Below are 57,671 nucleotides of genomic sequence, written 5' to 3'. Positions count from 1 at the left end.
CCGCGCCATGTAGCAGGCCGACCGATCCACCTTCGTCGGGTCCTTCCCCGAGAAGGCGCCCCCGCCGTGCGGGCAGGAGCCGCCGTAGGTGTCCACGATGATCTTGCGCCCCGTGAGGCCCGTGTCCCCCATCGGGCCACCCGTCACGAAGCGCCCGGTGGGATTGATGTGGTAGGTGATCGTCTTGGGGTCCACCAGGTGCGGCGGGAGCGTGGGGAGGATCACGTCGTGGATCATCTCCTCCCGGATCCGCTCCAGTGTCACGTCGGGGCCGTGCTGGGTCGAGATGACCACCGTCTCCACCGACACCGGTCGGCCGTCCACGTACCGGACGGAGACCTGGCTCTTGCCGTCCGGACGGAGGTAGTCGTGCGTGCCGGCCCGGCGCACCGTCGACAGCCGGCGCGCCAGCTTGTGGGCCAGCGTGATGGGCATCGGCATGAGCTCGTCGGTCTCGGTGCAGGCGTAGCCGAACATGAGGCCCTGATCGCCCGCGCCGAGCGCGTCCACGCCCATGGCGATGTCCGACGACTGCTCGTCGATGGCCGTGATGACGCCGCAGGTCTCGTAGTCGAAGCCGTACTTCGCGCGCGTGTACCCGACGTCCCTGATGGTCTCGCGCACCACCTTCGGGATGTCCACGTAGCAGGACGTGGTGATCTCGCCCGCCACCACCACGAGCCCCGTGGTCAGGAGCGACTCACAGGCAACCCGCCCCGTCGGGTCCTGCGCCAGGATGGCATCCAGTACGGCGTCGGAGATCTGGTCGGCGATCTTGTCCGGATGGCCTTCCGTCACCGATTCCGATGTGAACAGGTACTCCTCACGTGCCATTGCATTCCCCCCTCGGTGGACACTCGTTTTAGCGTGCAGGCACGCCACGTTAGCACAGCGACACGGAGCGCTCAAGGGAATTCCCGGCCGGGCGCTACGCCAGCGCCCGCACCACCACGTCGAAGGCCAGCTCGTGGCTCCCGCCCGGCTCGAGGCGCACTGGCCACGCCAGCAGGATCGCCGACCCCTGGTGGATGCGCTCGAAGCCCGTTTCTGAGAGCGACACGGTCTCCACGGGGGCCCAGCCGACCTCGGCGGGTGCGGCCCAGTGGATCCCCACCTCCTCGCCCAGCCATTCGTCCACCAGCGCCAGCCCGCGCTGTCCCTCGAGCGCGCCGCGACTACCCAGCGACGGCCGGCCGGGCAGCCGGTAGTAGCGGCCCGGCGCCTCGCCCGCGCTGAGTGCCAGGTTGAACTGCACGCCCCAGCGCCCCGCAAGGCCCTCGGTGCCCGTCCACTCGAGCCGGTAGCCCACCGTGAGGCGGGCGCCCTCGGCGTGGACGGTCACGGACTTCTCGAGGCGGAGCGGCAGGTCCCCCGCGCGCGCGACGTCCAGGAGCACGCGGATCACGCCATTCGACTCGCGCACAGCATGCGACATCGTCAGCCGGGGGCCGGCGAGGAGGGCGGCGTCCCACGGGGAGAGGGCATCGAGAGGTCCCGCGGCCGGAAAGAGGCCGTCCAGCAGCGAGGCGCGCCGGAAGACGTCGTACTGCAGGAGCCCCGAGAGTCCGCTCTCCTTCGCCTCAAGCCGCTCGTGGATGCTCAGCGCGGGCCCACCCTCCCGCGCTGGCGTTGCTGCCGTCTCCTTGATCCGCGCGTGGTACGCCTCCCGGCGCCGGCCCAGCACGTCCGCCGCGTCGAAGCAGAGCGGCAGGAAGGCCAGCTCCGTCAGCGCGCCCCCGGACTCCGGGCAGAGCGTGAGCGTCAGCTGCCGGGTGCAGACGCGCACCTCCACGCGGCCGTCGCCGTTCCGGTCCCGGGCCTCCCACCGCGGGGGCGGCCCGCTCCCGTCCGCCCCCAGCCGGGCCTCGGCCCCGACCAGCGCCGAGCGTACCGCCCGGCGCAGGTGCGGCAGGTAGCAGCCGCCGAAGACCCCGTGCCAGTACGCGTCGTTGGCCTGCCCCTGCCACAGCCGCTCGCGTGCGGCGAGGAGACCGCTGTCCCCCGGGCGGGCCTCGAGGCCGCGCTGGATACGCCGCGACAGGTCCAGCATCTTCCAGTAGGCGTCGGCCACCTCCGGGTACTTCACGAGAAAGTTCCGCCACGGTCCGCCGCGCAGGAGCCGTCGCAGCCGGTCGCCGTCGGGCAGCGCGGCCAGACGCTGGCGGGCTTCCTCGAGCTCCTCGCCGGCAGCGGCGGGCAGCGCCCAGGCGCCCATCTCGCTGTACGAGGCCGAGGGCAGGTAGACGCGCCCGCGCGCGCGGGTCCCGTCCAGCAGCCGCGAGAAGGTCGACAGCTCGAGCCACGGGGCCGACCGCAGCGCGTCGAAGAAGCGCCGGAGCCATCCCTCGTCGTAGACGAGGCGGTGGGTGCCTGGCCAGACGCCGAACTTCTCGCCGTCGTCGACCAGCGTGACGCTTCCCACGTCGCCGCGGGCCTCGAGGTGGCGGAGGGCCTCGCCGGGCTCCGCGAAGGGGATGAGGTAGCGCAGTCGCTCGCTGATGGGGAAGATCGCCAGGGGCGCCCCCTGCTCCTCGGTGAGGTAGTAGCCCCCGAGCGTGCCGGGGTCGAGCCCCGCCAGGGCGAAGTGGTGGTCGTCCAGGACGACGAACTCCACGCCCGCCTCCGACAGCACCTTGGGGAGGTGGGGTTCCCACACCCGCTCAGCCAGCCAGAGCCCCCGGGGGCGGACCCCGAAGCTCTGTCGCAGGAAGTCGTTCATCCGCTGGATCTGCCCGAGCTTGTCCCAGTCGGGGAGCATGGGCAGGATCGGCTCGTAGAACCCGCCCGTCAGGAGCTCCACGCGGCCGGAGGCCACGAGCAGGCCCAGCAGGTCGAAGGTCGGCCGGGCGTGCTCACGCATCCAGCCCAGGAGGCTGCCCGAGCAGTGGACGACCAGCGGGAGATCCGCCTCGCGCTGCACGCACTCGAAGAAGGGGTGGTACGCCCCAGCCACTGCCTCGGCGATCACCCCATCGAAGTTCCCGACCGGCTGGTGGTTGTGGACGCCGAAGATGAAGCGCAGCCGCTCACTCACGGCCGAGGTCCCGGTGTCGGACGGTCGGGCGGTACCCGAGCCCCTCGAGGAAGACCCGCAGGGCCTCCACCAGCGCCACCGAGCGGTGACGTCCCCCCGTGCAGCCGATCGCGACACTCAGGTAGGCCTTGCCCTCTCGCTGGTAGAGCGGCAGGAGGAACTGCACCAGTTCCTGCAGCCGCGTCAGGAGCTCCCGGCTCTCCGGCTGCGAGAAGATGAAGTCCGTGACGGGGGCGTCGCGGCCGTCCAGCGCCCGCAGCGACTCGACGAAGTGGGGGTTCGGCAGGAAGCGCACGTCGAACACGAGATCGGCGTCATAAGGGATCCCGTGCTTGTAGCCGAAGGAGATCAGGGACACCGCCAGCGCGCCCTCTGCGGGGCGCACGGAGTAGGCCTCCACGAGGCGCTCTTTCAGCTGGTGCACGGTGAGCCCGGAGGTGTCGATGATGCGGTCCGCGATCTCGCGGAGGTGGGCCAGCGCCTTGCGCTCGGCGCGGATCCCGTCCAGCACGCTGCCGTCCCCGGCCAGCGGGTGTCGCCGGCGCGTCTCGTGGTAGCGCCGGACGAGCGCCTCGTCGGCAGCCTCGAGGAACAGGACCTCGGGGACGTGCCCCTTGGCGCGGAGCTCGGCCAGGATCTCCAGCAGGTGCGCCAGGTACTCCCCTTCGCGCACATCCACGCCCAGGGCGATCTTCTTGATCTCCCGTGTGGACTGCGCGCAGAGCTCCGCGAAGGTGGGAATCAGCGTCGTCGGCAGGTTGTCGACACAGAAGTACCCGAGGTCCTCCAGGCACTTGATCGCGTAGCTCTTCCCCGCCCCGGAGAGCCCCGTGATGATGACGAAGCGTGGGGGGTCGTTCGCCGCGGGGGGCCGCACGCGCCTCAGGCCACGGGCTCGATGAGCCCGAGGCCTCCGCTCTTGCGGCGGTAGAGCACGTTCACCGAATCCGTCCCGGCATTGGTGAAGACCAGGAACTGCTCCCGGCCGAGCTCCAGCTGCGCGGCGGCCTCTTCCACGGACATCGGCTTGGCGGCCACGCGCCGGACGACCAGTTCCCCGTCCGGCGCCGCCGTCTCGGGAACCGCCGCGGCCGCCGGCGGCCGCCGCCGGCCCTTGCCGTGGCTGCGCACGCGGTCCTTGGTCTCGCGCACCTGACGGGTCAGCGCCGCGATGGCCAGATCCACCGCCACCGACAGATCCTCGGCGGTCTCCGTGCTGCGGAAGGTGCGGTGCTTCCCCCGGAGCGTCAGCGCTGCCGTGCGACGGTGCTTCTCCTTGGAGAGCACGATCCTCGCCTCGGTGAGCTTGGGCAGCAGCCGCGCCAGCCTGTCGAGCCGCCGCGTGAGCGCGTCCTTGTACGTGTTGGAGACGGTGAACCCTCGCGTGCTGATGATCACGCCCATGTCCCGGTCTCCGGGCTATCGTTTCCGGGGCGTGAGGCGACGCTGGTGGGAGGGGAGGATCCCCAGCTCCTCGCGGTACTTCGCCACGGTCCGGCGGGCGATGGTCAACCCCTTGGCGTGCAACTCCCGGGCGACGTCCTGGTCGGAGAGCGGCTTGCCCTGGTCCTCGGCGACGACCATGTCCTGGATCATCTTCTTGACCGACACCGAGGAGACCACGTCGCCGCTGCTGGACGCGATGCCGCTGTGGAAGAAGTACTTGAGCTCGAACAGCCCCTGGGGCGTCTGCACGTACTTGTTCGTCGTGACCCGGCTGATCGTGGACTCGTGCATGCCGATGTCCTCGCCCACGTCCCGGAGCGCCAGCGGGCGCAGGTACGGGAGCCCCTTGTCAAGGAAGTCCCGCTGGAACTTGACCAGACTCGTGGCGACCTTGCGGAGGGTCCGCTGGCGCTGCTCCACGCTCTTGATGAGCCACACCGCCGAGCGCAGCTTCTGCTCCACGAACTGCTTGTCCTCCCCCGCCGAGCCCCGCAGCAGCGACCGGTAGAGCGCGTTGACTCGTAGTCGCGGGATGCCGTCCTCGTTGAGCACCACGATGTACTCACCGCCGAGCTTCTCGATGGTCACGTCGGGCGCGATGTAGCGCTGGTCGGCCGGCGCGAAGCGCCGGCCGGGCTTCGGTTCGAGCCCCTGGATCTCCTCGATGGACTCCATGACGCGGTCCAGCGGGAGCTTGAGCGCACGCGCGATGTCGGCATAGCGCCGCCGCTCGAGGGCCGCCAGGTGGAGCTCCACGATCTCCACCGAGACCGGATCGGGCTCGGAGTCGGCCCGGAGCTGCAGGAGCAGGCACTCCTGGATGCTCCGGGCGGCGATCCCGGTGGGATCGAAGCTCTGGATCAGCGTCAGCATCCGCTCCACCACCTCGGTGGGGCATCGCATCAGCTCGGCGATCTCCGCGACCTCGGCCCGCAGGTACCCGTCCTCGTCGAGGTTGCCGATGATGGCCTCGCCGACGGCCAGCTCCTCGGGGACGTCCGTGGCGAGTCGCAGCTGCTCGGCGAGGTGCTCGGCCAGGGAGATGTCGCCGCGTCCCAAGTTCTCGAAGGGGAGCTCGTCCCGCTCCTCCGTGGACACCGGCGTTCGCTCGTCGGGCTGGTCGAACACGGCAGAGGTGAGGTCGAACGGCAGGTCGTCAGTCCGCTCCTCGGCCACCGAGGTGGATTCATTCGGCGCGGGCTCGTTCGCCGTCGGCCCGGGCGGCGAATCCGCCAGGTCCTCGGACGGCGCCTCCGCGGTGGCGTCCGTCCCCTCGGTGGGCACCTCCTCGAGCATCGGGTTGTCGCGCAGCTCCTGCTCGACCACCTCCTTCAGCTCCAGCGTCGAGAGCTGCAGGAGCTGGATCGCCTGCTGGAGCAGCGGCGTCATCACCACCCGCTGTGTCAGCCGGAGACCGAGGCGCATGTGTCAGGCACTCCGCCGCGTCGTCACAGCGAGAACTTCTCCCCGAGGTAGATCTCGCGCGCCCGGGGGTTGCCGGCCAGCTCCGCGGCGGTCCCCGAGGCCAGGATCTTCCCGTGATAGAGGATGTAGGCGCGGTCAGTGATGGCCAGCGTCTCGCGCACGTTGTGGTCGGTGATGAGGACGCCGATCCCCCGTTCCTTCAGCCGCGCGACGATCTCCTGGATATCGCCGATGGCGATGGGATCGATCCCGGTGAAGGGCTCGTCGAGCAGCAGGTAGCGCGGGCTCGTGACCAGCGCCCGGGTGATCTCCAGCCGCCTCCGCTCGCCGCCCGAGAGGGTGTAGGCCTTGTGCCGCGCCAGCGGGGTGAGGTCCAACTCGGCGAGCAGGACCCGCAGCCGGGCCGCGCGCTCCTGGACCGCCAGGTCCAGGGTCTCGAGGATCGCGAGGAGATTCTCCTCCACCGTCAGCTTGCGGAACACCGAGGACTCCTGTGGCAGGTACCCCATGCCCATCCGGCAGCGCAGGTACATGGGCAGATCGGTGATCTCGTGGCCCTCGAGGAAGATGCGTCCGCCCTCGGGTCTGAGCAGCCCCACGATCATGTAGAACGAGGTCGTCTTCCCCGCCCCGTTGGGGCCCAGGAGGCCCACCACCTCCCCGCGCTGTATGTCCAGACTGACGCGATCCACCACGAGTCGGTTGCGGAAACTCTTCACCAGACCCTGCGCGATCAGCCCCTCCATGGCCTCACCGGCACGGGGCCCCGGGCGCGGACCGGGCCTCACCGCCCGGCGCCCCCTCGCGCTTCGGGTAGAAGACGGCCTTCACGCGCTCCTGCCGGCCACCCTCCACCACGCTGCGATCCTCGGCGAGGAAGATCGTGATCCGCTCCCCGGTCACGACGTTCTCCTCCTGCCACACCCGGGCATCGCCGATCAGCACCACGCGCTGCTCGGCGTCGTGGTACTCGGCGCGCCGGGCCATGCCCGTACGGCAGTCCTTGGTGACGATCCGGACGCTCCCGCTCGAGACGGTGCGGATGATCCGGTCCCCTCCGGCGTCCAGATACACCTCCATCCGGTCGGCGTACTGCGTGGAGTTGTTCTGGCGCGCAACCACGTTGCCCGTGAAGATGACGAGACCTTCCTTCTGCATGGACTCCAGCCGGTCGGCATCCACGGTCACCGGAGCGCCCTTGTCCTCGCTCTTCCGCCGTGCCGCCGCGGGGTCGGGGTGGGCCGGCTTGGTGGGGCTCTGCCGAGGCGTCGCCTCCTGGGCGGGCCGCCGCCGGCCCTGCGCCCCCTGCTGCGCTCCGAGATCTAGCGGGGCGAGCCCGGCCAGCACGACGCATGTCGCCAGCGCTCCCAGCGCGCGCTTCACCGCGGGACCCCGGCGCCTGCGGTCGCGGGCGGTGCGCCGGCCCGCTCGCCGAGCGTGGCCCGGACGCGCCCCATGATCTCCGTGTGCCCGCCGACGCTGGCGTCGAGACCCTGGCCCCGAATGACGGCGCCTTGGCGGAAGAGCGTCACGGGATCGTCGCTCCAGGCGCGCTGCCTGGCGGCGTCCCAGCGCAGCCGCGCCGTCTCCAGCCGGAGCCCGTCGCTCGAGACCAGCACCACGTTCCCCCTGAGCTCCACGTCCTTCGTCCGGTGCGCCAACTCTCCCTCGTCCCCCGTCACCGTCCAGCTCCGCTCGGGTTCCTGGATCCTGATCCTCACCTTGCGAAGCGTCGTCTTTCCCAACTGCTCGTAAGCCTCGGCCTGGTCCGCGTCCAGCTGCCAGCGCACCCCGCCCCGCGCCTCCTCCTCCAGATGCACCTGCTTGATGCGGTAATCGGCCTTCGTTAAGGCGACCTCGGCTTTCTGGATCCTGGCGACCCATCCCCTCACGACGAGGACGGTGGCGATGGCGACCACGAAGAGCGCCACGCCGACCAGGATGAAGCGTGAGAGCCGCTGGGTATGCAATTTCAGTACCACGCTAGCACAGCCCCTCTAGCGTGGCAACGAAGAAAGGCCGCGAGAGGGGCTCAGCGACTGGCTGGTTCGGGCGGGGGCCAGGCCTTCCGCGCGCGCAGAATCATCTCGATCGCTTCCCTCACGGCGCCCTCGCCCCCCCGCCGGCGGGAGACCCAGTGGGCCGCGCGCCGGACCTCGGGGGCGGCATTGGCGGGCGCCAGCGCGAGCGCGACCGTCTTCATGAGCGGCAGGTCCGGCAGGTCGTCGCCCATCACGGCGACCTGGCCCGGCTCGACAGCCAGCCGCGCCATGATCTGCGCCAGGCGCGCAGGCTTGTCGCCGACTCCCTGGTGGACCTCCTGGATGCCGAGCTCGGCCATCCGGCGCGTCACCGCCGCCGAGGCCCGCCCGGAGATGACGCCGACCTCGAGCCCGGCGCGGCGGGCGGCCGCCAGCGCCCACCCATCGTGCACGTCGAAGCGCTTGATCTCCTCCCCGCCCGCGCCGTAAAGGAGCCCCCCGTCGGTGAGGACGCCATCCACATCGAGAACGAGGAGCCGGATGAGCGCGGCCCGGGTCGCGGGGGTCCTCACACGATCTTGGCGCGGAGGATGTCGTGGAGGTGGATGACCCCGGCGGGCCGCTCGGCCTCGTCCGCGATCACCAGGCTCGTGATGGCGTGAGCCTCCATCAGCGAGAGCGCCCTGGCTGCCAGGTCCCCGGCGCCGATCCGCTTGGGGTTCGGCGTCATGCACTCGCCGGCGCGTCGCTCCAGGAGAGAGCCGCCGGCCAGCTGCTGGCGGCGCAGGTCGCCGTCGGTGATCACGCCCCTGAGCCGGCCTTGCACGTCCACCACCGTGGTCATCCCCAGTCGCTTGGCGGTCATCTCGGTGATGGCCTCCGTCATGCTGCTGGTCTCGCGGACCACCGGCACCGCCTCACCGACGTGCATGAGGTCACCCACCTTGAAGAGGGCCTTCCAGCCGAGGCTCCCCGCCGGATGGAGCGCGGCGTAGTCCTCGGGGCGCAGCCCGCGCAGGTCGAGCAGCGCCATGGCCAGCGCGTCCCCCATGGCCAGCGCGGCCGTCGTGCTCGAGGTGGGGGCCAGGTTCATCGGGCAGGCCTCCTCGCTGACGCCCACGTCCAGCACCACATCCGACTGGCGCGCCAGGGTGGAGGACGGGTTGCCCGTGAGCAGGATCAGCGGCACCGCCAGGCGCTTCAGGAGCGGGAGGACGGCCAGCAGCTCGTCTGTCTCGCCGGAATTGGACAGCGCGAGGACCACGTCCTCCCGCGCCATCATCCCGGCATCGCCGTGCGCCCCCTCGGCGGGATGCAGGAAGTAGGCCGGCGTGCCCGTGCTCGCCAGTGTCGCCGCCACTTTCCTCCCGACGTGCCCGGACTTGCCCATGCCGGTCACGATCACGCGCCCGCGGCAGCCGTGGAGCAGCTCCACCGCGGCCACGAACCTCTCGTCGAGCCTTGCGCAGAGGCCAAGGATGCCCGAGGCCTCGATGCGCAGGACGCGGTCCGCGAGGCTCAGGAGCCGCGGTCCGTCCATCAGGCGCCTCCCGTCATGACGGGCCGAGTCCGGCCTGGATGGCCTTGATCTCGGCCAGGAGCCGCGGCAGGTCGTCGAGGCGGAGCATGTTGGGGCCGTCGGAGAGGGCGCGCCCGTCGGGCAGCGTCCGGTCCGGATCCTCGTGCATCTCCAGGAAGAGGGCGTCCACCCCCACCGCGACGGCGGCGCGCGCCAGCGGCGGCACGTATTGCCGCTCGCCGCCCGAGCGCGGCCCCAGGCCGCCCGGCAGCTGCACCGCGTGCGTGGCGTCGAACACGACCGGGCAACCCAGCGCACGCATGATGGGGAGCCCGCGGAAGTCCACCACGAGGTTATTGTAGCCGAAGCTCGTGCCGCGCTCGGTGAGCAGGATCCGGTCGTTGCCGGTGGAGCGGAGCTTCGCCACCACGTTGCCCATGTCCCCCGGGGCGAGGAACTGGCCTTTCTTCACGTTGACCGGCTTGCCCGTCCGGCCGCAGGCCAGCAGCAGGTCCGTTTGCCGGCAGAGGAAGGCCGGCACCTGGAGCGCGTCCAGCACCTCCGCCGCCGCGTCCACCTCGGAGACGTCGTGGACGTCGGAGAGCACCGCCACCCCTGTCTCGTCCCTCACCCGCCGCAGGATGCGCAGCCCCTCCTTGATCCCGGGGCCGCGATAGGAGTCCCCCGAGGAGCGGTTGGCCTTGTCGTAGGACGACTTGTAGACGAAGGGCACCCGCGCGGCGCCCGTGATGCGCGCGAGGCGCTCCGCCACCATGAGGGCGTGACGCTCGCCCTCGATGGCGCACGGGCCGCCGATCAGCACCAGCGGCGCTCCGCCGCCGACGGTGATTCCCCCGATGCGGACGGCCCGCGTCCGCCCCGCCTCGGCGAGCGGCGACGCGAACGTGCCACTCACCCTCAGGCGCCCGCCTGGTGGCTCAGCGCGGCCTGGATGAAGGCGGCGAAGAGCGGATGGGGCTCCCAGGGCCGGGACCGGAACTCGGGGTGGAATTGCCCGGCGACGAACCACGGATGATCCGGCAGCTCGACGATCTCCACCAGGTGCTTCTCCGGCCAGACTCCGGAGATCCGCAGCCCCCGGTCCTGGAGCGCCCCCAGGTACTCGTTGTTGACCTCGTAGCGATGGCGGTGGCGCTCGCGGATGGCGCCCTGGCCATAGGCCCTGGAGGCCCGGCTCCCCTCGCCGAGCACGACGGGGTACAGGCCCAGCCGCATGGTCCCGCCCTTGGCGGTGACGCCGCGCTGCTCCGGCAGGAGATCGATGACGTTGTGGGGGGGCGTCGGGTCGAACTCGGTGGAGTTGGCGCCGGCGAGGCCGCACACGTGGCGCGCGAACTCGATGACCGCGCACTGCATGCCGAGGCAAATTCCGAAGAACGGCACCCGCTCCTCGCGCGCGTGGCGGATGGCCTGGATCTTCCCCTCGATGCCGCGATCGCCGAACCCCCCGGGCACCAGGATCCCGTCGAGCCCCTGCACGTGCCCGTGCAACCCCTCGCGCTCGAGCCGCTCGGCGTCCAGCCACACCACGTCCACCGCCGCCTCGTTGGCGATGCCGCCGTGACAGAGCGCCTCGTAGAGGCTCTTGTAGGAGTCCTTCACCTCGAGGTACTTCCCCACGATGCCGATCCGCACGCGGTGGCGCGGCGCCTTGATGCGCCGGACGATCTCCTCCCACCGGCCGAGGTCTGCCGGCCCCTGCGGGAGGCCCAGGAGCTTCACGATGCTCTCGTCGAGCCCCTGCTCGTGGAAGGCCAGCGGGACCTCGTAGATGGTGTCCACGTCCCGCGCCGCGATCACCGCCTCCTCCTCCACGTCGCAGAAGAGCGCGATCTTGGACTTGATGGCCGGGGTGAGCGGGTGCTCCTTGTCGGTCCGGCAGAGGAGCACGTCGGGCTGGATCCCGATGGCGCGCAGTTCCTTCACCGAGTGCTGCGTGGCCTTGGTCTTGAGCTCGGACGCCGCCTGGATGAACGGAACGAGGGTCAGGTGCACGTAGATGACGTTCTCCTTCCCCACGTCCTTCTTCAGCTGGCGCACCGCCTCGAGGAAGGGGAGCCCTTCGATGTCGCCGACGGTGCCGCCGATCTCCACGATCAGGACGTCCACATCCCTGGCCACCTTGCGGATCGACGCCTTGATCTCGTCCGTGATGTGGGGGATGACCTGCACCGTGCGCCCGAGGTAGTCGCCGCGCCGCTCCTTCTCGATCACGGCGCCGTACACCTTTCCGGTGGTGACGTTGTTCGCTCGGGTCATGCGCGCGGAGGTGAAGCGCTCGTAGTGTCCCAGGTCCAGATCCGTCTCGCCCCCGTCGTCGGTGACATAGACCTCGCCGTGCTGATAGGGGCTCATGGTGCCGGCGTCCACGTTGATGTACGGATCGAGCTTCTGGAGGGTGACCCGAAACCCACGCGCCTCGAGGAGCGACCCGATGGACGCGGCCGCGAGCCCCTTGCCCAGGGACGAGATGACCCCGCCGGTGACGAAGACGAATCTCGGCGTCACGTCGAGCCTCCTTTCTGACGGCCTCTCCACTGCTCCGCGAATCGCTGCTCTTGCGCCCGAGTCCTCATCCGCCCGTCGAGCCTGAGGTCGCGCAGCGCCCTGAGGCACTGCCCCACCTGCGGGCCCTGCGGCACCCCCGCCGCGATCACCTCGGCCGCCGTCATGAGCGACCGTATCGCCTGGCCGCGCGTGACGAACCATCGCGTCCGGCGGCGGGCCCGCGTGCCCCCGGTCAGCCAGGCCGCCGCCACGGTTTCCGGCTGCGCGTTCCGGAGCGCTCGGGCGACCTCGCTCGCGGGCCGCCGCGGCACCCCCAGCGCATGGCCGAGCCTGCGTCCGGCGGCGGGCGCGGCCGCCAGCCGCTCCGCGCGGGCCCCCGTGAGGGCCAGGCGGGCCACACACTTTCGCGTGACCCCGGTTCGCTGGTCCACGAGGAGGCCGAGCAACGCGGTATCGGCGGGCGGGGGCAGGAAGGCGCGAGCCGCGAGCCACTGGCAGAGCCGGCGGGCCTCCCGCAACCGCTCCAGTCCCCGCGGGGGCTTCCGGTATCCCGCGTCCCACAGCCTGAGGGCCCCCCACCGCAGGAGCAGCGCGAGAGCCCGCCAGCCCGCCGGCTCTCCCACGATCAGCTCGAGCTCGGCGGCGAGACGCTGACCGGACAGCGCGGGGTAGCGGCCCGCCGCCAGGGCCAGCGTCAGCGCGCGGCGGGTCCCGGGCTCGAGCCCCAGGCCGAGCCTCGCGGCATATCGCGCGGCTCGGAAGATCCGCGTCGGGTCCTCGACGAAGGAGAGCGGGTGGAGGACGCGGAGCTGGCGGCGGTCGACATCACGCATGGCCCCGAGCGGATCCACGAGCCGGCCGAAGAGAGCGGGTGCCAGCGCCATGGCGATGGCGTTGACGGAGAAGTCACGCCGGACAAGGTCCTCCCGGAGAGAAGCCGGCGAGACGGCCGGGAGCGCGCCGGGGGCTCGGTAACGCTCCCGCCGCGCCGTGGCCACGTCGATCCTCGGCAGCGCCGTGCCCCCCGCAGTGGCTCCCCCCTCGATAGAGGCCGTGCCGAAGGCCGCGTGAACCACAGCCCGGCCACGAATCTCTTCGGCGAGCCGCCGCGCGAAGGCGGGCCCGTCGCCCTCCACCACGAGGTCCAGGTCGAGGGCGGTCCGCTCGAGCAGCACGTCGCGGACGAAGCCGCCCACGGCCCACACCGCCACGCCCTCGGTTTCGCCCACCTTTCCCGCCAGCGTGAGCAGCCAAAGGCAGGCCTCCCTCGCGGTGTCGCTGGCATGCTCGAGCCGGTGGGCAATGGACAGCCCCGGGAGCGTCCACTCCCCGACGGGACGGGGGATGACCCCGAGCGCGCGCCGGCCCTGCCTCACGAGGACCATGGGCGCGCCGGCCATGAAGAGGCGTCTCACGGCAACCTCAGGCGTCGACGGACCGACGACGGGAATCCCCTCGCAGGCCAGATGGCCGACGGGAACCCGCTGGAGCCGCCAGCCTGCGGCGCGCGCCAGGTCGTCCCGCCTGACCACCGAGCGGGGGCCGATGACGAGCGCCCGGGCATCGGCCGCTGCGGCGAGCGCCAGCCCCCGCCCCGTCCCCAGATGCGGCGAGCAGACGAGCACACGGCGGTCCATCAGGCCGGCCGCCCCGGGATCCACCTGCGGGTACAGCGTCCCCGCCCTCGCCACGGCCCTAGCCTTGAGCACCGAGAGCGGGCGCGCGGCGGGCGCGCGGGTGAAACTTCCGGTACATCTCGTGGACCACGGTCGAGGGCAGGTGCGTGTAGATCTGCGTCGTCGAGATGTCGGCGTGTCCCAGCATGGCCTGGACCGAGCGGAGGTCGGCGCCGCGCTCGAGGAGATGGCTGGCGAAACAGTGGCGCAGCGTGTGTGGCGATACCCCACCCCGGATGCCCGCGCGGCGCGCCGCGCGCTTGAGGATCCCCCACACCGACTGGCGGGACAGCGGCCCTCCCAGCCGGCCGAGGAAGACCGTGCCGGGATCCGACCGCCGTACGAACCGGCCTCGTGCCGTGTTGAGGTAGAGCCGGAGCCAGCGGAGCGCCTGGCCTCCGACGGGCACCAGCCGCTGACGGCTCCCCTTGCCCATGCACACCACGTACCCGGCGGTGAGGTTGAGGTCCTCGAGCCTCAGCCCCAGCGCCTCGGAGGCGCGCATGCCCGAGGCATAGAGCAGTTCCAGCAGCGCACGGTCCCGGAGCCCTTCTGGACGCGTCGTGTCGGGCGTCTCGACCACGGCGGCCGCGTCCTCGACGGACAGCGTCCTCGGCAACCGGCGCGGCGGCCTGGGGCTCTCCAGGTGCTCGGTGGGATCCCGCGCAATGCCGCCCGCGGCCGCAAGGAAACGGTAAAGCCCCCGCACCGCCGACAGCCGGCGCGCCACGCTTCGCGTGCCGAGCCCGCGGCGTCTCAGGGACATCACGTAGTCGGCGAGATCGCGGAGCGTCACCGCGCGGAGGCTCCGTCCGCTGCGCTCCAGAAACCGGCTCAAGTCGGCCAGGTCGCCGCGGTAGGCGGAGACAGTATTATGAGAGGCCCCCCGCTCCAGCTGGAGGGCCTCGAGGAAGGCGGTCACCGGATCCATCACCAGCCCCTGGCGCTGGTCGAGTGCAGACGGAACGCGGCGACGCCCCGGCGGTGGCTCTGATCCGTCTGCCTGGCCACCACCGGGGCGCCTCCAGCAAGCTCGGCGGGCATGACGAAGTGTATCACCCTCCGCGCGCACCGGGCAAGGATTGCCCCCGGCGCGCCAACCCGAGCAGCGCAGTGAGCTCCGGCGCCCGCAGCGCCAGGGCCGCTGCCCCGTAGACCACTCCGCCCCCGCCGATGGCGAGAACCGTCCACGCCGCCGCCCGCAGCGAGCCATCCCAGGCCGGCGCGAGCCAGAGGCACCAGAGGACGAGCGCGGTCGCGGCCCCGAGCGTGCGGGCCAGCGACGTGACCATGCGGCGCCCCCCGATGGGCCCCAGCCTGACCCTGAGCCGCCAGCCGAGGCCGAGCAGGTTGACGTAGGAGGACAAGGACGAGGCCAGCGCGAGCCCCGCATGCCCGAGGGGCCACATGAGCACCAGCGCGAGAGCGACGTTGGCGGCCACCGAGGCGAAGCCGAGCAGGACGGGCGTGCGCGTGTCTCCCAGCGCGTAGAAGGTCTGCGCGGCAAGGCGGGTGGCCGAGAACGCCGGCAGGCCCGCCGCATACCCCGTCAGCGCGAGTGTCGTGGCGGCCGCCTCCTCAGGCCCGAAACGGCCCCGCTGGAAGAGCAGGCCGACGATGGGCGCCCCGAGGGTGATGAGGCCCACCGCGGCCGGCACCGCGGTGAAAGCCGTGAGGCGCAGCGAGAAATTCAGCGTGTCCGCCAGGGACCCGTGGTCTCCCCGGGCCGCCTGGGCCGCCATGCTCGGCAGCGCGGCCGTCGCCAGGGCGATGCCGAACACGCCGAGCGGGAACTCCATGACCCGGTCGGCATAGTAGAGGTACGACACGCTGCCGGTCGGCAGGAGCGAGGCCAGGAGCGTGTTCACCACGACCGTGATCTGGACCGCCGCGAGGCCGAAGGCGGCCGGCGCCAGGCGGCGCGCGATGGTCCGCAGCGCCGGGTGCGACCACTCCAGGGAAGGGCACAGGGGCAACCCCAGACGCTTCACCTCCGGCAGCTGCACCAGCAGCTGCCCGACCCCGCCGACCAGGACACCGAGGGCCAGCGAGAGGACGGGCGGGTCCACGCGCGCCGCGAGCAGCAGCACCGCCCCGATCATCCCGAGGTTCAGCACCGCCGGCCCCAGGGCGGCGGTGAAGAAGCGGTGATGGGCGTTGAGGATCCCGGCCGCCAGCGCTGCGAGCCCGACCAGGAGGATGTACGGGAACATGACGCGGGTCAGCCGCACCGCCAGGGCCAGCAGCGGCGGATCCGCCGCCCAGCCCGGCGCCATCACCGTGACGATCCACGGCGCCCCGAAGACGCCCAGGACGGAGACGAGGCAGAGGGTGGCGGTGCCTGCTCCCGCCACCGCACGCAGCATCCGCGCCACCACGGGGGCGCTCTCGCGCGTGAGATAGGCGGTCAAGACCGGGATGATTGCCGTGGACAGCGCCCCTTCGGCGAGCAGGCGGCGCAGCAAGTTAGGGATCCTGAAGGCCACGAAGAAGGCGTCCGTGACGGGGCCGGCGCCGAACGTCCGCGCCACCACCATGTCGCGAACATAGCCGAGGACCCGGCTCGCCAGTGTGGCCAGCCCGATGCTCCCCACCGCGCTCACCACAGAGGCGTGCACGTCCTTTTGCGGGTCGCTCACGAGGACAAACTCCTTGACACGCTTGTGCCCCGACGGTAACGTCAGGCCTTGCCCGCAGCCCACATCGACGCCAACACCCAGTGAGGAGTGCTCCCGTGGCCAACACGCGATCCGCCGTCAAGCGGACGAGGCAGAACGAGAAGCGCCGGCAGCGTAACCGCGCGGCGCGCAGCAAGATCCGGTCGGTGCTCAAGAGCGCCTCGACCGCGGTAGAGACCCAGCCGGCGGATGCCCCGGCGGCAGTCCGCGAAGCCCTCCGCACGCTGGACAAGGCCGTCACCCAGGGCGTGCTGCACAGGAACACCGCCGCTCGCAAGAAGTCCGCCCTCGCCCGCAGCCTTCACCGCGTCAAGTAGCCGGGCAGGTCGCACGGGCTTCTTCTTCACGCCTGAATGGGGATGACTTCGGGCTGCGGTTCGGCCTCTTCGCCCTGACGGGGTCACCGGGACGCCTGAATGGGGATGACCTCGGGCTGCGGTTCGGCCTCTTCGCCCTGACGGGCTCATCGGGACGCCTGAATGGGGATGACCTCGGGCTGCGATTTGGCCTCTTCGCCCTGACGGGCTCATCGGGACGCCTGAATGTGGATGACTTCGGGCTGCGGTTCGGCCTCTTCGCCCTGACGGGCTCATCGGGGCGCCTGAATGTGGATGACTTCGGGCTGCGGTTCGGCCTCTTCGCCCTGACGGGCTCATCGGGGCGCCTGAATGGGGATGACTTCGGGCTGCGGTTCGGCCTCTTCGCCCTGACGGGCTCATCGGGGCGCCGATGCAGCGGGGGGATCGGGGGGGAGGGTGGCGGCGAGGCGTGTGAGGAGGGCCGCCGCCGCAGCGCGCATCGTTTCCCCGCCGCTCTCGCCGTAGAGGCTGGCGCACGCGATGTAGCCCGGCCGATCGTAGGCTTCGGCCGTGAGGAAGTATCCCAGGTAGTCGTTGGACACTCCGGCCACGAAGACCTGCTCCAGCGGCCGGGGGACCGCCGCCTTGAGCGCCAGTCCGAGCCGCGTCTCCAGCTCGCCGGGGATCGTGACCCAGGCCGTGCGCCCCACCGCCACCGCCACCATCTCTGACGAGCGGGGCAGCGCCCGGCCCAGCCCGAGGCTGAACCACCGCGGTACCCACCGTCCGACGCAATTCCTCACACGCAGCGCGGGAGCGCCCAGACCAATGCGCTCGGTCATGGCCGCCAGGCGCGCGCCGGGCTCCACCTTGATCCGCCCCCAGGCATCGAGCGCTCCTCCGGCGAGGGCCTCGCCCAGGCTTCGGGCGCCTGCCCGGCCCCGCCGCGCCGGGCTCACGTCCCCCACGGCGCCATTGACGAAGAGCGCTGGGGCCTCGAGCGCACGCTCGATCCGTGCCGAGGCCTCGGCCATGAGATCGCCCGAGAGCAAGAGATTGTCCCTCCCCAGGGCCGTGCCGTGCACGGCGTAGTTCCAGAGCAGCGCTACCGGCCGGCCCTCCCGCGACAGGACCTTGAGAACGCCGAGCTCGGGATCCAGCGGCGCCCGCAAGCGGCTCTTCGCAACGCCGGTCACCTGCACTCGTCCCCCGCCCACCAGCGCCGGCGCCCGCCGCGCATGCGCCTCGTGGGCCGCCCGGACCAGCCCGTCGAGGATGCGCGCTCTCACCCCGGGCGACGGACGATCGATGGCCAGGAAGCCGAAGAGCGCCGAGTGGCCGAAGGCGCCGGGTCCCGAGTGCGTGTGCGAGGCGGACACGATGAGGGCCGAGGGGCCCTGCCCTGCCCGGGCCAGGCGCTGACCGAGCTCGTCCACCAGGCTCGGGTCGATGCCGACCAGGTCCACGGCCAGCCAGAGCACCCGTGTGTCCCCGGACTCGAGCTCGAGCGCGCGCACCACGAACGGGTCGTGGACCCCCTCGGAAGGCTTGAGCCAGAACGCGTGGGGGCGGCGGTCGAGCATGTCCGGTATCCAGGCGCGGCGAGGGAAGCCGCCATATCCCGCGAGCGGCGTCCCGCCGGGCAGCGCCACCTCCACGGACGCCGCCCCGGCCGTCAGCTCGGCGGCCGCCGGAGCGGTGGCACACAGCGCCATGAGGACGACGGCGAGTCCGGACCAGCCCCCGGCGGCTCGCCCGGCGTCCCGCGCGAGTTCGTGCAGCTCGCAGGCTAGGCCGCGCACAGATCCGCGAGGAGGAGCGACAACTCGGGACGGGCCGGCGCGCCGAGCTTCAGCCGGCGCTCGACGTCCCAGCAGCGCGCCAGGCGGCGGCTGCCCGCCCGCGGCGGCAGCGCGCCGGCCAGCCGCACGAGGGCCGCGCCTGCCGCCTGAGGCCGGTGGAGCGCCCGGACGACCTCGTCAGGGCTGCGCCCGGCGCGGAGCCACTGCTGCGCCTGCCAGGCGGCGCGGGCTTCTCGCGCGAGCATCGCGAGCACGGCCAGCGGCTCCTCGCCGGCCTGGAGAAGCGAGGCGAGGACGCCAAGGGCACGCGCGAGGTCGCGAGCCGCCAGCGCGTCGGTCAGCTCGAAGACGTTCCGCAGCCGGTGCTCGCCCACCACGGCACGCACCTCGGCGGGGCCGACGCGACGGTTGTCAGGGCCGCCGGCCAGCGCGGCCTTCTCCACCTCGCCCACGAGCGCCGCGAGGTCCTCACCCGTCAACTCCACCAGCAGGGCCGCCGCCTCCTCTTCCAACTCGAAGCCGGCCGCCTTCGCGCGCCCGCGCAGCCACGTGAGCACGGCGTGACCCGCAGGGCGGGGGGCCGTCACCACCGCGGCGGCCGGCAATAGCCGGAGCAGCCAGTGGCTCGGCGCGAGCGTCTCCCCGGCGACAAGGAGGAGCACGGTGGAAGGATTGGGCGCCTTGCAGTATGCGGCGAGCGGCTCCGCCTGCTTGGCAGGCAGGCCATCGGCCCCGCGCGCGACGACGAGCCGTGAGGGCGTGAGGCAGGGCAGGGTGAGCGCTGAGCGGAGGATCTCGTGGACCCCGGCCTCCCGTACCTCGAGCACCTCCCGGGACAGGGCCGCCAGCGACGGGTCGGGGAAGAGCGCGCGGGTGACGGCGGCGACGGCATCTTCCAGCAGGAGCGGCTCGGGGCCGTGCAGCAGCACCACGGGCGGCGTGCGCCCCGATCCCGCGGCCCGCATGAACCCCGCGTAGTCCACTAGAAGCGGTCCACCACCAGGTTCACGATCTTCCGGCCGATGTCCACGGCCGCCTCCCGGACGGCGGCCTCCTCGCGGCTGATCGTCGCGGACACCTGTCCCGGGACGCGAAAGTCGGCCTTCTCCTGTAGCCCCTCCTGGCGCCAGAGCATCTCGCCCCTCCGGACGTCCCGGAACCTGATGTTGAGCGTCACCAGCAGCCGGTACTCGCGTACGTTGAGCGTCCGGTCGACGGCGATGGACTGGATCTCGTAGCCGACGATCTCCCCTTCCAGGATCGCATCCGCCTCCTCCGGCGCGACGACCCTGAGCTTGCCGCTGCTCGCGAAGGCGCCCACCACGGCCGCCGTCACCGTGTTCTCCACCGCCGGCTCCTGCGTCGCGTTCTGAAAGGTGGGGACGGCAACCGTCTTGATGTGGGGCGGCAGGTTCCCGCGGAGGCTGTAGCCGCAGCCGCCCAGGAGGAGGCCCACGAGGAGGGCTCCCCCCACGGACAGCCAGGGGTCACGCCCGGCGGGCCGTCGCGGCGGCCGGGGCATCAGCGCGTCACGACGTTCACGAGGCGCCCCGGGACCACCACGACCTTGGCGACCTGGCGACCGTCGAGCCACGGGCGCACCTTCGCGTCGGCCAGCGCCCGGTCCTGCACCTCCTGCTCGGGCGCCGAGACGTCCACCGTGACGCGGCCGCGCACCCGGCCGTCCACCTGGACGACGATCTCCACCTCCTCGCGCCTGAGCGCCGCCACCTCTGCGGTGGGCCACGCCTGCTTGAAGAGGCTCCCGGAGTGGGCCAGCGTCGCCCATAGCTCCTCGCTGATGTGGGGACACACGGGCCCCAGGAGCTGGAGCGTGGTCTCCACGGCCTCGCGGAGCAGCGCCTGGCGCTCCTCGCGGCTCACCGTGTCCATGGACTCACGTTCGAAGTCGCCGAGAGCGTTCACCAACTCCATGATGGCGCTGATGGCCGTGTTGAAGTGGAAGTCCTTCTCGATGTCCTGGGTGACGCGCTGGATGGTCTCGTGGATGGTGCGGCGGAAGAGGCGTCCCGCGCCTGACCGCCCCGCCCCGCGCGCCGGAGCGGCCGCGCGCAGCTCCTCCGCGTGCGCGTGGACGAAGCGCCAGAGCCGCCTGAGGAAGCGGGAGGCCCCCTCCACGCCGCGGTCGTTCCAGTCGAGGTCCTTCTCCGGCGGCGCGGCGAAGAGCGAGAAGAGCCGCGCGGTGTCCGCGCCGTAGCGCCGGATCAGCTCGTCCGGGTCCACCACGTTGCCCTTCGACTTCGACATCTTGGCCCCGTCCTTGATGACCATGCCCTGGGAGAGCAGCGCCGAGAACGGCTCGTCTGCCGTCGTGAGGCCCAGGTCCCGCAGCACCTTCGTGTAGAAGCGAGCGTAGAGCAGATGCAGGACGGCGTGCTCGATGCCGCCGATGTACTGGTCCACGGGCATCCAGTATGCCGCGGCCTTCGGATCGAACATCCCCTCCGCGTACCGCGGCGAGCAGTAGCGCAGGAAGTACCAGGAGGACTCCACGAAGGTGTCCATCGTGTCCGTCTCGCGCCGGGCCGGGCCGCCGCAGCGGGGGCAGCTGGCGTTGACGAAGCTGGCCACCTCCGCCAGCGGCGAGCCCCCCTTGCCGCTGATCTGGACGTCCTCCGGCAGGACCACGGGCAGCCGGTCCTCGCGCTCGGGGACCATGCCGCAGGAGGCGCAGTGCAGGACCGGGATGGGCGCGCCCCAGTAACGCTGGCGGCTGATCCCCCAGTCCCGGAGCCGGTAATTCACCCTGGCCTCGCCCAGCCCGTGCTCCACGAGCCAGTCGATGGCCCGTCGCTTGGCCCCGGCGATGCCGAGCCCGTCGAGGAAGCCCGAGTTGATCTTCACGCCGTCGCCGGTGTAGGCCTGGGTCTCCTCCCAGCCATCCGGCCGGGCCACCGTCGGGATGATGGGCAGCCCGTGCTGCTTGGCGAAGTCCCAGTCCCGCTGGTCCTCGCCCGGCACGGCCATGATGGCGCCGGTCCCGTACCCCATGAGGACGTAGTCGGCCAGGAACAGCGGGATCTCCTGGCCGGTGAACGGGTTCACCGCCCTGCATGTCAGCCTGAGGCCCCGCTTGGGCCGATCCGCGGCCAGCCGCTCGATCTCCGACTCGCGCGCCACGTCCTGCCTGAAGGCCCGGATTCGCGCGAGCTCGGTGTCACTGGTGGCGAGCGCCTCCACCAGCGGGTGCTCCGGGGCCAGGACGGCGTACGTCATCCCGAAGGAGGTGTCCGGGCGCGTGGTGAAGATGCGGATCTTGAGACCGTCGCGGCCGGCGACGGGGAGGTCGAACTCGGCGCCCTCGCTCCGACCGATCCAGTTGCGCTGCATCGTCATGACCCGTTCCGGCCACCCGGGCAGTCGGTCGCACCAGGCCAGGAGCTCCTCGGCATAGGCGGTGATCTTGAAGAACCACCCCTCGATCTCCTTCGTCGCCACCTCCGAGTCGCAGCGCCAGCAGCGCCCGGCCTCCACCTGCTCGTTGGCCAGGATCGTCTGGCATGCCGGGCACCAGTTCACGGTGGAGCGCTTCTTGTACGCGAGCCCCCGGTCGAGCATGCGGAGGAAGACGAGCTGCTCCCAGCGGTAGTACGCGGGATCGCAGGTGCACAGCTCCCGGTCCCAGTCGTACGAGATACCCATGCGGCGGAGCTGGCTGCGCATGTTGGCGATGTTCTCGTACGTCCACACGGCGGGCTGCACGCCGTTGTCGATGGCGGCATTCTCGGCGGGCAGCCCGAAGGCGTCCCAGCCCATGGGGTGCAGCACGTTGAACCCGCGCATCCACTTGTAGCGGGCCAGCAGGTCGCCGATGGCGTAGACCCGGACATGGCCCATGTGGATGCGGCCGGAGGGGTACGGAAACATCTCGAGGCAGTAGAACTTCGGCCGGTCCGGCTCCTCGGTGGCCTTGAACTGCTTGGACTCCTCCCACACCCGCTGCCACTTGGCCTCGATCTCGGCGAACGGGTAGCGCTCGGAACGATCGTCGGTGGACATGTCAGCGCTGATGTTAAGCACACTCAGCAGGAGGACGCAAGAAACGGCTCCCCGGGGACCCGCGCGGGGCCCCCGGGGGGAGAGCGCACCGGCTACTTCTTCTTGAGGGTGAGCTTGATCGCCTGGGCCGCTTCCTCGGCCTTGGCGACGGACTCGGCGTGCTTGCCGGCGCCGTGCAGCGTCTTGGCCTCGGCCACGAGCGCCTTCGCCTTGGCGGAGTCGGCGTCGCTCTTGCCCGCCGTCGCGTCCTCGATCTGCTTGATCAGCAAGGGGCACTGGAACGCCAGCGCCGGCCCCGCCATCACAGCGACCATCGCGAGAGCCATGAGCAGCTTCGTCATGCAGCGTCACCTCCTTTCGGCGTGGATCTGACGGGTCTAACTGCCAGGGCCCCCCGGCGGTTCCCGGGCCTCCGGCGTCCGCCGGAAGAAATCGTGGATGCGCTGCGCCAGCCTCGGCGTGATTCCGGGCACCGCCGCCAGCTCGGCCACGGACGCCGCGCGCACCCCGCGGGCCGAGCCCAGGCTCCGCAGCAGGTTGGTCCTGAGCCTGGGCCCCACCCCTGGGATCCGGTCCAGCTCGGAGCTGATGGTGCGCCGGCGACGCAGCGTCTTGTGATAGGTGATGGCGAAACGGTGCGCCTCATCCCGGATCTTCTGGAGCGTCTGGAGCGCCGGCGATCCCAGGTCGAGCACGAGCGGGGCCAGCCGGTCCGGGACGTACACTTCCTCGGCCCGCTTGGCCAGGGCCGCGATGGCCAGGTAGTCGAGGCCCAGGTCCTCGAGGACCTTGCTGCCCACCCCCAGCTGTCCGCGGCCCCCGTCGAGGAGGATCAGGTCCGGCAACGGGGCCTCGGTTTCCAGCGCCTTCGCATAGCGCCGCGTCAGCACCTCGCGCATCGACGCGAAGTCGTCGGCGCCGGTCACGCTGCGGATCTTGTACCGCTTGTACTCGTCCCTCTTCATGTCCCCGCTCTGCCAGACGACCATCGCCGCCACCGTCTCGCTGCCCTGGATGGTCGAGATGTCGAAGGCCTCGATGCGATGGGGCGGCCCCGGCAGGCCGAGGGCGCGCTCGAGTTCCTCCAGCACCGCCTGCCCGCGGTTCCCCCGGGACAGGAGGTGGGTCCGCAGCGCCAGCGCCGCATTCTCCTCGGCCATGGCGACCAGCTCACGCCGGCGGCCCCGCTGCGGCGTCACCAGCTCCACCCGCCCGCCCCGGCTCTGACAGAGCCAGGCCGCGGTCAAGTCGGCGTCGGACAGCTCCGCCGAGAGCAGGATCTCGGGCGGGGGCATGACCTGACGGGCGTAGAACTGCTGCACGAAGGCCGACAGGATGTCGCCGTCCGCCCAGCCCGAGACCCGGTCGAAGAAGAACGACTCTCGTCCCAGGAGCCGCCCCTTGCGCACGAAGAAGATCTGGACGCACGCCTCCGATCCCTGGCGCACCACCCCCACGATGTCCTGTTCCGTGTCTTCCGTCGAGATGATCTTCTGGCGCTCCCGCACCGTGTTGAGCGCCTGGATTCGATCGCGCAGGACGGCGGCTTGCTCGAACCTGGTCGCCGCGGCGGCGGCTTCCATCTCGCGCGTCAGCTCCCTGGCCAGCTCCTCGTCCTTCCCCTCGAGGAAGCGCTGCACGGCGTCCACGGTCCGCCTGTACCCCTCCCGCGTCTCCAGTCCCGTGCACGGCGCCTGGCACCGGTGGATGAAGTACTGGATGCACGGCCGCGGCAGCTGGCCGTCGATGTTGATCCGGCACGTGCGCAGCGGGAAGAGCTGGCGCACCAGGCGCAGCGTCTCCCGCATGGCCGTGGCGGGGTAGAAGGGGCCGTAGTAGGCGGAGCCGTCCTTCTGCACTCGGCGGGCCACCACGAGCCGCGGGAACTCCTCACCGGTGGTGAGCTTGAGGAAGGGGTAGTGCTTGTCGTCCCGAAGGATGATGTTGTAGCGGGGCCGGTGCTTCTTGACGAGGTTGGACTCCAGGATCAGCGCTTCCAGCTCGTTGGCCGTGACGATGTACTCCACGTCGCGAATCTGCGCCACGAGGGCGTCCGTCTTGGGATCCCGCGCCCGCGACTCCTGAAAGTAGGAGCGCACGCGGCTGCGCAGGGAGGCGGCCTTGCCCACGTAGACCATCTGCCCCTTCGCGTCCTTGTAGAGGTACACGCCCGGCCGGTCCGGGGCCTGATCGATCTTCTCCCGCAGGGTCACGCTCGTATTCTACCCGCCGTCACCTCAGCAACGTGGCGGCGAGGATGCCGAGCCCCAGGAGCGCGGGGAAGAGGATCGACCAGCGGAGCGCGCGGCGGGTCCGGGCCAGCAACAACGGCTCGGATCGCCCCGGGCGGGGCGGGTTGAGGAAGCCCAGCACCTTCGACACCACCACGAGCCCGAGCGTCAGGCTCGCGAAGAGCACCAGCGCCCACTTGAAGATGCCCACCGGCTCACCGCACCTCGAGCTCGATCTTCCGGAGCGCCTTGACGCGGTCCCTCAACTCGGCGGCTCGCTCGAAGTCCAGCCGCTTGGCCGCCTCGCGCATGGCGGCCTCCATCTCGGCGATCTGGGCGGCCAGCGCCTGCGCGCTCTCCCACGCGGGCTCCGCGGCCTCGGGCACGGCCACCGTGTAGTAGTCCCGCTCGGGCACGGTCTCCAGCAGCTCGCGGATGGATTTCTTGATGGATTCCGGCGTGATGCCGTGGACGTGGTTGTACTCGTCCTGGGCTGCGCGCCGCCGGTCGGTCTCGGCCAGGGCCTCCTGCATGGAGCCGGTGACGCGGTCGGCGTACATGAGCACCTCGCCGTTGACGTGCCGTGCGGCCCGCCCCGCCGTCTGGATCAGGGAGGTGGCCGAGCGCAGGTAGCCTTCCTTGTCGGCATCCAGGATCCCCACCAGCGACACCTCCGGCAGGTCCAGGCCTTCCCGCAGGAGGTTGATGCCGACGAGCGCGTCGAACTTGCCGAGGCGCAGGTCGCGGATCACCGCCACGCGGTCCAGCGTGTCGATGTCGGAGTGCAGGTAGCGCACGCGCAGGCCGTTCTGCTGGTAGTACTCCGTCAGGTCCTCGGCCATGCGCTTGGTGAGCGTGGTGATCAGGACCCGCTCGTCGCGCTCGGCCCGCGCCCGCACCTCGTGCATGAGGTCATCCACCTGGATTGAGGCGGGGCGCACGGTGATCCTGGGGTCCATGAGCCCGGTGGGGCGGATGATCTGCTCCGCCACCGCGCCGCCCACCCAGGCGCGTCCGCCGGGCTCGCGCACGGCGCCCGCCAGCTCCAGCTCGTAGGCGCCGGGCGTCGCGGAGACGTACAGCACCTGCGTCACGGCCGACCGGAACTCGTCAAAGGTCAGCGGGCGGTTGTCGAAGGCCGAGGGGAGCCGGAAGCCGTACTCCACCAGCGCCTCCTTCCGCGACCGGTCGCCGGGGTACATGCCGCGGATCTGGGGCACGGTGACGTGCGACTCGTCGATGATGACGAGGGTGTCCCTGGGCAGGTAGTCCATCAGCGTGGGCGGGTTCTGCCCCGGCTTGCGCCCGGACAGGTGGCGGGAGTAGTTCTCGATCCCGTGGCAGTAGCCGATCTCCCGCAGCATCTCCATGTCGAAGAGCGTGCGCTGCTCCAGCCTCTGGGCCTCCAGGAGCCGGCCCCGCGCCCGGAAGAAGGCCAGCCGCTCCCGCAGCTCCTCCTGGATGCCCCCGAGGGCCCGCTCCAGCTGCTCGGCCGGTGTCACGTAGTGGCTGGCCGGATAGATGCGCGCGCTCGGCACGATCCCCGTCGTGGTACCGCGCAGCGGGTCCAGCGTGACCAGCCGCTCGATGGTGTCGCCCCAGAGCTCGACCCGCAGCGCCTGCGAGTCGGCGGCGGCCGGGAAGATCTCGACGACGTCCCCGCGCACGCGGAAGGTGCCCCGGCGGAAGTCGTAGTCGTTGCGCTCGTACTGGATGGCGACCAGGTCCCGGATCAGTGCCTCTCGGGCCACGCTCCGTCCGGCCTCGAGCCCCACGTGCATCCCCCGGTACGTCTCCGGCGCGCCGATGCCGTAGATGCAGGAGACCGAGGCGACCACCACCACGTCGCGCCGCTCGAAGAGCGCGGTCGTCGCCGAGTGGCGCATGCGGTCGATCTCGTCGTTCACCAGCGCGTCCTTCTCGATGTAGGTGTCGGACTGGGGAATGTACGCCTCGGGCTGGTAGTAGTCGTAGTAGGAGACGAAGTACTCGACGGCGCTGTCGGGGAAGAACGACTTGAACTCGCCGTGGAGCTGGGCGGCCAGGGTCTTGTTGGGCGAGATCACCAGGGCCGGGCGCCGGAGCCGGCTGACCACGTTGGCCAGGGTGAAGGTCTTTCCACTCCCCGTGATGCCCAGCAGGACGGAGTGCGGGTGCCCCTCCCCGAGCAGGCCCACGAGGCGATCGATGGCGCCAGGCTGGTCGCCCGCCGGCATGAAGTCGGAGGCGAGTCTGAACAACGGCGTTACAGGCTGGACGGGGCGGCGACCAGGTACTTGCGCCAGGAATCCAGGAACGAGGTGGCGTGCGGGTGCCGCAGCAGGTGCGCGGAGAAGAGGAAGTGCGGGTGCACCGGCTCCCGGACCAGGCGCAGCCGCGCCTCGTCCAGCGTGCGGTTCCCCTTCAGGAGGTTGCAGCGGAGGCACGCGGCGACCACGTTCGTCCAGGTGGTCTGCCCGCCCCGGGAGCGGGGCACCACGTGGTCCACCGTGAGCTTCTCGCCTCGGCGGCTGCAGTACTGGCAGGTGTGCCCGTCCCGCCGAAGGATATTCTTCTTGTTGAACGCCACCCGTTCCAGGAACGGCTTCCGGATGTAGGTGGCCAGCCGGATGACCGAGGGGAGCGGGAAGGTGCGCGACGGCGAGCGGATGACTCGCGGGGAAGCTTCGACCCCCTCGGCCTTGCCGCTCAGGAGGAGGGTGATCGCCCGTTTGGCGTTGGTGAAGTGCAGCGGCTCGTAGGTGTAGTTCAGCACCAGCACCGCTAAGTCATCCATATACCTCCGTTAGGATATTCAGGCCGCCCCACCCTGTCAACCCGCTCCCCGCGCGCGCGGCACGCGCCGGCTACACCACGGCGCGCCACACGAGGTGGGCGCAGCCGGCCAGGAGGACGAAGGCGGAGGCCGCGAGCAGCGGGCTCCACACCGCGAGGCCCGAGAGGAAGCTCAGGAGGATGAAGCACGCGGTGTAGAAGCGCAGCTCCCGCCGGTCCACCCAGCCGCCCTTGCCGACCAGGGCGAGGCTCCGGGCGGCCAGGTAGAGCGGCGAGTAGAGGAGAAAGAAGGCCACCACGAGCCCCGACAGCGCGAGGACGCCGCTCATCGCCCCGGCGACACCCCAGATCGCCCAGGGCATGAACCATTCGGTCAGGGTCTCCCCGCCCTCGGCACGCGGCAGGTACTCGGGGCGGAAATAGGCCAGGAGCACTGCCACCGAGTATGCCGGCAGCGCCACTTCGAGCCATCGACGGTGACGAGCCCTGATCGCTATCTGCATGCCTTGCCTCCCCTCGCGCGCTGTTCGCACCTTCCCGACGAGGCATGCGTCGTGCCATGGCCTGGAGGCCCGAGAGCACCACTATATCAGGTAGTTGTGAGGCGATTCCTCAGATCAGGTGTCAGCCGTGGAACAGAGGGGCCGGACAGCCTGTCATCCACGTCACGGCTGGAAGCCGGCCCCGCGGCGCATGCAACCCTCGCCCCCGGCGTGGCAGGCCGGGACGACCGGGCCCCGCCTCGTCACGGCTCCAGCATCTCGCACAGGATCCCTTCGCGGAGCCCGCGGTCGCTCACGACCAGCGAGTCCGAGCCCAGGCGGTCCATGGCCGCCAGGCAGATGGCGATGCCCGCGATGAGAACGTCCGCGCGTCCGGGCTCCAGACACGGCAGCCGCGACCGTTCCTCGAGCGTCAGCCCGCCCAGCCGCGCCAGGAGACGCTCCACGGCCGGTCTCGTCAGCCGGTGCCCGTGAACGCGATCGGCGTCATACGCCGGGAGGCCGAGATCCAGCGCCGCCAGCGCCGTCACGGTGCCCGCTGTCCCCACCAGCGCGAGGGCTCCGGCCGCGGCGATCGCCGCCGGCACCTCGTGCGCCAGCCGGTCCACGATTGCCCGGCGCATCTGCCCGAGGCGCCTCCCGTCCACGGCGCCGGCGTCCATGAACTCCTCGGTGAGGGGCACCACTCCCAGCGACAAACTCACTGCTGCGGCGGCCCCCCCCTCGCGGCAGAGGACGAGCTCGGTGCTCCCGCCGCCGATGTCCACGAGGACGAATGGTTCGGGGATCCAGGGCAGGCTGCGGCGCACTGCGAGGAGCGTGAGCCGCGCCTCCTGCTCGCCCGAGAGGATCTCCACCGCATGGCGAGTCACCGCACGGACCCGTTCCGCGAAGTCGCCGCCGTTCGGGGCATCCCTCACGGCGCTGGTGGCGACGATGCGGATCGGCGCAGCGCCGAGCCCTTCCGCCGCTGCCACGAACTCCGCCATCACCTCGAGCGTCCGGGCCATGGGCACTTCGCAGAGCCGCCCGGCAGCGGCCTGCCCCTGGCCGAGGCGGGTGACCCGCTGGCGCTCCAGGAGCCACCGCCACTGCTGTCCCTGGGCCTCGGCCACGAGCAGTCGCACCGTGTTGGTGCCGAGGTCGATCGTCGCCAGGCGCCTCACCCGGGCGCGGTCATGCCGGGCGGCGCAATCGCAGCGCCTCGGCCACGACGGCCAGTACCCGCTCCAGACGGAAGGGCTTCACGAGCGTCAGATCCACGCCGCTCTCGCGCAGCCGGACGGGATCCAGCAAGTGCCCCCACCCGGTCACGAGGACCACGGGCGTCTCGGCACTCATGCGCTTGACGGCGCGGGCCACCTCGAGCCCCGAGCGCTCCGGGAGCGAGAGATCCGTGAGCACCACGTCGCTGGGCTCCCGCTGGAAGCGCGCGAGCCCGCTGAGCCCGTCCGGGGCCGAGTCCACGCGGTATCCGGCCTGCGCCAGCGCTTCCACCACCATCTCGCGGATCTGCACCTCGTCCTCGAGGACGAGGACCGAGGCCGCGCGGGCGCCCTGGTCCCCCGGCGGCTCCCGCCGTTCCGCGGGGTCCGCCGCAGGGGCCGGCGCTCCGGGCGCCGCGCCGGGGAGTTGCCCGGCGGGCAGCCAGAGGGTCACCGTGGTGCCCTGTCCCTGCTCGCTGCTCACCTCGATCCGACCCCCGTGTCGGGACACGATGCCGTGCACGACGGAGAGCCCCAGTCCCGTCCTGAGCGGCGAGCGCGTGCTGAAGAACGGATCGAAGACCCGGCGCCGCACCTCGTCGGACATTCCCTCGCCCGAGTCCCTCACGCTCAGCTCGACGCCCCCCTCCCGCGTCCGGGTCGAGAGCAACAGCTGTCCCCCGCGCGGCATCGCATCGATGGCGTTGAGGACGAGGTTGGTGACGGCTTCGCGCAGTTCCGCCGTGCTGCCCGCCACGGGCGGTGTCTCCTCCAGGTCCGTCGTCACCTCGATCCGGGCGCCCCGTGTCTCGGCCTCGTCCTTCCAGAGTCCGCGGGTGAGGGTCACCGCGTCGTGCACGAGGGTGTTCAGGTTCGTCGCGGCCGCGGCGTCATCCAGCTTGGTGGCGGCGAATGCCTGCAGTCGGCGGACGATGTCCGCCGCCCGCCAGGCCGCCTCCTCGACCTGCCCCAGGCCCTCCCGGAAGCTCTCCTCCGCTCCCCGGGCCAGCATGAGCTGGACCTTCCCCAGGATGATGGCGAGGATGTTGTTGAACTCGTGCGCGATCCCCCCTGCCATCTCGCCAAGCGCCCGCACCTTCTCGCTCTGAACCATCCGCTCCTGGGCGGAGCCGAGCGCCTGGAAGGCGCTCCGCACCTCCCCGTAGAGCCGCTCGTTCTCCAGCGCCAGGGCGATGAGCGAGGCCAGCACCTGCGCCGCCTCCACCTCGTCCGCCGAGAAGTCCCGCGCCCGCTCGTCGCCCAGGTAGAGGGCCCCGACCATCCGGTCGTGGATCCGCAGGGGCACGAGCAGGCACCCGCGCAGATGGAGGGCCTGGAGGAAGGCCTCGGGCGCTGCCGTCCGCTGACGGAGGTCGCGGATGACGACGGGGCGAGTGGTCGCGAACAGCTCGCGAAGCAGCCCCTCGTCGGGCAGCACTGGCCATGCCTCCGCTGCCGCCGCCGGGAGGCCCGAAGCGGCCTCGAGCCTGAGCCCGCCCTGCCCGTCCGGGACACCGAGCGCCGCCGTGCCGACCCTGAGCAGCCGGCAGGCCGTCTCGCAGGCACGCGCCAGGGTCTCGCTGCGATCCTGCCCGACGAGGGCCCGGCCCGAGAACGCCTCTATCTCTCGGAGGCGGGCCACGTGGTCCACGGCCCGGTCGACGAGGCGCTGGTGGGCGCACGCGGTGCCCACGCGGTCGGCGATCACGAGCAGCAGCTGCATGTCCTCGGCGGTGAAGAGCACGCTGCGCCCCCGGCGCCCGGCGTAGAGCACACCCCGCACCTCCCCGTCGGCCCGGACGGGAACGGCGACGGCATCGCGCACGGGGAAGCGGGCGACGAACGGATCGCTGGGGGGTGACTCGGAGGGCCGGCCGTAGCAGAGGGCGCGCCCTTCGATGAAACAGCGCCCCACGAGCCCCTCGCCCGGCGCGATGGAGACGCCACCCAGGTCGTCGCGTCGAAAGCCCCGCGCGGCCGCCGGCTCGAGTGTCCCGCGCTCGGGATCCACCAGGAACAGCATGGAGCGATCGCTCTCGAGGAGCCGGGCCGTCCGGTCCATGGCGATCCCGAACATCTCTGCGGGAGCGTACCCGCTCGACGGCAGGGCAAGGGCCTCCTGCAGGCTTCCGAGCAGCGCCGGGTCTACGGCGTCGATCGTGTCGGCGCGGGGCTCGGTTTCCTGGGGACTCTCGGGCTGGAGCCCACCGAGGCGCTGGACGCGGTCCCGGAGACTGTCCAGCGCGCGGCTGATCTCCGAGAGCGATGCCTCCAACTCCGGGGATTCCTGGTCCTGCGGCGGCTCGGCGCTCATCGCCAGTGCCGAAGTCTAGAAAGCGCGAACAGCGATGGTCATGGCTGTCGTAGCAGTCCCGTGATTAGAGCACCGGGCGTGCCAAGATATGCCCGCACCGGGCGGTTGATGCAACCTGCCGATTTCATGCCGCCCTCAGCCGAGGGCGAGGGACCCCGGCACCGCCGGCAATGGCGCTGGGCTCAAATCGTAAGATTCTCCGACGCCCGTCGTTCCCCGGCGAGCCTCTGCCCCGCTCCTCACGCGCATAGGCCGGCGGGGCCACAGCTCCAACAGGGACAGACGCGGGGGAACGCGCTCCGGGCGGATCACCGGAGGATTCGCGCCCCCCGCCCTGACGAGATCGACGGAGACTACTTTCCCTTGAGCGAGCGGATGAAGTGGACCACAGCCCAGCGGTCGTTCTCCGGCAGATGCTTCCAGGGCGGCATGGCGCCGCGCCCGCTCGAGATCTTCCAGAACAGCTCACCGTCCGTCTCGTCCTGAACCTTCTTCGAGGTCCAGTCCGCGGGCTTCGGGTTGAGGGCGGCGGCGGCGGCCCCATCGCCCTTGCCCTTGGCGCCGTGACAGGAGATGCAGTTCACCTTGGCCACCTTCTCACCCTGCTCCTCCGCCTTCTTCCCGTGGGGGACAGGGTTCTTCCTCGCCTTCTCGGCAGCGGGCGCGACCCAGGGCGCCTGGGCCCAGGCTCCCGTGCTGATGGCAAGGCCTGCGGCCAGGCCTACCGCAACGGCGCCATGTAGCATGGATCTCCTCATCGGTTTCCTCCCTGAGTTCGAGCCCTTGGCTCGTGTGATCGCCTTCAGAACCACGCCATTAAACACCGCTGCGGCTCGGACGGTCAAGCGCTTTCCGGGTCGGCCCCGCTCTCGGCTGCTCTCGCAGGGGCTTACCTTGCCAACTCGCGCCACACCGTGAGGTTCCCGGCCGCGCGCCGCCACACAGCCATGCGGAACCAGTGATCCTCAGGTCATCCCGGGAACCTGAAGACGCCGCTCCGCTCGCCGGAGGAGTGTCAGCGGGCCGCTTTCGCGGCGCCGGCGGTCACGCGGAGCTGCGTTTCCCGCGCCCCACTTCGACCAGCTCCCGCGCCATGGCCGTCACCCGGGCGGCGAGCGCCTCGCACCAGGCCATGCGGCCCCGCCCCTCCGCGACCTCGGCGAAGGGAAGCGCCATCGACGGCTCCGCCTGCGGAGGCAGGCAGACATCGCCGCAGCGCAACCGGATGCCGTAGCTGCCTCTCGCCCGGGCCCCTTCCGCGTCGACCGTGGCCTCCACGCGCGGGCTCTCGCGCTTCGCGTGGGAGAGGACGAAGTTCCGCAGCCACCGCTCCACTTCCTCGTCCTCACCCTCCGGGGACATGCCTCACCCCCGCCGGACCTAGCATTCGTTGAAGCCGCAGGACAGGCACTTCTTGCAACCCTCCTCGTAGATGAACGTCGCCTGGCCGCACTCCCGGCAGAGGTCGCCGACCTGGCGCACCCAGGGCTGTCCCGTGCGCGCCGCGCCGCTCCCGCGACCGGCGACGTCACCGATGTGCTCGCCCAGGACACGCGCCAGCGCGTCCGGCAGCGACAGCACCTTGGAGGCGCCGAAGCCCGTGGGCTGGCCGCCCCCGATCCGCGCGAGCTGGCTGATCACTTCCTCCACCCGGCGCTGCGCCGACAGCGGCGAGGGCAGCCGCAGGACCAGCGAGACCAGCCGTCCCAGCGCCTCGGCCACCGCCATGGTGTCGGAGCCCGCCTTCCCCACCTGCACGAAGACCTCGAAGGGCTCCCCGCTCTCGGTGTCATTGACCGTGACGAAGGCGGTCCCGATGGGCGTCTCCATCCGGTAGGTGTGTCCGGCCAGGCTGTGGGGGCGCGGCTTGACCACGCGCTCCCCGAGCAGCGAGGTGTCCGCCTCGCGCGGCCCGCCCGGGCCCACCCCGACATTCAGCACCTGCGTCCCCTTGCAGCCGTCACGGAAGACCGTGATGCCGAGGCAGCCCTCCTCCCAGGCCAGGAGATAGGCCTGCGCCACGTCGCCCTCCGTCGCTTCCTGGGGCAGGTTGATCGTCTTGGACACGCCGTTGTCGGTGTGGCGCTGGAAAGCGGCCTGCTGGCGGACGTGCCACCGGGCGTCGATCTCGTGCGCGGTCTTGAAGACACGCCGCGTCGCCTCGTCCACTCCCGGGATGCCCTGGATGGAGCCGCGGCGCGCCACCTCGGACATGAGCGCCTCGGAGTGGAATCCCCGCGCCCGCGCCAGGCGCTCGAAGGTCTGGTTCACGAAGGGCAGGACGCGATCGCCGTCGGCGCCCTTCACGCGATGTTCGAAGGCGAGCGCGAACACCGGCTCGATGCCCGAGGAGCAGCCGGCGATCATGGAGATCGTGCCCGTGGGCGCGATGGCCGTCACCGTGGCGTTGCGCAGCGGCCGCCCGGCGCGATAGCTCGAGCGGCTCCAGTTGGGGAAGGGGCCACGCTCCTCGGCCAGCCGCGCCGACTGATCGTGCGCCTTGTCGTTCACGAAGGCCATGAGCCGCTCGGCGAGGTCCAGCGCCTCCTGGCTGTCGTACGGAATCCCGAGCGTGAACAGCAGGTCGGCCCAGCCCATGATCCCGAGCCCGATGCGCCGGTTGGCCTTCACCATGGCGTCGATCTGCGGCAGCGGGTAAGGGTTCACTTCGATCACGTCGTCGAGGAAGCGCACGGCCAAGCGTACCACGTGCTCCAGCTCGTCCCAGTCGATGCTCCATCCCTCCGGCGCCGGCTCGCGGACGAGGCGCGAGACGTTGACGGAGCCGAGGTTACAGGCGTCGTTGGGCCCGAGAGCCTGCTCCCCGCACGGGTTCGTCGCCTCGATGAGCCCGAGCTCGGGGGTGGGGTTCGCGGGACTGGCGTTGATGCGGTCGAGGAAGATCATCCCCGGGTCGCCCGTGCGCCACGCGGCGCGCACGATGCGGTCGAACACCTCGCGCGCCGACAGCCGGCCCGTCGCGAGCCCCGTACGCGGGTTGACCAGCTCGTAGTCGCCACCGCGCGCGAGCGCCTCCATGAACGTGTCGGTGGCCGCCACCGAGATGTTGAAGTTGGTGATACCCCCGTCGAGCTTGCACTCGACGAACTCCAGGATGTCGGGATGGTCCACGCGCAGAATGCCCATGTTCGCGCCCCGGCGCATCCCCCCCTGCTTCACCGCATCGGTGGCGGCGTTGAACACCCGGAGGAAGGACACGGGACCCGAGGCCCGCCCGCCCGTGGAGCGCACGAAGTCGTTCTTCGGCCTGAGGCGCGAGAAGGCGAAGCCCGTTCCCCCGCCGGACTGGTGGATGATTGCGGCGGCCTTCACGGACTCGAAGATCTCCTCCATGGAGTCGCCCACGGGCAGCACGTAGCAGGCCGAGTACTGGAGCAGGTTCCCCTTGCCCGCATTCATCAGCGTCGGCGAGTTGGGCAGGAAGCGGCCTTCCACCATCACGTCGTAGAAGGCCGCGGCCACCTCGCGGATCGCGGCGGCGCTCCGTCCGACGCGCTCCTCGGCGGCGGCGATGGCACGGGCGACCCGCCAGCACATCTCCTCCGGCGTCTCCACCACCTCACCCCGGTCACGGGAGAGATAGCGCTCGCGCAGCACGCGGAGGGCGGCCTCGCTCCAGCGGCCGGTCTTGGCCGGCCTGTCCTCGGCTAGCGGGGAACGGTCCATTGAAGGACTCCTGCGCCCGCTGAAAGGGACGCAGGAGTAAGCGTAGCACATGGCCCTCGGGCTCCCCGCCGTTTTCCCCCGGGAACTTCGATGTTTGCGTGGGCCCGCGGAATGGCTAGAATGGGGGGCCATGGTCGTGGGAGCCCTATGAACTGCCTCCTGCCCTCCGCCCGGAGACGCGGGCACTGCAGGGCAATCCGCCTCCGGGCCCCCGGCCCCGCCAGCAGCCCGTGGGCCCGTTGAGACGCTACCGGGTCGGCCTGGCCCTGCTGGGCCTGGCGATCATCCTCGGGGTTCTCGTGGCCTCCCGGCTGAAGGATCAGCAGGCGCGCGCCGTTCAGCACCCCAGGGACGACGCCCTGGTGGGGGTCATCACGCCGGCGCGCCGCGACCTCGAGGTGAAGCTCGCCTCCACCGCCGATATCCTCCCGGCCCAGCAGGCTGCGATCTTCTCCAAGGTCTCGGGCTACATCCGCCGCATCCACGCCGACCGGGGCGATCTCGTCCGCGCCGGCCAGCTCCTCGTCGAGATCGACGACCAGGAGCTCCAGGCCCAGGTGGAGCAGGCGCGGGCCGGCCTGCTCAGCGGCCAGGCGGGGCTGCAGATGGCGCGCTCGACGCTCGAGGGCCACCGGGCGAGCCTCGAGAACCAGCGCGCCAACCTGAGCCGGGCGCGGGCCGTGGCGGCCAACGACGCCCGCCAGGCCGAGCGGATGAAGACCCTGTTCGAGCGGGGGCTGGTCTCCGCGACCGACTGGGACAATGCGCGGACGCTGGCCGAGTCCTCGCGGGCCAGCGTCCAGTCGGCCGACGCCCAGCTGCTCGTCGCCGAGACCCAGATCGCCACCTCGGAGAGCCAGGTGCGCCTGGCCATGGCGCAGGTGGAGACCTACCGCGCCACGCTCCGCCTGGCCGAGACCAACCTTTCCAACACGCGGCTCGTCGCCCCCTTCACCGGCTTCGTCTCCCAGCGCAACCTGGACCCCGGCGCCACGGTCAGCGCTCAGTCCTCGGGCACCAACACCTCGTCCCTCGGGATCCTCGTCCTCCAGGACATCGCCAGCGTGAGAGTCCAGGTCGAGGTCCCGGAGCGACAGATCGCCCGGGTCACGCCGGGGCTCGCCGTCCGCCTGGGCGTGGACCCGTACAGGGGCGAGGTCTTCACGGGACGCGTCGCCCGGATCGTTCAGAACCTCGATCCGCGGAGTCGCACCATGGGCATCGAGGTGGACATCCCCAACCCCGACGGGCGGCTCAAGCCCGGGATGTTCGCGCGGGTGGACCTGGTCGTGGACCGGCGCGCTGCCGCGCTGGTCATCCCGGTCGAGGCCCTGCGGCTCGGCGAGGGCAAGCCCTCGGTGATGGCCGTGCGCGGGGGCGCGGCGCAGTCCGTGGCCGTCGAGGTCGGCCTGGCCGACGGCGGCTGGCTCGAGGTGGTCAGCGGGCTCGCCGAGGCCGACCAGGTCATCGTCCAGGGCAAGGACCTCGTGAAGCCGGGGCAGACGGTCCGCGCCGTGCCAGCGACGGGGGGCTAGCCGCTCCATGTGGCTCACCCTCCTGGCCCTTCGCAACGGCATTGCAGTCCTCATGGCCTCGCTGGCCATCGTGCTGCTCGGCGCCACCTCGCTCAGCCGGACGCCCATCGATCTCTTCCCCAACATCAACTTTCCGTCCATCCGCATCGGCACCATCTACAAGGGGGCGAATGTCCAGGACGTGGAGCGGACGGTCACCTACCCCATCGAGAAGGCGGTCTCGGCCGTGGCCGGCGTGCGTCACGTGGAATCGCGGTCGCGGCAGGGCATCTCCGTCGTCGAGGTGGCCTTCCAGTGGGGGTACGATCTGGACGCCGGGCTCACGGAGGTGGTCCAGCGGATCCAGCAGATCATGAACGCGCTCCCTGCGGGCGTGCAGCAGCCCTTCATCCTCAAGTTCGACCTCTCGAACATCCCGGTCTGCCTCGTCACCGTCTCGGGCGGCGGGCTGGACGAGAAGCAGCTCTACGACCTCGCCTACAACACCATCGAGCCCCAGCTGGAGCGGGTACCGGGCGTCGCCTCGGCCAACGTGGACGGCGGCAAGATCCGGCAGATCACCGTGAACCTGAACCGTGACCTCCTCTACGCCAAGGCCATCTCCGTCACCGAGGTCGCCAGGGCGGTCAACGACTCCAACTTCCTCCTCCCCTCGGGAGACGTGAAGCTCGGCCAGCTCGACTACAACGTCTTCACCAACAACCAGTTCTCCGTGGTGGAGCCCATGGAGGGCATCGTGGTTCGCCGGAGCGGCGGCACGCCCATCCGCCTGCGCGACCTCGGCCGCGTGGACGACTCGTGGGAAACGCAGCAGTCCATCGCCCGCGTCAACGGCGAGCGCGCCGTCTATCTCCGGGTCAACAAGCAGCCGGGGGCCAACACGGTGGAGGTGGTGGACTCGATCAAGGCGGTGGTGCCGAAGCTGCTCGGGGTGCCCGCCGGCGTGGCCGTCAACCTCACCTTCGACCAGTCGGTCTACATCAAGCAGTCGATCCGGAGCCTGTGGCACGAGGCCGCCCTGGGCTCGGTGCTGGCCTTCCTCGTCATCCTGCTCTTCCTGCGGTCGCTGGTCTCGACGCTGATCATCTCCATCGCCATTCCGCTCTCGCTGCTCCTCACGATGATCGCCATGTACCTCCTCGGGCAGACGCTCAACGTCTTCACGCTCGGGGGGCTCGCGCTGGCCGTGGGCCGCCTGCTGGACGACTCCATCGTGGAGCTGGAGAACATCAACCGCCACCTCGCCATCGCCGACAAGCCCCGGCGGCTCGCAGTGCTGGACGCCGCCCGCGAGGTGGCCATGCCGATCTTCGTCTCCACCATCACCACGATCGTGGTGTTCCTGCCCACGGTCTTCCTCGAGGGGCAGGCGCGGCTCCTCTTCATTCCCCTCACCTTCACCATCTCGTGCTCGCTCTTCGCCTCCTTCCTCATCTCGCGGACCGTCACCCCGCTCCTCTGCCTGCACTGGCTCAAGGGGGCTCCGGAGGCCGCGCCCCGACGCCAGAACCCCTTGGCCCGGCTTCTCGGCTGGAGCTCCAGCACGCTCCTGCGCCTGGACGTCGTCTACCAGCGGGCCCTGCACTGGGCCCTCGGCCACCGCCGCCTCGTGGTGGGCGGCATCCTGGCCGTCCTGGTCGCCACCCTCGGGCTCGTGCCGCTCATCGGCACGGAGTTCTTCCCGGCCTCCGACGAGAGCCAGTTCATCATCCGGGTGCGCGCGCCGGTGGGCACCCGCGTGGAGCAGACGGAGCGCCTGATCGCGACGATGGAAGGCATCGTGAGGAGCACCCTCCGGCCGGGCGAGTACACCTCCATGGTCGCCACCGTGGGCGTGCCCCAGGGACGCTCCGGCCTCTTCTCCCAGAACACCGGCCCGCACGCGGCGCAGCTGCAGGTCTACCTGGCCTCGCCGGATCGCCGTCAGCGCAACGACCGCGACATCGTGGCCGCCATCCGGCCCAAGCTCGCCGGCCAGTTCCCGGGCACCACCTACCAGGTGCAGTTCGGCGGCATCGTGAGTCGCGTCCTGAACTTCGGCGCCCAGCAGGCCATCGAGGTGGAGTCCCTGGGCTACGAGCTGGGCGAGGCCCGCACGGTGGCCCAAAAGATCGTCACCGCGATGCAGGAGACCGCCGGCATCGCCGACGTCTTCGTGAGCCGCGAGGAGAACTACCCGCAGTTCGACATCGTGGTGGACCGCGAGAAGGCGGCCACGGCGGGGGTGAGCCAGCGGGACATCGCGCAGGCGGCCCTCGTCTCGCTCAACAGCAACATCAGCGTGAACCCCTCGGTCTTCACTGACCCGCGCACGGGCAACCAGTACAACGCCGTCGTGCAGCTCGACGAGGAGTTCCGCGCGCGGGCGGAGGATCTGGGCCGCATCTTCGTCCTCGGCGACGGTGGCCGACCGGTGCTCCTGGGGAGCCTGGCCGAGATCCGCCAGGGCGCCGGGCCCGTGATGATCGAACGGAAGTACCAGCAGCGCATCGTCAAGATCTCAGCCAACCCCGCCGGGCGCGACCTGGGCACGCTGTCCGCGGAGATCGAGGAGCGTCTGCAGGCCCTGCCTCTGCCCCCGGGGTTCTCGCTCCAGCTGGGCGGCCAGACCCAGCAACAGCGCGAGGCCTTCGGCAGCCTCCGGTTCACCGCCGTCCTGGCCCTGCTCCTCGTCTACATGGTCATGGCCTCCCAGTTCCGGTCGCTGCTGGATCCGTTCATCATCATGTTCTCGGTGCCGCTGGGGATGATCGGCGTCATCTGGGCCCTCTTCCTGACGCACACGACGCTCAACGTCACCTCGTTCATGGGCATCATCATGATGGTGGGCATCGTTGTGTCCAACGGGGTGCTCCTGGTGGAGTACATCAACGAGCTTCGCCGTCAGGGTCAGGGGCTCCTCGAGGCCGTCGTGAACGGGGGGCGGACGCGCCTGCGCCCCATCCTCATGACCACCCTCACGACACTGGTCGCGCTCTTCCCCATGGCGCTGGGCATCGACGTGGGGAGCGAGGCCAATGCGCCCCTGGCCCGCGCCGTCATCGGAGGGCTGGCGGTGTCCAGCGTGCTCACGCTCATCCTGATCCCGACGCTCTACGTTATGCTCGAGACGCGCTTCCCGCGCCGTGTCGGGGAAGCTTCCGGGTCACTGGCCCCCCAAGGAGAGACCGCATGACTGCCTTCCGCCCCCGCGCCCCCCGCCTTCTGACGGGGCTCCTGCTGGCGCTGGCGCTCTGCCCGGGGGTCGCCGCCGCGCAGCCCACGGCGGCCGATCCCATGAAGCCGCGGGAGCCCCTGCCCGCCCCGGCCGGGCTGCGCCCCTTCGCCACCCCCCCGCAGATCGCCGAGCGCGAGCTGACCCTCGAGGAGGCCGTGGCCATCGCGCTCGACAACCAGCCGCAGATCCTGGCGCGGATCGGCGACTACCTGGCGGCCCAGCAGCGGGTGGCGCAGGCGCTGTCGCCGCTGCTGCCGCAGCTGAGCGGGCTCTGGAACGGTTTCGAGAACCAGACCGTGAGCCAGAGCACGCCGAGCGCCACCGCCGATGTGCCGCTGTCCATGCGGCGCACGGTGACCGTCACCTCCCACTCGCTTTCCACCACCGCCAGCATCACGGCCTCGCAGCTCCTCTGGGACTTCGGCAAGACCTTCGCGGCCACCGACGCCGCCAAGGCCAGCGCCGAGTCCTCGCGGCAGGACGTGGAGCTGCAGAAGGACCTGATCGCCCTGGCCGTGAAGGAGGCCTACTTCAACCAGCTCTTCGCCGCCCGCCTGGTCGTCGTCAACGCCCAGGCCGTGGACCGCGCCGAGCTGAACCTCCGCAGCGCGCGCGGCTTCTTCGAGGTGGGGACGCGGCCCAAGTTCGACGTGACCCGGGCCGAGGTGGACGTGGCCAACGCGCGGGTGGACCTCATCCGCTCGCAGAACGCGGTGAGCCTGGCGCGCATCGCGCTCAACACCGCCATGGGCATCGCGATCAACGCGCCCACCCGCGTGAAGGACATCCTCGCCTACGAGGTGTTCAAGCTGGACCGGGAGGCCCTCGTGACCGAGGCCCTCAGCCGCCGGGCGGAGTACCGGCAGGCCAGGGCGAGGTTCGAGGCCGCCGACGCCACCGCCCGGCAGACCTTCCGCGACTTCTTCCCCAACGTCGTGGGCAGCGGTACCTATGGCGCCCAGCGCGCCGACATGAACGAGATCTACAGCTTCGGCGTGCAGCTGAACTGGAGCATCTTCGACGGCGGCAACAAGATCGCCAGGTACCGGGAGTCGCTGGCGGCCCGGGATGCCGCCCAGGCGCGGATCCGCGACGCGGAGCTGTCGATCTGGCAGCAGGTGGAGCAGGCCCACGTCAGCCTCGCCGAGGCCGAGGAGCGGATCGGCGCGGCCGCCAAGGCCGTGGAGTCCGCTCAGGAGAACTTCCGGCTCGGCCAGGGGCGCTTCGACGCCGGCGTGGGGACCATCATCGAGCTCACCGATGCCCAGCTGGCGCTCACCCGGGCCCAATCGGTGGAGGCACAGGCCCTCGCGGACTACCGAATCGCCATCGCCCGGCTCGAGCGGGCCCTCGGACGCCGTTAGGAATATGCGCCCGCCGCGGGGCGTCTGACACCCATGAAGCGCCGGCTCGGCCTGGCCCTCGGCATCCTCGTCGCCGCCGCGGGGATCACCGGGGCCTACCTCTACTCGCAGAGCGGCGGCAGCGCCCTTCGCTTCCGGACGGCCGCCGTCACGCGGGGGAACCTCGTCGCCTCCGTGTCGGCCACGGGGAGCCTCAACCCGGTCATCACCGTCCAGGTGGGCTCCCAGGTCTCCGGCCAGGTCAAAGAGCTGTTCGTCGACTTCAACTCGCAGGTGAAGCGCAACCAGCTCATCGCACGGATCGACCCCTCCACCTTCGAGGCGAAGGTCAGCCAGGCGCGCGCCGACGTGGAGGCTGTCGAGGCCGGCGTCCTGAACCAGCGGGCCCAGGTCGAGCGGGCCCGTGCCGATGTGGACAATGCCCGGGCGGCGCTGGCCTCGGCCCGGGCGCAGACGGCCAAGGCGGAGGTCACCCTGCTCGACGGCCGGCGGGATCTCGACCGCAAGCGGGACCTCTTCAAGCGCGAGCTCATCGCCCGCAGCGAGCTGGACACGGCCCAGGCGGTGCACGACGCGGCGGCGGCCCAGCTCGACTCCGCCCGGGCCCAGGAGCAGGCGCTGGCCTCAGCCATCCGTGCGGCGGCGGCCCAGCTCAAGGTCACGGAGGCCCAGGTGAAGACGGCGGAGGCCACGGTCCGCCAGAAGCGCGCGGTGCTCCAGCAGGCCCAGGTGGACCTGGAATACACCTCCATCCGCTCCCCCGTGGACGGCGTGGTGGTCGCGCGCAACGTGGACGTGGGACAGACGGTCGCCGCCAGCCTCTCCGCCCCCACGCTCTTCAACATCGCCCAGGACCTCACCAAGATGCAGGTGGACACCAACGTGGACGAGGCCGACATCGGGCGCACCCAGGTGGGCCAGCGCGTCACCTTCACCGTGGACTCTTTCCCCACCGAGACCTTCGCCGGCCAGGTGGTTCAGATCCGGAAGGCGCCCCGACCGATCGCCAACGTGGTCACCTACAACGTGGTCGTCGCCGTGGACAACCCGGAGCAGAAGCTCCTGCCCGGGATGACGGCCAATGTCCGCATCGTCGTGGACTCCCGGTCGGGCGTCGTCAAGGTCCCCAACGCGGCGCTCCGCTTCCGCCCGCCGGGCGAGGAGGCTCCCGCCCCCGCCCAGGCGCCCCTGGGAGCCCCCGGCAGCGGCCCGTCCGCGCAGGGTGGCGGCTTTCCCACCATCGAGCAGACGCGGGAGCGGCTGCTTCGCGAGCTCAAGCTCAACGAGGAGCAGCAGAGGAGGCTGGAACCGATCCTCGAGGAGAGCTACGCCCAGTTCCGGGCGCTGGCGCGCGTCCCCCAGCAACAGCGGCGCACGGCCGCTCTCCGCATCCGCGAGGAGAGCCGGCAGAAGGTCCGCGCCCTGCTGGACCCCGAGCAGCAAACCGTCTACGACCAGCTGCCCTCGGGCCAGCCCGCCAGGGCCGGCGGCGGCGAGCGAGCCGGACGGGTCTGGGTGGTGGGCGCCGAGGGAAAGCCGCGCGCGGTCACGCTACGTCTCGGGATCAGCGATGGCACGGCCACCGAGGTGCACGGGGGCGAGCTCAAGGAAGGCCAGGAGGTGATCGTGGGGGCCGTCACCCCGGGCGGGGTCGCCCCCTCCGCTCCGAGACCGGTACAGTCGCCCGGGGCCGCCCCGCGGGCACGGCTCTAGCGGCCATGCCGATCATCGAGACGGCGAAGCTCGCCAAGGATTACCGGCTGGGCAGCCAGACGGTCCACGCGCTCCGGGGCATCACGGTCACCGTCGAGGCGGGCGAGTTCGTGGCGGTCATGGGCCCCTCGGGCTCCGGCAAGTCCACCTTCATGAACCTGCTGGGCTGCCTCGACAGCCCCACGTCGGGGCGCTATCTCCTTGACGGCGACGACGTCTCGAGGCTCGGCGTGAACCAGCTCGCCCGCATCCGGAACCGGAAGGTGGGCTTCGTCTTCCAGGGCTTCAACCTGCTGGCGCGCGCCAGCGCGCTGGAGAACGTGGAGCTGCCGCTCATGTACGGCAGGATCCCCGCCGCGGAGCGGCGCGAGCGGGCGCGGGCGAAGCTCCGCGCCGTCGGGCTGGCCGACCGGGAACATCACCAGCCGAGCCAGCTCTCCGGGGGGCAGCAGCAACGCGTCGCGATCGCCCGCGCCCTCGTCAACAGCCCCTCCCTGATCCTCGCCGACGAGCCCACGGGGAACCTGGACACCCGGACGAGCGTCGAGATCATCGCGCTGCTCCAGCACCTGAACCGCCAGGGCATCACCATCGTGCTCGTCACCCACGAGGCCGACATCGCGCAGTACGCCGGCCGCATCCTGCACTTTCGCGACGGCGTCCTCGGGCGCGACGCCCGCATCGCGGACCCGCGCGATGCCGAGGCGGAGGCGAGGCAGCTGCCCACGGCCCAGGCCGAGGAGGCCGCGGCGTGAACATCATGGTCGGCGCGCGGATCGCGCTGCGGGCGCTCCGCGCCAACCCGCTCCGCAGCGTGCTGACCATGCTCGGCATCATCATCGGGGTGGGCGCCGTCATCGCCATGGTCTCGGTGGGCGCCGGGGCGCAGCAGCGCGTCGCCGAGCAGATCCGCGCGCTGGGCTCCAATCTCATCATCATCCTGCCGGGCAGCGTCTGGTCCAGCGGGATCCGCATGGGCCTGGGCAGCCGCCCGACCATCACCGAGGGCGACGCACGCGCTGTGGCCCGCGAGCTGGCGGCCGTCCAGTCCGTGGCGCCCGTCCGCCGGGGCACCGGACAGGTGATCGTCGGCAACCAGAACTGGGCCTCGGTGATCCAGGGCACGACTCCCGACCTCGAGGAGACGCGGCAGTGGGCGGCGGCCTCCGGGCGCTGGTTCACGCAGGAGGAGGTGGAGGCCGCCGCCAAGGTCGTCCTGGTGGGGCAGACCGTGGTCGCCAACCTCTTCGAGGGCGGGGACCCGGTGGGCCAGGTCATCCGGGTCCGCGAGACACCCCTGACGATCATCGGCGTCCTCGAGCGCAAGGGCCAGAGCAACTGGGGGCAGGACCAGGACGACACCGTCGTGATCCCGCTCACCACGGCGAAGAAACGCGTGCTGGGCCCCTCCCAGCCCAAGGCTGACTCGGTGAATGTCATCACGGTGCGAGTCCGCGACGGGGAGAACATGAAGGCGGTGGAGGAGGAGATGCGGCAGCTCCTCCGCCAGCGCCACCGGCTGCAGGCTTACCAGGAGGACGACTTCTGGATCCGGAACCTGTCGGAGATGCTCCAGGCCGAGGAGGAGTCCTCGCGGATCCTCACCATGCTGCTGGCCGCCATCGCCTCGGTGTCGCTGCTGGTGGGCGGCATCGGGATCATGAACATCATGCTGGTGTCGGTGACGGAGCGCACGCGCGAGATCGGGCTCAGGATGGCCGTGGGCGCCCGGGGGCGGGACATCCTCACCCAGTTCCTCGTGGAGGCCGTGACGCTGTCGCTCATCGGCGGGATCATCGGGATCGTGATGGGACTGGGCGGTTCCTACGCCATCGCCTACCTCGCCGCGTGGCGCACCCTCATCAACCCCCAGGCCATCCTGCTGGCCTTCGGCTTCTCCGCCACCGTCGGCATCTTCTTCGGCTTCTACCCGGCCCGGAAGGCGTCCCTGCTCAACCCCATCGAGGCCCTCAGATACGAGTGATGGCACGCCTCCTGCCGCGGCTGGGCCTCTCCCTCGCGCTCGCCCTCGGCGCCGGCGCCGCCGGCGCGCAGGTCTACACCCCCCAGTCCGCCGCGGGCCTCTCCGTGACCTTCCAGTCCGAGCGCATGGGCGCCTCCCGCATCATCATCTTCGGGGAGGTGAGGAATGCCTCGACCACACCCTACGAGCACGTGGTGCTGCTGGCCGAGGGGCTCGACGAGGGGGGCCAGGCGGTGAGCCGCGGCCGCGCCTGGGTGCCGGGGATCGTGCCGGCCCGGGGCGCGGCCCCCTTCGAGGTGCGCCTGCTCTCGGCCGGGCGGGAGCGCCGCTTCAGGGTCAGTGTCGAGGCCTACCAGGTCGCGGTGCCCGGAGGCGCCCAGAGCCCATGACCTCGGTCCCCGAGGTGGGTAGTGTCAGTCTTTTGGCAGACCTAGAACCCGCTCACTGAGGATGTTCTTCATGATCTCCGACGTCCCGCCCGCGAGGGTGTCGCCGCGGGAGCGGAGATGCCTGAACTGCCACCAGCCATCGGCCACCGCGCGCTGGCTTCCCTGCCAGAGGGCTCCGTACGGCCCCTGCAGCTCGAGTGCGATCTCCAGCAGCCGCTGCCACGTCTCGCTGAAGAAAAGCTTGGAGGCTGAGCCCTCGGGCCCGGGCTGCTCGCCCCGCAGGAGCCGGGTCAGGATGCGCAGGTTGGCGTACCGGAGCGTCTCGCAGTCGACGTAGAGCTGGGCCAGACGCTGCCGCATCACCGGGTCTCGCGAGGCCGGCGCGCCGTTGCGCTGCACCGACCGGGCCAGCTCCAGCGCCTCGGCGATGCCCTGGCGCAGGAGGAGCTGCCGCGAGAGCGTACGAGGCCCGCGCTCGAACATGAGCGTCGTGATGGCCACTTCCCAGCCGCCGTTCTCGCGGCCCAGCACGTTCTCGGCAGGCACGACCACGCTGTCGAGGAAGATCTCGTTGAACTCCGCATCGCCGCTCATCTGGCGCAGCGGCCGAAGCGAGAAGCCGGGGCTCCGCATGTCCACGATGAGATAGGTGAGCCCCCTGTGCCGGGGCGCGGTGGGGTCGGTACGCGCCAGGAGGATGCACCAGTTGGCGTAGTGAGCGTAGGAGGTCCACACCTTCTGTCCGTTGAGCACGTAGGCGCCGTCGCGCCGCTCGGCCCGCGTCTGGACCGCGGCCAGATCACTCCCGGCGCCAGGCTCGGAGAAGCCCTGGCAGAAGATGTGTTCGGCGGACAGGATCCGTGGCAGGTGAGTCGCCTTCTGCGCCTCGGTCCCGTGGGCGATGATCGCCGGGCCCGCCATGTCCAGCCCGATGGGATTGGGCAGCTCCGGAGCCCGGGCCCGCGCCATCTCCTCGTAGAAGATGGCCTGCTCCATCACGGTGGCGCCCCGCCCGCCGTAGGCGACCGGCCAGTGCAGTCCCACGTAGCCGGCCGCGTGAAGCTTCCGCTGCCAGTCGATGAGGAAGGCCGCCTGCGCCTCACGCCCGGGGAGCCTGCCCCGGATCTTGCCCCAGTCACCGGGGCTATTCGCCTCCAGCCACCGCCTGAGCCCGTCACGGAAGCGCTCTTCCGCGGCCGAGAGCTTGAAGTCCATGGCCGTGATTCTAGCCCGCCGCCTGCGCGGAGCGCAATGCTGCGCGCGCGGGCATGGGATAATCCCCCCGTGAAACCAGCGAGGACCGCCAAGCGGCCGGCGAGTGCGGCGACAGGCGCGAGGGAGCGGGCCACTGTCCCCCGCCGCCCGCCGCGGCCGTCGCCCGCCCAGGTGGTGGAGGAGCGCGGGCTCCCGGTCGTCCGCGAGCTGGCCCGGGTGGCCCGGGGCGCCGAGGCGGCCGGCGTCAAGCTGGAGGGCGCCCTCGAGATCCTCTTCGGCGCCTACGGCGAGAGCGACCCGGAGTTCTCGGACCTGCTCCTCACCGGCTGGACACGGGCGCGCGAGGACAAGCAGCACCGGCTGACCATGGCGTGGCTCCGGGAACAGAGTCGGCTGTCCCTCCGGGAGATCCTGGCCGAGGGCGTGGCGGGAGGCACCTTCCGCCCGGATCTCGACGCCGATGCCTGCGCGGCGATCATCCTCGGCGCCGCGGAGGGCTGCCTGCTCCAGGCGCCGAGCCACGGAGGCCCGGTGCCCCCAGCCCGCATCGTCGGCGCGCTCCTGGCTCTGGCAGCGCCCTCGCCGCCGCCCACCGCGGGCCGACACCGTCCCGGGTCAGCGCCCGGGCCAGCCGCGGAGTGACTCCAGGAGCAGCACGCCGATGCCCGCGACCATGACGCTGAGCCCGAGGAGGGTGGACAGGCTGTGCAGCCGCGCGAAGCGCGTCGCCTCGGGAGAAGCGGCGAGCGCCTCGGTGGCGCGCCCGGGCGGCAGCGCCAGCCGGAGCGCGTCCACCTGCGGGAGGAGCACGAACAGTGACCACGCCGTGAGGGCGAGCATCACGAGCACGAGGAGGAAGGGAAGCCGGTCGAGCAGGGCCGCCCCACCCCGTCCCCAGCGGCCGATGATCCCGCACAGCGCCACCACCCCGAGCGCCAGGCCGATCCAGTGATACCGGGGCATCACGGCCGCGATGAGGCGCCCCGCCGGCTCGCGCCCCAGCACTCCGAACGCCGCCGGGGCCGCCACGAAGGCGAAGAAGCCCAGGGCCCCGAGCCACAGGGCCGTCGAGACGATCGTGATCTGTCGCATGCGCTCCTTACCATATCGGGAGCCGTCCAGCCGTTCAAGCGGCGCCGTTGACACCTCGCCCCGGCCGACCTAGCATGAGCCGCGTGCGAGCACTCCTCGCAGCGCTCCTCGTCCTGGCCACAGCCGTGGGGGCCGCCGCCCAGTCGCCGCTGGTGGCGGAGCTCCGAGCCTGGGAGGCCCGCTACCACGAGGAGCCGGGTCGACTCGACCGCCTCTACCAGGGCCTCACGGAGGCGGTGAAGACGGACTCCCATATCGACAACTACCTCGCGCTGGCCCAGATCTGCTTCATGTGGGGGGATGTCCGCGCCCGGAGCGTCGAGGAGAAGCTCGAGGCCTATGACCGCGGCCGGCAGGCGGCCAAGCGGGTGGTGGAACTGGCCCCCCGGAACGCGTGGGGCCACTTCTGGCACGCCACCAACGCGGGGCGCTGGGGACAGACGAAGGGGGTCATGCGCTCGCTCTTCCTCGTGCCCACCGTGAAGGAAGGCATGCGCACCGCGCTGGAGCTGGACCCCAAGCTCGTGGGCGCCTACTCGCTGGCAGGCAGCGTGTATGCGGAAGTCCCCGGCCTCTTCGGCGGCGATCTCGACAAGTCCGAGGAGATGTTCCGCAAGGGGATCGAGCTGGATCCCAGGTACACAGGGCTTCGCGTGGGGCTGGCGAAGACTCTCATCAAGAAGAAGCGCCTCGACGAGGCCCGGCGGGAGCTGCGGGCGGTGCTCGACGAGAAGGCGCCACGCAATCCCGCGGACTGGACCGTCAAGGACTCCAGGCAGGCGCGTGAGCTCCTGGACAGCCTCGAGGAGCGTCGCTGACGGGTCCCCGGCCCTCTCGCTCCCGGCCGGCCATCGGCCGGATCATCGCCCGCCTCCGGACGGAGTTGCCCCGCTGGCGCCCGACGGCGCTGGCGGAGGTGGCCGAGCGCCGCCGCGACCCGTTCCGCGTGCTCGTCGCCTGCCTGCTCTCGCTCCGTACCAAGGACGAGACGACGGGGCCCGCGGCCGCGCGGCTCTTCGCCCTGGCGGACACGCCCGGCGCCATGCTGCGCCTGACGCCGGCGTCGATCGAGCGCGCCATCTTCCCCGTGGGCTTCTACCGCACCAAGGCCCGCGTCCTCCTCGGGGTCTGTCGGGACTTGCTGGAGCGCTTCGACGGCCGGGTGCCCGACAGCATCGACGCGCTCCTGACGCTCAAGGGCGTCGGCAGGAAGACGGCCAACCTCGTGGTCACCGTGGGTTTCCACAAGCCGGGCATCTGCGTGGACGTCCACGTCCACCGCATCTCCAACCGGCTCGGCTACGTGGCAACCCGTACCCCCGAGGAGACCGAGATGGCGCTGCGGGCCCGGCTCCCGCGGCGCCACTGGATCGGCTACAACGATCTCCTCGTGGCCTTCGGCCAGAACCTCTGCTTGCCCGTCTCCCCGAAGTGCTCCATCTGCCCGGTGCGCCCCCTCTGCCCTCGCGTGGGCGTCAGGCGCTCCCGCTGAGCCCCGGACGGCGGCGCGCCCGCTGCCCGCGGACCCGCTGGGCCGTCCGGCGGAGCGAGCGGAGGAGCGCCAGCGCCTCGCGGTCCGCTCGCGGCTCCGGCTCCTTCGGCGTCTCGAGAACCATCGGCACGCGCGCCCACCGCCGGTCGTTCAGCAGATGCCGGAACGCGGCAACCCCCAGCTGCCCGCGGCCGATCTGCTCGTGACGGTCGAGCCCCGAGCCCAGCGGCGCGCGCGCGTCGTTGAGGTGGAAGGCACGGACCAGCCGCGTCCCGATGAGCCGCGCGCACCGCCGCATGGCCGCCTCGTACCCCTCGGGGCGCCGCAGGTCGTAGCCCGCCGCGAAGAGATGGCAGGTGTCCAGGCAGACGCCGACGCGCTCGGGCCGTCGGAGAGCGGCGAGGATCCGTCCCAGCTCCTCGAAGCTCCGCCCGACGGTGGCGCCGCCACCCGCCGTGTTCTCCAGCAGCGCCAGCACCCGGTAGCCCGCGGTCCGTCCGGTCGCCTCGTCCAGCGCCTCCGCGATCCGCCGGATGCCGCCCTCGAGGCCGGCGCCGCGGTGGGAGCCGGGATGGATGATGACGAAGGCAAGCCCCAGCGCCTCCGCGCGCTCGAGCTCGTCGTGGAAGGCCCCCACGGCACGCGCCCACTCTGCGGCGTGCGGCGCGGCGAGGTTGATCAGGTAGGCCGCGTGCGCGAACACCTCGCGCATGCCGGTGGCCTTCCACGCCGCCTTGAAGCGGGCGATCTCGTCGGCGGCGTAGGGCCGCGCCGTCCACTGCAGCTGATTCTTGAGGAAGAGCTGCACCACCGAGCAACCCACCTCGCGTCCCCGCCAGAGCGCCTGCTCGAGCCCCCCGGCGATGGACATGTGGGCGCCGAGCAGATCAGCCATCCGGCGCCTGGGTGGCGGCGAGCAGTTCCCGGAGGCGCGCCTCGCGGTGGGCGAAGAGCCGCGCGATCCGCCGTCGAGCGAAGAGCGCATGCGCGAGCAGACCCAGCGGGCCCGCCGGCAGCCGATAGGTCACGCGGTCCTCGACGAGCGTTCCCATGATCGCGCCGGGCTCGCCGCGCTCTGGCTGCTCCACGAACCGGTGCCGGTGCTCCCAGCGTGCGAACGGCCCCCAGAGCTGCGCGTCCACGAAGCGGTAGGGGGCGTCGAACTCGCGCACCATGACACGCCAGCGGAGCCGGAGACCAAGGACACGCAGCGTGAAGTCGAGCACCGTCCCCGCCTCGAGGCGCCGCGGAGGCGGAGCGCTCCACGCGAAGTGCGCCGAGGGGGGCTGGACGAGTGCCAGGTGGCGAGGGTCCGCGAAGAAATCGAAGACGACCGGGCGAGGACAGGGTAGCCAGAAGCGGGACTCGAGCACGTAGTCGGCCATGCGCGCGGCGCTATAGTACGCGGCCGCCCCGCAGGCGTCAAACGCGCAGGGCCGGCCGGGTCGGGGGCCCTCCCCGCGGAACGCGCTGAATCGCCCCCCGCAGCGATGGCTCCTGAGGAGCCACGAGACCGAGGTCCTCGGCTCCGGCATCGCGCAGAAGCCACGGTTCCGCGGGGAGGGCCCCCGCCCCGGCCCGCCTCAAACGCGCGGGGCCAAGGGACGAGCCAGACGAGGCCCGGGGGAGGCGCGAGGCGTACGCGGGTGTACGTTGAGCGCCGGCGCCGATCGAGAACGTGGCTCGGCGAGCCGCAGCCGGAGGCAAGGCGAGCGAACCTGCCCGTCAGGCGAGCACGAGCGAGCCATGGCGAAGTTCGTTGACCCGGCGCTAGCCGAGCTTCTTGACCTCGGCCAGGATCTTCTCCGGGTCGGGGAGTTGCCCCTTGGCGTAACGCTCGATGAAGCGGACGGTCCCGCCGCGGTCCACGACGAAGGTCGCGCGCACGTTGGCGTTCCAGTCGGGCCAGTACACGCCCCAGTCCTTCGCCGCGCTCCGGTGCACGTCTGCGAGCAGCGGGTAGTTCGAGATCCCGACCGCCTTCGCCCAGTTCTCATGGCTGAACGGGCTGTCCGTGCTGATACCCAGCACCTGGGTATTGGCCGCCTCGAAGTCCTTCACACGCTTGTCGAAGGCGGGCATGCAGGTGGATCAGCCGGGCGTCCAGTCCAGCGGATAGAAGAGCACGACGACGGTCTTGCCGCGGAAGTCCCGCAGGCTCACCTCCTTGAGGCCGATGCCCTTCAGCGTGAAATCGGGAGCCGCATCTCCGATGGTCAGCGTCCTCGTCTCGCTCATCCGGATCGTCCCCCCCTTGTGCGACGGACTGGGTGAGGCGTCGTCATCTTACCCGACGCTCTGTCGCTCTTCAATCGAGGCTGCATGCGCCCGGCGGGCTTCCGCGTGATCTCCCAGAGCCGCCGCCGCCGGGCCTCCAGCGGCTGGTCCGCGAGCCCGAGAAAGCCCGCCGCCGTCTGGACCCGGCCCGTCTCCCAGAGCCTCCGGAACCGCTCGGGGTAGCCGTCGTCCCGCAGAGCGTGATGGTCCATGATCACGCGGCACCCCGTGCGATCCATCACCCGCAGCAGATGTTCCACCCCCTGCTCGATGAGGGCGCGCCCGATCCGGGCCTCCAGGTAGGCCGGCGGACCCGAGAGGTACAGCAGGTTCGGCCGCTCGCGCGCCAGGTAGGCCGCCGCCACGGCGGAGAGCGGCCCCTGCACGTCGGAGCCGTGAACGAACCGGAAGCCCTCGCGGCGGTCCGTCACGGTCAACGCCACCACGTAGCCGAAGCCGCTGCCCTCGACCCCGTGAGCCAGCGGCGGCGAGGCGTGAAGCACGCACTCCGCCGTCTCGTACCGCCGGCCCTCGGCCGTGTCCAGCCGGCACTGCCCCTCCAGCGCCTTCCACAGCTCCCGCGCGCGCCCCTTCTGGCTCGGGTTGATCATCCGCGCGGGATCCTTCGCCCACACGCCGCGGTCCCGGTAGAGCGCCGGGTCGTAGCGGAAGTGGTCCTCGTGGTAGTGGCTGACGAACACCCACCCGGCGCGGGCCGCGTAGCCGGAGATGCGGTCGTTCGCCCGCTTGAGCGCCTCCCACTCCGCGTCGGCGGGGGGGAGGTTGAACCGGCTCGGCGCCAGCGAGGCGCCCGGGTCGATGATGAGCCGCGTGGCCCCGCACTCCACGTACGTCGCCACCGAGCGCACGCCCAGCGACTCGCCTGCCAGCGGGACGATCTTCATCAGATGCAGCGGCCGCCGTCCACCTCCACGCAGGTCCCCGTCACCATGGCGGCGTCGTCGGAGGCGAGGAAGAGGGCGGCTCTCGCGATGTCCTCCGGGGTGTTGAGCCGTCCCAGGGGCACCGTGGCGATGTAGCGGGCCCTCCCCTCGTCGTCCACGGCCGTCTTGCCCATGAACGTCGGCAGCATCGGGGTTTCCGTGGCGACGGGGGCGATGGAGACGACCCGCACGCCGAACGGCGCGCACTCGATGGCCAGGCTCTTCGTCATGCTCACCACGGCCCCCTTGGACGCGGCGTAGCACTGCCCGCCCGGGCGCGGGCGCATCGCCGCGGTCGAGGCGGTCACGAGGAAGACACCGCGCTTCTGACGCTTCATCACCCCGAGCGCGTACTTGGCGCCGAGGAACACCCCCTTGACGTTGACCGCCAGGATCCGGTCGAAAGTGGCCTCCTCCACGTTCTCCACCTGCGTGGGCCATTGCGGCACCCCCGCATTCGCGTAGAAGACGTCGAGCCGCCCCCAGCGGGCCACCGCGCGCTCCACCACTGCCTGGTTGTCGGCCGCCGCCGAGACGTCGCAGCGGAGCGGAATCGCCTCCCCTCCCCCCTGCTCGACCTGCTGCGCGGTCGCCTTGGCGGCGGCCTCGTCGATGTCCACCACGGCCACGCGCGCGCCCTCGCGGGCAAAGAGCACCGCTGCGGCCCGGCCGATGCCCGACCCCGCTCCGGTCACCAGCGCCACCCTGTCCCTGAGCTTCATCGTGTGTCCCCTCACCAGGCGCGGGCGCCCGGGCTGGCGCCCGCCCGCTTTCTTGACCCGGCGGGCACCCGCGCTGGCGCCCGCTTTCTTGACCCAGCGCGGGCGCCCGGGCTGGCGCCCGCCCGCGCCCGCCGGATGTTCACGCGCGTTCGCTCCCTCGCACGGCGTCAGCCGCTGTCGCCCTGCGGTTTGACGTCGACGACGGTGCCGCCAGTGGCACGGATCAGCTCGGCCGGTGTCAGCGGGAACACACACTCGGGCACGCCGGCGGCCGCGTAGACGAGATCGTATTGCTCGAGGTCCCGATCGATGTAGACGGGCAGCGCTGTCTGGTGGCCGAAGGGTGGGACGCCGCCGATGGCGTAGCCGGTGGCCTGCCGCACCGTCTCGGGGTCGGCGCGCCGCACCGTCCCGCCGGCGAGCAGGCCCACCCGGGCCTCGTCCACCCGGTTGGCGCCCGAGGCGATCACCATGACCGGGGCCCCGTTGACCGTGAAGACCAGCGACTTGGCGATCTGCGCCACCGTCACGCCCAGCGCCTCCGCGGCCTGCCTCGCGGTCCGCGCGTGCACGGCCAGCTCGATCACCTGCCGGTGAAGTCCCCGCCCGGCGATGGCCGCCTGCACGCGCTCCACCGCCGGCTTCAGAGGACCAGCTCCGCCATGGTCCGCAATGCCTCAGGCTGCCCGACCCCGCAGATCAGCGTCGTCACGCCCGCCTCCCGCCAGGCTCCGAGCCGCTCCCGGATGCGCGCCTTGGGGCCGCACAGCGCCACCTCGTCCACGAGCGCGTCGGGCACGGCCCCCGCGGCCTCGTCCTTCTTCCCCGAGAGGTAGAGATCCTGGATGCGCGCGGCGGCAGCCTCGTAGCCGTAGCGGCGAACCAGCTCGTTGTAGAAGTTCTTGCCGCGGGCGCCCATGCCCCCCACGTAGAGCGCGAGTCTGGGCTTGATCACGTTCCGGCAGCGCGCCACATCGTCGCCGACCACGACGGGCACCGTCGGCGCGACGTCGAAGCGCGGGAGCGACTTGCCGCCGCCGGCTGCGGCGAAGCCCGCCTCGAGGTGCGGCCGGAAGACCGACATCCGCTGGGGGGAGAAGAACACCGGCAGCCAGCCCTCGGCGATCTCGGCAGCCAGCGCGACGTTCTTCGGGCCCACGGCGGCGAGGTAGAGCGGGATGTCCGCCCGGCCGTGGAGAATGGACTTGAGCGGCTTGCCGAGGCCGGAGGCATCCGGCCCCGCGTAGGGGATCTGGTAGTACTCGCCCTTGAAGGTGAGCGGGCTCTCCCGCCGCCAGACGGCGCGGATGATCTCCACGTACTCGCGCGTCCTCTGGAGCGGCTTGCCGAACGGCACGCCGTGCCACCCCTCGACCACCTGCGGGCCGGAGACGCCCAGGCCCAGCAGGAAGCGCCCCCCGGACAGCTGGTCCAGCGTCAGCGCGGTGGTGGCCGTGAGCGTCGGCGTCCGCGCCGGGATCTGCATGATCGCCGTCCCCACCCGGATGCGCTGGGTCTGCGCCGCGACCCACGTGAGGGTCGTCACCGCGTCCGATCCGTAGGCCTCGGCCGACCACACGGAGTGGAAGCCCAGCCGATCCGCCTCCTGGATCAGCGGCAGGTCGACACCCGCGTTGGAGCCGGAGTAGCCGATGTTCAGCCCGAGACGCATCGCGGTGTCCTCCTCGGGAGCCCGGAGCCACCAGGGCCTCCCCAGCGGTGTCGGGAAATCGCCACGATCCCTCCTCGCACCCGGACCCCCTCCTGCTGGAGAAGAATCCGCTGGGTGAGCATGCTCTCCACGTTCGCCCGGCGGCTGATCCCGCCCCGCGCATTGACCACTCGGTGCCAGGGCACGCCGGGTGGGCAGCGCGTCATGGCCTTCCCCACCGCGCGCGCCGCTCCCTTCCGGCCCAGCAGCGCGGCGATCTGCCCATACGTCACGACCCGGCCCGCCGGGATCTCGCGGACCAGCCTCCACACGGCCCGCCGGAACTGCATCCCGCGAGCTCCGGCGGCGGCGCGGCCCGCACGGTCACCGCCGCTCGCGCCCAAGCTCGAGCTCGTACAGCCTGGCGTAGAGGCCCTGCGCGGCGAGCAGCTCGGCGTGGCGCCCGGCTTCCCGCACCCGCCCCCTGTGGAGGACGAGAATGCGGTCCGCGCTCTGGATCGTCGAGAGGCGGTGGGCGATGACCAGGGTGGTGCGCCCCTCCAGTAGCTCGCCCATCGCCGAGCGGATCAGCGCTTCGGACTCCACGTCCACGCTGGACGTCGCCTCGTCCATCGCGAGGACGCGAGGATTATAGATGAGCGCGCGGGCAATGGCCAGCAGCTGACGCTGGCCGCCGGAGAGGTTCACGCCGCGCTCGCGGATCTCCTCCGCGAGACCGCGCGGCAGTGCCTCCACGAGCCGCGCCGCGTTGGCGCGCTCCAGCGCACGCGCCAGCTCGGCGTGCGGCACGGCGCCGTCACGGCCCAGCGTCAGGTTCTCCTCGACGGTGCCGGCGAAGAGGAAGACCTCCTGCGGGACCAGGCCCACGTGCTGCCGGAGCGCCAGCAGGTCCCACTGGCGCACGTCCACGCCTTCCACCAGCACCTGGCCCCGCGTCACGTCGTAGGCGCGCGTCAGGAGCCGCGCGATGGTGGACTTGCCCTCGCCCGTGGGCCCCACCAGCGCGACGTGCTCCCCCCGCGCCAGTGTGAAGGAACAGTCGCGCAACACCCACTGCTCGCCCTGGTAGGCGAACCAGACGTCGCGGAATTCCACGGTGGGCGTGCCGGCGCCAGGGTCGGCGGGGCGGGCGAGCCCGGCGCCGGCCGGGCCCGCGATCCCGGGGGGTGTGTCCAGCAGGCCGAAGACGCGCTCCGAGGAGACCGTCGCCGCCTGCATCACGGTGTACTTGGCGCCCAGGTCCCGGATGGGCAGGAAGAACCGGTTCGTGTACTCGAGGAAGGCGACCAGCCCGCCGAAGGTGAGCGCCCCCACCACCACCTCTCCTCCCCCGTACCAGAGAAGCAGCGCCACGGCTATGGAGCCGAGGGCCTCCACCCCGGCGTAGAGCGAGGCCTCGAAGAACGTCGAGCGGAACTGCGCCCGGCGCAGGTCGCCGTTGAGCGCCCCGAAGAGCCGCGCCTCCTCCCGCTCCCGGGCGAAGAGCTGGATCACGGTGATCCCCTGGAGCGACTCCTGCAGGAAGGCGTTGAGCCGCGCCAGCCGCGCCCGCACGAGGCGGTAGCTCTCGCGGGCCTTGAGGCTGAAGTACCCCGCTGCCAGCACCAGCACGGGCACCAGCGCGAAGGTGACGAGCGCAAGCCGCCAGTTCATGGACAGCATGATGACCACCACGCCCACGAGCGTCACGATGTCGCCGACCACGGCGGCCACGCCGCTCGTGAACAGCTCGTTGATCGCCTCCACGTCGTTGAGCACGCGGGTCATCAGCCGGCCCACCGGGTTCCGGTCGAAGTAGCCTGCGTGCATGCGCTGCAGGTGCGCGAAGAGCGCTTCCCGCAGGTCGTGCATGACGCGCTGGCCGGTGATCTGGGTCACGTAGGACTGCGCGGCCCGCAGCAGATACAGGGCCACGAGCGTGAGGAGGAAGAGGCCCGCCATCCGGCCGAGCCCCACCCAGTTCCCCCTGAGGATGTGCTCGTCGATGGCCACCTTGACGAGGTACGGCTGTACCAGCTCCGCGGCCGCGGCCAGGGGGAACAGGGCCATGGACAGGAACACGAGTGGACGGTGCGGGCGCGTGACCGCCCAGAGCCGCGCCATGAGCCGCCCGTCGTAGGCCCGGCCGAGGAGCTCGTGGTCGGGCTCAGTCTGGCTCAAGCTCGCTCTCGATCTGCTGGATACGCCAGAGGCGTGCATAGGCTCCGCCCGCCGCCAGGAGATCCGCGTGCCGGCCCTGCTCGACGACCTCCCCGTCATCGAGGACCACCACGAGGTCGGCCTCCTCGGCGGCGAGCAGGCGGTGTGTCATCAGGAGGGTCGTCCGCCCGCGCCGCGCGCCGCGGAGGGCCTGCAGGATCTCCCACTCCTTCCCGGGGTCCACGGAGGCGAACGGATCGTCCAGGACGAGAAACGCCGGCTCGCCCACGAGCGCCCGCGCCAGGGCCGCTCGCTGGCGCTGGCCCCCGGACAGCGTGAGCCCGCGCTCCCCCACGACCGTGTCCCAGCCTTCGGGAAACCCCTCCACCTCGGCGGCCAGCCCGGCGGCGGCCGCCGCCGCCGACAGCCGCTCGTGACCAGCCGCCCCGTCACCCAGCAGCAGGTTGTCCCTCAGCGAGCGCGAGAAGAGGAACGCCTCCTGCGGTACGTAGCCCACGGTCCGGCGCAGCTGCCGGACCGGCAGCTCGCGCACGTCGGTGCCGCCCACGAAGAGCGTCCCGCGCGGCGGCTCGAAGAGCCGGCAGACCAGAGCGCCCAGCGTGGACTTGCCGCTTCCCGTGGCCCCCACGACCACCGCGAAGGCGCCCTCGGGCACCGTGAAGCTCACATCGCGAAGCGCGGGTGCCGCCCGCCCCTCGTAGGCGAACGACAGACCGCTGAACTGGAGGCCTCCCCTCGGCAGCCGCCGCGCATCCCCCGCCTCGGCCCCG

53 protein-coding genes (2 of these 53 cut by a window edge) are annotated in these 57,671 nt (G+C 71.4%); 11 read left to right on the top strand and 42 right to left on the bottom strand.

The window, feature by feature from the left end; genetic code table 11:
* The 14 genes from HYV93_02465 to murJ all read right to left on the bottom strand — a co-directional run.
* A protein-coding gene (locus tag HYV93_02465; protein MBI2524825.1) for a methionine adenosyltransferase crosses the window boundary here: on the bottom strand, nt 1-834 show its 5' portion. The gene continues 318 nt to the left of window position 1, outside the view; only the first 834 of its 1,152 coding nucleotides appear in the window; its start codon is at nt 832-834; its stop codon lies beyond the left edge, outside the window.
* 94 nt (nt 835-928) lie between these two features.
* Complete coding sequence (locus tag HYV93_02460) at nt 929-3,034, bottom strand: DUF1926 domain-containing protein (protein MBI2524824.1); 2,106 nt, start codon at nt 3,032-3,034, stop codon at nt 929-931.
* On the bottom strand, nt 3,027-3,911 hold the full coding sequence (gene rapZ / locus HYV93_02455; GenBank protein ID MBI2524823.1) for an RNase adapter RapZ: 885 nt from the start codon (nt 3,909-3,911) through the stop codon (nt 3,027-3,029). Before rapZ ends, HYV93_02460 begins: the two co-directional genes overlap by 8 nt.
* A gap of 5 nt (nt 3,912-3,916) precedes the next feature.
* A complete protein-coding gene (raiA, locus tag HYV93_02450; protein ID MBI2524822.1) occupies nt 3,917-4,438 on the bottom strand; it encodes a ribosome-associated translation inhibitor RaiA in 522 nt (173 codons plus the stop codon).
* A gap of 15 nt (nt 4,439-4,453) precedes the next feature.
* The gene (rpoN, locus tag HYV93_02445) at nt 4,454-5,905 is read right to left on the bottom strand and encodes an RNA polymerase factor sigma-54 (GenBank protein MBI2524821.1); all 1,452 of its coding nucleotides are present in this window, start codon (nt 5,903-5,905) and stop codon (nt 4,454-4,456) included.
* Nucleotides 5,906-5,928: 23 nt separating this feature from the next.
* A complete protein-coding gene (gene lptB, locus HYV93_02440) occupies nt 5,929-6,651 on the bottom strand; it encodes an LPS export ABC transporter ATP-binding protein (GenBank protein MBI2524820.1) in 723 nt (240 codons plus the stop codon).
* 4 nt (nt 6,652-6,655) lie between these two features.
* Nucleotides 6,656-7,288, bottom strand: coding sequence for a lipopolysaccharide transport periplasmic protein LptA (gene lptA, locus HYV93_02435; protein ID MBI2524819.1), 633 nt, complete (start codon nt 7,286-7,288; stop codon nt 6,656-6,658).
* A complete protein-coding gene (lptC, locus tag HYV93_02430) occupies nt 7,285-7,887 on the bottom strand; it encodes an LPS export ABC transporter periplasmic protein LptC (GenBank protein MBI2524818.1) in 603 nt (200 codons plus the stop codon). Before lptC ends, lptA begins: the two co-directional genes overlap by 4 nt.
* 50 nt (nt 7,888-7,937) lie before the next feature.
* A complete protein-coding gene (locus tag HYV93_02425; protein MBI2524817.1) occupies nt 7,938-8,459 on the bottom strand; it encodes an HAD hydrolase family protein in 522 nt (173 codons plus the stop codon).
* On the bottom strand, nt 8,456-9,427 hold the full coding sequence (locus HYV93_02420) for a KpsF/GutQ family sugar-phosphate isomerase (protein MBI2524816.1): 972 nt from the start codon (nt 9,425-9,427) through the stop codon (nt 8,456-8,458). Before HYV93_02420 ends, HYV93_02425 begins: the two co-directional genes overlap by 4 nt.
* A 13-nt stretch (nt 9,428-9,440) precedes the next feature.
* Complete coding sequence (gene kdsA / locus HYV93_02415) at nt 9,441-10,322, bottom strand: 3-deoxy-8-phosphooctulonate synthase (protein MBI2524815.1); 882 nt, start codon at nt 10,320-10,322, stop codon at nt 9,441-9,443.
* Nucleotides 10,323-10,324: 2 nt separating this feature from the next.
* Nucleotides 10,325-12,136, bottom strand: coding sequence for a CTP synthase (locus tag HYV93_02410; GenBank protein MBI2524814.1), 1,812 nt, complete (start codon nt 12,134-12,136; stop codon nt 10,325-10,327).
* Between the two features lie 1,494 nt (nt 12,137-13,630).
* Nucleotides 13,631-14,542, bottom strand: a complete 912-nt coding sequence (gene xerD, locus HYV93_02405) for a site-specific tyrosine recombinase XerD (protein ID MBI2524813.1) — start codon at nt 14,540-14,542, stop codon at nt 13,631-13,633.
* A gap of 124 nt (nt 14,543-14,666) precedes the next feature.
* On the bottom strand, nt 14,667-16,250 hold the full coding sequence (gene murJ / locus HYV93_02400) for a murein biosynthesis integral membrane protein MurJ (GenBank protein ID MBI2524812.1): 1,584 nt from the start codon (nt 16,248-16,250) through the stop codon (nt 14,667-14,669).
* A gap of 95 nt (nt 16,251-16,345) precedes the next feature.
* Between murJ and rpsT the strand changes: the two genes are divergently transcribed.
* The gene (gene rpsT / locus HYV93_02395) at nt 16,346-16,606 is read left to right on the top strand and encodes a 30S ribosomal protein S20 (protein ID MBI2524811.1); all 261 of its coding nucleotides are present in this window, start codon (nt 16,346-16,348) and stop codon (nt 16,604-16,606) included.
* Between the two features lie 398 nt (nt 16,607-17,004).
* Here rpsT and HYV93_02390 read toward each other — a convergent pair whose 3' ends face one another.
* The 15 genes from HYV93_02390 to HYV93_02320 form a co-directional block, all read right to left on the bottom strand.
* Nucleotides 17,005-18,390 carry a neutral/alkaline non-lysosomal ceramidase N-terminal domain-containing protein gene (locus tag HYV93_02390; GenBank protein MBI2524810.1) on the bottom strand — a complete coding sequence of 462 codons (1,386 nt, stop codon included), beginning with the start codon at nt 18,388-18,390 and terminating at the stop codon, nt 17,005-17,007.
* On the bottom strand, nt 18,378-19,373 hold the full coding sequence (gene holA, locus HYV93_02385; protein MBI2524809.1) for a DNA polymerase III subunit delta: 996 nt from the start codon (nt 19,371-19,373) through the stop codon (nt 18,378-18,380). Before holA ends, HYV93_02390 begins: the two co-directional genes overlap by 13 nt.
* Nucleotides 19,373-19,912, bottom strand: coding sequence for an LptE family protein (locus HYV93_02380; GenBank protein ID MBI2524808.1), 540 nt, complete (start codon nt 19,910-19,912; stop codon nt 19,373-19,375). The genes holA and HYV93_02380 overlap by 1 nt, the downstream gene beginning before the upstream one ends.
* Nucleotides 19,912-22,410: a leucine--tRNA ligase gene (locus HYV93_02375; GenBank protein MBI2524807.1), complete on the bottom strand. Its 2,499-nt coding sequence runs from the start codon at nt 22,408-22,410 to the stop codon at nt 19,912-19,914. The genes HYV93_02380 and HYV93_02375 overlap by 1 nt, the downstream gene beginning before the upstream one ends.
* A 92-nt stretch (nt 22,411-22,502) precedes the next feature.
* Nucleotides 22,503-22,736, bottom strand: coding sequence for a hypothetical protein (locus HYV93_02370; GenBank protein MBI2524806.1), 234 nt, complete (start codon nt 22,734-22,736; stop codon nt 22,503-22,505).
* Nucleotides 22,737-22,787: 51 nt separating this feature from the next.
* The gene (gene uvrC / locus HYV93_02365; protein ID MBI2524805.1) at nt 22,788-24,623 is read right to left on the bottom strand and encodes an excinuclease ABC subunit UvrC; all 1,836 of its coding nucleotides are present in this window, start codon (nt 24,621-24,623) and stop codon (nt 22,788-22,790) included.
* 19 nt (nt 24,624-24,642) lie between these two features.
* Complete coding sequence (locus HYV93_02360) at nt 24,643-24,852, bottom strand: hypothetical protein (GenBank protein MBI2524804.1); 210 nt, start codon at nt 24,850-24,852, stop codon at nt 24,643-24,645.
* A 4-nt stretch (nt 24,853-24,856) separates the two neighbouring features.
* Complete coding sequence (uvrB, locus tag HYV93_02355) at nt 24,857-26,857, bottom strand: excinuclease ABC subunit UvrB (protein MBI2524803.1); 2,001 nt, start codon at nt 26,855-26,857, stop codon at nt 24,857-24,859.
* A gap of 29 nt (nt 26,858-26,886) precedes the next feature.
* On the bottom strand, nt 26,887-27,417 hold the full coding sequence (locus tag HYV93_02350) for an HNH endonuclease (GenBank protein MBI2524802.1): 531 nt from the start codon (nt 27,415-27,417) through the stop codon (nt 26,887-26,889).
* Between the two features lie 70 nt (nt 27,418-27,487).
* Nucleotides 27,488-27,919 carry a hypothetical protein gene (locus tag HYV93_02345; protein ID MBI2524801.1) on the bottom strand — a complete coding sequence of 144 codons (432 nt, stop codon included), beginning with the start codon at nt 27,917-27,919 and terminating at the stop codon, nt 27,488-27,490.
* A 242-nt stretch (nt 27,920-28,161) separates the two neighbouring features.
* Nucleotides 28,162-29,085: a Ppx/GppA family phosphatase gene (locus HYV93_02340; protein ID MBI2524800.1), complete on the bottom strand. Its 924-nt coding sequence runs from the start codon at nt 29,083-29,085 to the stop codon at nt 28,162-28,164.
* A 10-nt stretch (nt 29,086-29,095) separates the two neighbouring features.
* Nucleotides 29,096-31,438, bottom strand: a complete 2,343-nt coding sequence (locus HYV93_02335; GenBank protein ID MBI2524799.1) for a GAF domain-containing protein — start codon at nt 31,436-31,438, stop codon at nt 29,096-29,098.
* 353 nt (nt 31,439-31,791) lie between these two features.
* A complete protein-coding gene (locus HYV93_02330; GenBank protein ID MBI2524798.1) occupies nt 31,792-32,196 on the bottom strand; it encodes a cytochrome c in 405 nt (134 codons plus the stop codon).
* A 286-nt stretch (nt 32,197-32,482) separates the two neighbouring features.
* Complete coding sequence (locus tag HYV93_02325) at nt 32,483-32,800, bottom strand: hypothetical protein (protein MBI2524797.1); 318 nt, start codon at nt 32,798-32,800, stop codon at nt 32,483-32,485.
* Between the two features lie 18 nt (nt 32,801-32,818).
* Nucleotides 32,819-35,125, bottom strand: a complete 2,307-nt coding sequence (locus HYV93_02320) for a vitamin B12-dependent ribonucleotide reductase (GenBank protein MBI2524796.1) — start codon at nt 35,123-35,125, stop codon at nt 32,819-32,821.
* 239 nt (nt 35,126-35,364) lie between these two features.
* Here HYV93_02320 and HYV93_02315 point away from each other — a divergent pair, with 239 nt between their 5' ends.
* The 7 genes from HYV93_02315 to HYV93_02285 are packed head-to-tail and all read left to right on the top strand — an operon-like array spanning nt 35,365 to nt 45,327.
* On the top strand, nt 35,365-36,660 hold the full coding sequence (locus HYV93_02315; protein ID MBI2524795.1) for an efflux RND transporter periplasmic adaptor subunit: 1,296 nt from the start codon (nt 35,365-35,367) through the stop codon (nt 36,658-36,660).
* Between the two features lie 7 nt (nt 36,661-36,667).
* A complete protein-coding gene (locus tag HYV93_02310) occupies nt 36,668-39,835 on the top strand; it encodes an efflux RND transporter permease subunit (GenBank protein ID MBI2524794.1) in 3,168 nt (1,055 codons plus the stop codon).
* Nucleotides 39,832-41,241: a TolC family protein gene (locus HYV93_02305; GenBank protein ID MBI2524793.1), complete on the top strand. Its 1,410-nt coding sequence runs from the start codon at nt 39,832-39,834 to the stop codon at nt 41,239-41,241. The genes HYV93_02310 and HYV93_02305 overlap by 4 nt, the downstream gene beginning before the upstream one ends.
* A 33-nt stretch (nt 41,242-41,274) precedes the next feature.
* Entirely contained in the window at nt 41,275-42,954 is a 1,680-nt protein-coding gene (locus HYV93_02300) for an efflux RND transporter periplasmic adaptor subunit (protein ID MBI2524792.1), read from the top strand.
* A gap of 11 nt (nt 42,955-42,965) precedes the next feature.
* Complete coding sequence (locus HYV93_02295) at nt 42,966-43,709, top strand: ABC transporter ATP-binding protein (GenBank protein MBI2524791.1); 744 nt, start codon at nt 42,966-42,968, stop codon at nt 43,707-43,709.
* Between the two features lie 5 nt (nt 43,710-43,714).
* The gene (locus HYV93_02290; protein ID MBI2524790.1) at nt 43,715-44,938 is read left to right on the top strand and encodes an ABC transporter permease; all 1,224 of its coding nucleotides are present in this window, start codon (nt 43,715-43,717) and stop codon (nt 44,936-44,938) included.
* Complete coding sequence (locus HYV93_02285) at nt 44,938-45,327, top strand: hypothetical protein (protein ID MBI2524789.1); 390 nt, start codon at nt 44,938-44,940, stop codon at nt 45,325-45,327. The genes HYV93_02290 and HYV93_02285 overlap by 1 nt, the downstream gene beginning before the upstream one ends.
* Before the next feature lie 24 nt (nt 45,328-45,351).
* Here the strand turns inward: HYV93_02285 and HYV93_02280 are convergent, their stop codons facing one another.
* Nucleotides 45,352-46,542 (bottom strand): acyl-CoA dehydrogenase family protein, encoded by a 1,191-nt coding sequence (locus HYV93_02280; GenBank protein ID MBI2524788.1) that lies wholly within the window; start codon nt 46,540-46,542, stop codon nt 45,352-45,354.
* Between the two features lie 69 nt (nt 46,543-46,611).
* On the opposite strand from HYV93_02280, the gene HYV93_02275 reads away from it, so the two are divergent.
* Nucleotides 46,612-47,184: a TetR family transcriptional regulator C-terminal domain-containing protein gene (locus HYV93_02275; GenBank protein MBI2524787.1), complete on the top strand. Its 573-nt coding sequence runs from the start codon at nt 46,612-46,614 to the stop codon at nt 47,182-47,184.
* On the opposite strand, the gene HYV93_02270 is transcribed toward HYV93_02275, so the two are convergent.
* Entirely contained in the window at nt 47,158-47,634 is a 477-nt protein-coding gene (locus tag HYV93_02270) for a DUF4149 domain-containing protein (protein ID MBI2524786.1), read from the bottom strand. The genes HYV93_02275 and HYV93_02270 overlap by 27 nt on opposite strands.
* An 83-nt stretch (nt 47,635-47,717) precedes the next feature.
* Here HYV93_02270 and HYV93_02265 point away from each other — a divergent pair, with 83 nt between their 5' ends.
* Entirely contained in the window at nt 47,718-48,452 is a 735-nt protein-coding gene (locus tag HYV93_02265) for a tetratricopeptide repeat protein (GenBank protein MBI2524785.1), read from the top strand.
* 32 nt (nt 48,453-48,484) lie between these two features.
* Complete coding sequence (locus HYV93_02260) at nt 48,485-49,126, top strand: endonuclease III (GenBank protein ID MBI2524784.1); 642 nt, start codon at nt 48,485-48,487, stop codon at nt 49,124-49,126.
* Here HYV93_02260 and HYV93_02255 read toward each other — a convergent pair.
* From HYV93_02255 to HYV93_02205, 11 genes are all read right to left on the bottom strand, one after another.
* A complete protein-coding gene (locus HYV93_02255; GenBank protein ID MBI2524783.1) occupies nt 49,110-50,021 on the bottom strand; it encodes a deoxyribonuclease IV in 912 nt (303 codons plus the stop codon). The genes HYV93_02260 and HYV93_02255 overlap by 17 nt on opposite strands.
* Complete coding sequence (locus HYV93_02250) at nt 50,014-50,511, bottom strand: SRPBCC family protein (GenBank protein ID MBI2524782.1); 498 nt, start codon at nt 50,509-50,511, stop codon at nt 50,014-50,016. The genes HYV93_02255 and HYV93_02250 overlap by 8 nt, the downstream gene beginning before the upstream one ends.
* Nucleotides 50,512-50,896: 385 nt before the next feature.
* A complete protein-coding gene (locus HYV93_02245) occupies nt 50,897-51,208 on the bottom strand; it encodes a redoxin domain-containing protein (protein MBI2524781.1) in 312 nt (103 codons plus the stop codon).
* A gap of 9 nt (nt 51,209-51,217) precedes the next feature.
* Nucleotides 51,218-51,364, bottom strand: coding sequence for a redoxin domain-containing protein (locus tag HYV93_02240; protein ID MBI2524780.1), 147 nt, complete (start codon nt 51,362-51,364; stop codon nt 51,218-51,220).
* Entirely contained in the window at nt 51,361-52,308 is a 948-nt protein-coding gene (locus HYV93_02235) for a hypothetical protein (protein ID MBI2524779.1), read from the bottom strand. Before HYV93_02235 ends, HYV93_02240 begins: the two co-directional genes overlap by 4 nt.
* Nucleotides 52,308-53,069 (bottom strand): SDR family oxidoreductase, encoded by a 762-nt coding sequence (locus HYV93_02230; protein ID MBI2524778.1) that lies wholly within the window; start codon nt 53,067-53,069, stop codon nt 52,308-52,310. The genes HYV93_02235 and HYV93_02230 overlap by 1 nt, the downstream gene beginning before the upstream one ends.
* A gap of 167 nt (nt 53,070-53,236) precedes the next feature.
* Nucleotides 53,237-53,743: a YbaK/EbsC family protein gene (locus HYV93_02225; GenBank protein MBI2524777.1), complete on the bottom strand. Its 507-nt coding sequence runs from the start codon at nt 53,741-53,743 to the stop codon at nt 53,237-53,239.
* A complete protein-coding gene (locus HYV93_02220; GenBank protein MBI2524776.1) occupies nt 53,713-54,741 on the bottom strand; it encodes an LLM class F420-dependent oxidoreductase in 1,029 nt (342 codons plus the stop codon). Before HYV93_02220 ends, HYV93_02225 begins: the two co-directional genes overlap by 31 nt.
* Entirely contained in the window at nt 54,726-55,070 is a 345-nt protein-coding gene (locus tag HYV93_02215; GenBank protein ID MBI2524775.1) for an MGMT family protein, read from the bottom strand. The genes HYV93_02220 and HYV93_02215 overlap by 16 nt, the downstream gene beginning before the upstream one ends.
* A 34-nt stretch (nt 55,071-55,104) precedes the next feature.
* Entirely contained in the window at nt 55,105-56,940 is a 1,836-nt protein-coding gene (locus HYV93_02210; protein MBI2524774.1) for an ABC transporter ATP-binding protein, read from the bottom strand.
* On the bottom strand, nt 56,888-57,671 hold the end of the coding sequence (locus HYV93_02205) for an ABC transporter ATP-binding protein (GenBank protein ID MBI2524773.1). 965 nt of this gene lie beyond the right edge of the window; the window shows 784 of its 1,749 coding nt (coding positions 966-1,749); the start codon falls outside the window, past its right edge; its stop codon occupies nt 56,888-56,890. The genes HYV93_02210 and HYV93_02205 overlap by 53 nt, the downstream gene beginning before the upstream one ends.

The organism is Candidatus Rokuibacteriota bacterium (genome assembly GCA_016188005.1).
GTDB lineage: Bacteria > Methylomirabilota > Methylomirabilia > Rokubacteriales > CSP1-6 > UBA12499.
The sequence above is the reverse complement of the archived record's forward strand: the minus strand, read 5'-3'. Positions and strand labels throughout refer to the sequence as shown.

Bases quoted from the DNA above. Each gene is read 5' to 3' on its own strand.
- HYV93_02310 (MBI2524794.1), top strand. From the start codon at position 36,668: ATGTGGCTCACCCTCCTGGCCCTTCGCAACGGCATTGCAGTCCTCATG.
- HYV93_02290 (MBI2524790.1), top strand. From the start codon at position 43,715: ATGGTCGGCGCGCGGATCGCGCTGCGGGCGCTCCGCGCCAACCCGCTC.
- HYV93_02320 (MBI2524796.1), bottom strand. From the start codon at position 35,125: ATGGACCGTTCCCCGCTAGCCGAGGACAGGCCGGCCAAGACCGGCCGC.
- HYV93_02410 (MBI2524814.1), bottom strand. From the start codon at position 12,136: ATGGTTCGTCACGCGCGGCCAGGCGATACGGTCGCTCATGACGGCGGC.
- HYV93_02235 (MBI2524779.1), bottom strand. From the start codon at position 52,308: ATGAAGATCGTCCCGCTGGCAGGCGAGTCGCTGGGCGTGCGCTCGGTG.
- HYV93_02330 (MBI2524798.1), bottom strand. From the start codon at position 32,196: ATGAGGAGATCCATGCTACATGGCGCCGTTGCGGTAGGCCTGGCCGCA.
- HYV93_02350 (MBI2524802.1), bottom strand. From the start codon at position 27,417: ATGGATGACTTAGCGGTGCTGGTGCTGAACTACACCTACGAGCCGCTG.
- HYV93_02280 (MBI2524788.1), bottom strand. From the start codon at position 46,542: ATGGACTTCAAGCTCTCGGCCGCGGAAGAGCGCTTCCGTGACGGGCTC.
- HYV93_02300 (MBI2524792.1), top strand. From the start codon at position 41,275: ATGAAGCGCCGGCTCGGCCTGGCCCTCGGCATCCTCGTCGCCGCCGCG.
- HYV93_02220 (MBI2524776.1), bottom strand. From the start codon at position 54,741: ATGCGTCTCGGGCTGAACATCGGCTACTCCGGCTCCAACGCGGGTGTC.
- HYV93_02250 (MBI2524782.1), bottom strand. From the start codon at position 50,511: ATGGCCGACTACGTGCTCGAGTCCCGCTTCTGGCTACCCTGTCCTCGC.
- HYV93_02240 (MBI2524780.1), bottom strand. From the start codon at position 51,364: ATGAGCGAGACGAGGACGCTGACCATCGGAGATGCGGCTCCCGATTTC.
- HYV93_02255 (MBI2524783.1), bottom strand. From the start codon at position 50,021: ATGGCTGATCTGCTCGGCGCCCACATGTCCATCGCCGGGGGGCTCGAG.
- HYV93_02215 (MBI2524775.1), bottom strand. From the start codon at position 55,070: ATGCAGTTCCGGCGGGCCGTGTGGAGGCTGGTCCGCGAGATCCCGGCG.
- HYV93_02230 (MBI2524778.1), bottom strand. From the start codon at position 53,069: ATGAAGCTCAGGGACAGGGTGGCGCTGGTGACCGGAGCGGGGTCGGGC.
- xerD (MBI2524813.1), bottom strand. From the start codon at position 14,542: ATGGATCCGGTGACCGCCTTCCTCGAGGCCCTCCAGCTGGAGCGGGGG.
- HYV93_02380 (MBI2524808.1), bottom strand. From the start codon at position 19,912: ATGCCCCGGCCGCCGCGACGGCCCGCCGGGCGTGACCCCTGGCTGTCC.
- HYV93_02245 (MBI2524781.1), bottom strand. From the start codon at position 51,208: ATGCCCGCCTTCGACAAGCGTGTGAAGGACTTCGAGGCGGCCAATACC.
- HYV93_02285 (MBI2524789.1), top strand. From the start codon at position 44,938: ATGGCACGCCTCCTGCCGCGGCTGGGCCTCTCCCTCGCGCTCGCCCTC.
- HYV93_02270 (MBI2524786.1), bottom strand. From the start codon at position 47,634: ATGCGACAGATCACGATCGTCTCGACGGCCCTGTGGCTCGGGGCCCTG.
- HYV93_02370 (MBI2524806.1), bottom strand. From the start codon at position 22,736: ATGGCTCTCGCGATGGTCGCTGTGATGGCGGGGCCGGCGCTGGCGTTC.
- HYV93_02375 (MBI2524807.1), bottom strand. From the start codon at position 22,410: ATGTCCACCGACGATCGTTCCGAGCGCTACCCGTTCGCCGAGATCGAG.
- HYV93_02345 (MBI2524801.1), bottom strand. From the start codon at position 27,919: ATGCAGATAGCGATCAGGGCTCGTCACCGTCGATGGCTCGAAGTGGCG.
- HYV93_02420 (MBI2524816.1), bottom strand. From the start codon at position 9,427: ATGGACGGACCGCGGCTCCTGAGCCTCGCGGACCGCGTCCTGCGCATC.
- rpoN (MBI2524821.1), bottom strand. From the start codon at position 5,905: ATGCGCCTCGGTCTCCGGCTGACACAGCGGGTGGTGATGACGCCGCTG.
- uvrB (MBI2524803.1), bottom strand. From the start codon at position 26,857: ATGCCGGCGGGCGACCAGCCTGGCGCCATCGATCGCCTCGTGGGCCTG.
- raiA (MBI2524822.1), bottom strand. From the start codon at position 4,438: ATGGGCGTGATCATCAGCACGCGAGGGTTCACCGTCTCCAACACGTAC.
- lptB (MBI2524820.1), bottom strand. From the start codon at position 6,651: ATGGAGGGGCTGATCGCGCAGGGTCTGGTGAAGAGTTTCCGCAACCGA.
- HYV93_02305 (MBI2524793.1), top strand. From the start codon at position 39,832: ATGACTGCCTTCCGCCCCCGCGCCCCCCGCCTTCTGACGGGGCTCCTG.
- HYV93_02335 (MBI2524799.1), bottom strand. From the start codon at position 31,438: ATGAGCGCCGAGCCGCCGCAGGACCAGGAATCCCCGGAGTTGGAGGCA.
- HYV93_02325 (MBI2524797.1), bottom strand. From the start codon at position 32,800: ATGTCCCCGGAGGGTGAGGACGAGGAAGTGGAGCGGTGGCTGCGGAAC.
- HYV93_02210 (MBI2524774.1), bottom strand. From the start codon at position 56,940: ATGCACGCCTCTGGCGTATCCAGCAGATCGAGAGCGAGCTTGAGCCAG.